The sequence below is a fragment of the Lysobacterales bacterium genome, assembly GCA_019634735.1.
Classification (GTDB): Bacteria; Pseudomonadota; Gammaproteobacteria; order Xanthomonadales; family UBA2363; genus Pseudofulvimonas.
Window position 1 is genome coordinate 115,344 of the sequence record JAHCAT010000002.1, and the last position, 57,113, is coordinate 172,456.

Annotated in this window: 46 protein-coding genes and 1 tRNA gene (2 of these 47 cut by a window edge); 19 read left to right on the plus strand and 28 right to left on the minus strand. The window is 71.8% G+C overall.

From position 1 onward, the window contains the following. A protein-coding gene (locus tag KF823_03200; GenBank protein ID MBX3724904.1) for a tetratricopeptide repeat protein crosses the window boundary here: on the minus strand, positions 1-2,181 show its 5' portion. It extends 156 nt beyond the left edge of the window; 2,181 of the gene's 2,337 nt are visible here — the first part of the coding sequence; it begins with the start codon at positions 2,179-2,181; its stop codon lies off the left edge, out of view. A 272-nt stretch (positions 2,182-2,453) separates the two neighbouring features. On the opposite strand from KF823_03200, the gene KF823_03205 reads away from it, so the two are divergent. From KF823_03205 to KF823_03215, 3 genes are all read left to right on the plus strand, one after another. Continuing rightward, complete coding sequence (locus KF823_03205) at positions 2,454-4,373, plus strand: hypothetical protein (GenBank protein MBX3724905.1); 1,920 nt, start codon at positions 2,454-2,456, stop codon at positions 4,371-4,373. A 99-nt stretch (positions 4,374-4,472) separates the two neighbouring features. Beyond that, the gene (locus KF823_03210) at positions 4,473-4,661 is read left to right on the plus strand and encodes a hypothetical protein (protein ID MBX3724906.1); all 189 of its coding nucleotides are present in this window, start codon (positions 4,473-4,475) and stop codon (positions 4,659-4,661) included. A 22-nt stretch (positions 4,662-4,683) separates the two neighbouring features. Further along, the gene (locus tag KF823_03215) at positions 4,684-6,348 is read left to right on the plus strand and encodes a hypothetical protein (protein ID MBX3724907.1); all 1,665 of its coding nucleotides are present in this window, start codon (positions 4,684-4,686) and stop codon (positions 6,346-6,348) included. Positions 6,349-6,409: 61 nt separating this feature from the next. Here the strand turns inward: KF823_03215 and KF823_03220 are convergent, their stop codons facing one another. Then, positions 6,410-7,195, minus strand: a complete 786-nt coding sequence (locus tag KF823_03220) for a hypothetical protein (protein MBX3724908.1) — start codon at positions 7,193-7,195, stop codon at positions 6,410-6,412. A gap of 196 nt (positions 7,196-7,391) precedes the next feature. Between KF823_03220 and KF823_03225 the strand changes: the two genes are divergently transcribed. The 3 genes from KF823_03225 to KF823_03235 are packed head-to-tail and all read left to right on the plus strand — an operon-like array spanning position 7,392 to position 12,093. Next, positions 7,392-9,212, plus strand: a complete 1,821-nt coding sequence (locus KF823_03225) for an FAD-dependent oxidoreductase (GenBank protein ID MBX3724909.1) — start codon at positions 7,392-7,394, stop codon at positions 9,210-9,212. Continuing rightward, positions 9,209-11,041 (plus strand): 2-oxoacid:acceptor oxidoreductase subunit alpha, encoded by a 1,833-nt coding sequence (locus KF823_03230; GenBank protein MBX3724910.1) that lies wholly within the window; start codon positions 9,209-9,211, stop codon positions 11,039-11,041. Before KF823_03225 ends, KF823_03230 begins: the two co-directional genes overlap by 4 nt. Then, the gene (locus tag KF823_03235) at positions 11,038-12,093 is read left to right on the plus strand and encodes a 2-oxoacid:ferredoxin oxidoreductase subunit beta (protein ID MBX3724911.1); all 1,056 of its coding nucleotides are present in this window, start codon (positions 11,038-11,040) and stop codon (positions 12,091-12,093) included. The genes KF823_03230 and KF823_03235 overlap by 4 nt, the downstream gene beginning before the upstream one ends. Positions 12,094-12,216: 123 nt before the next feature. Here the strand turns inward: KF823_03235 and KF823_03240 are convergent, their stop codons facing one another. The 9 genes from KF823_03240 to KF823_03280 form a co-directional block, all read right to left on the minus strand. Next, a complete protein-coding gene (locus KF823_03240; protein ID MBX3724912.1) occupies positions 12,217-12,771 on the minus strand; it encodes an NAD(P)H-dependent oxidoreductase in 555 nt (184 codons plus the stop codon). Between the two features lie 80 nt (positions 12,772-12,851). Further along, positions 12,852-15,014, minus strand: a complete 2,163-nt coding sequence (gene glyS / locus KF823_03245) for a glycine--tRNA ligase subunit beta (GenBank protein MBX3724913.1) — start codon at positions 15,012-15,014, stop codon at positions 12,852-12,854. An 82-nt stretch (positions 15,015-15,096) separates the two neighbouring features. After that, on the minus strand, positions 15,097-16,002 hold the full coding sequence (gene glyQ, locus KF823_03250) for a glycine--tRNA ligase subunit alpha (protein MBX3724914.1): 906 nt from the start codon (positions 16,000-16,002) through the stop codon (positions 15,097-15,099). Between the two features lie 386 nt (positions 16,003-16,388). Continuing rightward, entirely contained in the window at positions 16,389-16,640 is a 252-nt protein-coding gene (locus tag KF823_03255) for a hypothetical protein (GenBank protein ID MBX3724915.1), read from the minus strand. Positions 16,641-16,939: 299 nt separating this feature from the next. Beyond that, positions 16,940-17,704 (minus strand): twin-arginine translocase subunit TatC, encoded by a 765-nt coding sequence (gene tatC, locus KF823_03260; protein MBX3724916.1) that lies wholly within the window; start codon positions 17,702-17,704, stop codon positions 16,940-16,942. Next, complete coding sequence (gene tatB, locus KF823_03265) at positions 17,691-18,014, minus strand: Sec-independent protein translocase protein TatB (protein ID MBX3724917.1); 324 nt, start codon at positions 18,012-18,014, stop codon at positions 17,691-17,693. The genes tatC and tatB overlap by 14 nt, the downstream gene beginning before the upstream one ends. 18 nt (positions 18,015-18,032) lie before the next feature. After that, on the minus strand, positions 18,033-18,263 hold the full coding sequence (gene tatA / locus KF823_03270) for a Sec-independent protein translocase subunit TatA (GenBank protein ID MBX3724918.1): 231 nt from the start codon (positions 18,261-18,263) through the stop codon (positions 18,033-18,035). Positions 18,264-18,327: 64 nt separating this feature from the next. Beyond that, positions 18,328-19,014, minus strand: a complete 687-nt coding sequence (locus KF823_03275) for a lipid-binding SYLF domain-containing protein (protein ID MBX3724919.1) — start codon at positions 19,012-19,014, stop codon at positions 18,328-18,330. A gap of 295 nt (positions 19,015-19,309) precedes the next feature. Then, positions 19,310-20,251 (minus strand): hypothetical protein, encoded by a 942-nt coding sequence (locus KF823_03280; protein ID MBX3724920.1) that lies wholly within the window; start codon positions 20,249-20,251, stop codon positions 19,310-19,312. A 186-nt stretch (positions 20,252-20,437) separates the two neighbouring features. Here KF823_03280 and hemH point away from each other — a divergent pair, with 186 nt between their 5' ends. Both hemH and KF823_03290 read left to right on the plus strand, forming a co-directional pair. After that, positions 20,438-21,550: a ferrochelatase gene (hemH, locus tag KF823_03285; GenBank protein ID MBX3724921.1), complete on the plus strand. Its 1,113-nt coding sequence runs from the start codon at positions 20,438-20,440 to the stop codon at positions 21,548-21,550. A 35-nt stretch (positions 21,551-21,585) separates the two neighbouring features. Next, positions 21,586-22,419, plus strand: coding sequence for an alpha/beta hydrolase (locus KF823_03290; protein ID MBX3724922.1), 834 nt, complete (start codon positions 21,586-21,588; stop codon positions 22,417-22,419). 13 nt (positions 22,420-22,432) lie between these two features. Here KF823_03290 and KF823_03295 read toward each other — a convergent pair whose 3' ends face one another. From KF823_03295 to KF823_03310, 4 genes are all read right to left on the minus strand, one after another. Beyond that, entirely contained in the window at positions 22,433-23,227 is a 795-nt protein-coding gene (locus KF823_03295) for a M48 family metallopeptidase (protein ID MBX3724923.1), read from the minus strand. Then, a complete protein-coding gene (locus KF823_03300) occupies positions 23,224-24,120 on the minus strand; it encodes a recombination-associated protein RdgC (protein MBX3724924.1) in 897 nt (298 codons plus the stop codon). The genes KF823_03295 and KF823_03300 overlap by 4 nt, the downstream gene beginning before the upstream one ends. Positions 24,121-24,358: 238 nt before the next feature. Further along, on the minus strand, positions 24,359-25,213 hold the full coding sequence (ttcA, locus tag KF823_03305; GenBank protein MBX3724925.1) for a tRNA 2-thiocytidine(32) synthetase TtcA: 855 nt from the start codon (positions 25,211-25,213) through the stop codon (positions 24,359-24,361). A gap of 107 nt (positions 25,214-25,320) precedes the next feature. After that, the gene (locus tag KF823_03310; GenBank protein ID MBX3724926.1) at positions 25,321-27,039 is read right to left on the minus strand and encodes an STAS domain-containing protein; all 1,719 of its coding nucleotides are present in this window, start codon (positions 27,037-27,039) and stop codon (positions 25,321-25,323) included. A 218-nt stretch (positions 27,040-27,257) separates the two neighbouring features. Between KF823_03310 and KF823_03315 the strand changes: the two genes are divergently transcribed. After that, positions 27,258-27,464, plus strand: a complete 207-nt coding sequence (locus KF823_03315) for a DUF465 domain-containing protein (GenBank protein MBX3724927.1) — start codon at positions 27,258-27,260, stop codon at positions 27,462-27,464. Positions 27,465-27,534: 70 nt separating this feature from the next. On the opposite strand, the gene plsB is transcribed toward KF823_03315, so the two are convergent. The 6 genes from plsB to rph all read right to left on the minus strand — a co-directional run bounded on the left by plsB (position 27,535) and on the right by rph (position 33,957). Further along, entirely contained in the window at positions 27,535-30,048 is a 2,514-nt protein-coding gene (plsB, locus tag KF823_03320; protein ID MBX3724928.1) for a glycerol-3-phosphate 1-O-acyltransferase PlsB, read from the minus strand. A 22-nt stretch (positions 30,049-30,070) separates the two neighbouring features. Further along, positions 30,071-30,943, minus strand: coding sequence for a hypothetical protein (locus KF823_03325; protein ID MBX3724929.1), 873 nt, complete (start codon positions 30,941-30,943; stop codon positions 30,071-30,073). Positions 30,944-31,235: 292 nt separating this feature from the next. Further along, a complete protein-coding gene (locus KF823_03330; protein MBX3724930.1) occupies positions 31,236-31,430 on the minus strand; it encodes a CPXCG motif-containing cysteine-rich protein in 195 nt (64 codons plus the stop codon). Further along, positions 31,427-32,605, minus strand: a complete 1,179-nt coding sequence (locus KF823_03335) for an oxygen-independent coproporphyrinogen III oxidase-like protein (protein ID MBX3724931.1) — start codon at positions 32,603-32,605, stop codon at positions 31,427-31,429. Before KF823_03335 ends, KF823_03330 begins: the two co-directional genes overlap by 4 nt. 15 nt (positions 32,606-32,620) lie before the next feature. Then, positions 32,621-33,220 carry an RdgB/HAM1 family non-canonical purine NTP pyrophosphatase gene (gene rdgB / locus KF823_03340; protein MBX3724932.1) on the minus strand — a complete coding sequence of 200 codons (600 nt, stop codon included), beginning with the start codon at positions 33,218-33,220 and terminating at the stop codon, positions 32,621-32,623. 5 nt (positions 33,221-33,225) lie between these two features. After that, the gene (gene rph, locus KF823_03345) at positions 33,226-33,957 is read right to left on the minus strand and encodes a ribonuclease PH (protein ID MBX3724933.1); all 732 of its coding nucleotides are present in this window, start codon (positions 33,955-33,957) and stop codon (positions 33,226-33,228) included. Between the two features lie 127 nt (positions 33,958-34,084). On the opposite strand from rph, the gene KF823_03350 reads away from it, so the two are divergent. Next, positions 34,085-34,954 (plus strand): YicC family protein, encoded by an 870-nt coding sequence (locus KF823_03350; GenBank protein MBX3724934.1) that lies wholly within the window; start codon positions 34,085-34,087, stop codon positions 34,952-34,954. Between the two features lie 353 nt (positions 34,955-35,307). Here KF823_03350 and KF823_03355 read toward each other — a convergent pair whose 3' ends face one another. Then, positions 35,308-39,810, minus strand: coding sequence for a S8 family serine peptidase (locus tag KF823_03355; protein ID MBX3724935.1), 4,503 nt, complete (start codon positions 39,808-39,810; stop codon positions 35,308-35,310). A 463-nt stretch (positions 39,811-40,273) separates the two neighbouring features. Between KF823_03355 and gmk the strand changes: the two genes are divergently transcribed. From gmk to recG, 5 genes are all read left to right on the plus strand, one after another. Next, positions 40,274-40,936 carry a guanylate kinase gene (gmk, locus tag KF823_03360; protein MBX3724936.1) on the plus strand — a complete coding sequence of 221 codons (663 nt, stop codon included), beginning with the start codon at positions 40,274-40,276 and terminating at the stop codon, positions 40,934-40,936. Between the two features lie 203 nt (positions 40,937-41,139). Continuing rightward, positions 41,140-41,427, plus strand: a complete 288-nt coding sequence (gene rpoZ, locus KF823_03365; protein MBX3724937.1) for a DNA-directed RNA polymerase subunit omega — start codon at positions 41,140-41,142, stop codon at positions 41,425-41,427. 68 nt (positions 41,428-41,495) lie between these two features. Continuing rightward, the gene (locus KF823_03370; protein ID MBX3724938.1) at positions 41,496-43,652 is read left to right on the plus strand and encodes a bifunctional (p)ppGpp synthetase/guanosine-3',5'-bis(diphosphate) 3'-pyrophosphohydrolase; all 2,157 of its coding nucleotides are present in this window, start codon (positions 41,496-41,498) and stop codon (positions 43,650-43,652) included. A 57-nt stretch (positions 43,653-43,709) separates the two neighbouring features. Beyond that, entirely contained in the window at positions 43,710-44,090 is a 381-nt protein-coding gene (locus KF823_03375; protein ID MBX3724939.1) for a RidA family protein, read from the plus strand. Between the two features lie 19 nt (positions 44,091-44,109). Beyond that, the gene (gene recG, locus KF823_03380) at positions 44,110-46,245 is read left to right on the plus strand and encodes an ATP-dependent DNA helicase RecG (protein MBX3724940.1); all 2,136 of its coding nucleotides are present in this window, start codon (positions 44,110-44,112) and stop codon (positions 46,243-46,245) included. 18 nt (positions 46,246-46,263) lie between these two features. Here the strand turns inward: recG and KF823_03385 are convergent, their stop codons facing one another. Continuing rightward, positions 46,264-49,665, minus strand: a complete 3,402-nt coding sequence (locus KF823_03385) for a mechanosensitive ion channel (protein ID MBX3724941.1) — start codon at positions 49,663-49,665, stop codon at positions 46,264-46,266. An 86-nt stretch (positions 49,666-49,751) separates the two neighbouring features. On the opposite strand from KF823_03385, the gene KF823_03390 reads away from it, so the two are divergent. Together KF823_03390 and KF823_03395 are read left to right on the plus strand one after the other, a co-directional pair. After that, on the plus strand, positions 49,752-50,696 hold the full coding sequence (locus KF823_03390) for a nucleoside hydrolase (protein ID MBX3724942.1): 945 nt from the start codon (positions 49,752-49,754) through the stop codon (positions 50,694-50,696). A 67-nt stretch (positions 50,697-50,763) separates the two neighbouring features. Beyond that, positions 50,764-50,839: transfer RNA gene (locus KF823_03395), tRNA-Thr, on the plus strand. 16 nt (positions 50,840-50,855) lie between these two features. Here the strand turns inward: KF823_03395 and ppa are convergent. Then, positions 50,856-51,404 carry an inorganic diphosphatase gene (gene ppa / locus KF823_03400; GenBank protein ID MBX3724943.1) on the minus strand — a complete coding sequence of 183 codons (549 nt, stop codon included), beginning with the start codon at positions 51,402-51,404 and terminating at the stop codon, positions 50,856-50,858. Between the two features lie 128 nt (positions 51,405-51,532). On the opposite strand from ppa, the gene KF823_03405 reads away from it, so the two are divergent. Both KF823_03405 and KF823_03410 read left to right on the plus strand, forming a co-directional pair. Further along, complete coding sequence (locus tag KF823_03405; protein MBX3724944.1) at positions 51,533-53,035, plus strand: DNA-3-methyladenine glycosylase 2 family protein; 1,503 nt, start codon at positions 51,533-51,535, stop codon at positions 53,033-53,035. Beyond that, positions 53,032-53,517, plus strand: coding sequence for a methylated-DNA--[protein]-cysteine S-methyltransferase (locus tag KF823_03410; GenBank protein MBX3724945.1), 486 nt, complete (start codon positions 53,032-53,034; stop codon positions 53,515-53,517). The genes KF823_03405 and KF823_03410 overlap by 4 nt, the downstream gene beginning before the upstream one ends. 157 nt (positions 53,518-53,674) lie before the next feature. On the opposite strand, the gene KF823_03415 is transcribed toward KF823_03410, so the two are convergent. The 4 genes from KF823_03415 to KF823_03430 form a co-directional block, all read right to left on the minus strand. Continuing rightward, positions 53,675-54,196 carry a hypothetical protein gene (locus KF823_03415; protein MBX3724946.1) on the minus strand — a complete coding sequence of 174 codons (522 nt, stop codon included), beginning with the start codon at positions 54,194-54,196 and terminating at the stop codon, positions 53,675-53,677. 103 nt (positions 54,197-54,299) lie between these two features. After that, positions 54,300-55,877, minus strand: coding sequence for a bifunctional phosphoribosylaminoimidazolecarboxamide formyltransferase/IMP cyclohydrolase (gene purH, locus KF823_03420; GenBank protein ID MBX3724947.1), 1,578 nt, complete (start codon positions 55,875-55,877; stop codon positions 54,300-54,302). A gap of 53 nt (positions 55,878-55,930) precedes the next feature. Then, positions 55,931-56,212, minus strand: coding sequence for a hypothetical protein (locus KF823_03425; protein MBX3724948.1), 282 nt, complete (start codon positions 56,210-56,212; stop codon positions 55,931-55,933). A 154-nt stretch (positions 56,213-56,366) separates the two neighbouring features. Then, positions 56,367-57,113, minus strand: partial view of a zinc-ribbon and DUF3426 domain-containing protein gene (locus tag KF823_03430; protein ID MBX3724949.1) — the 3' portion only. It continues 51 nt past the right edge of the window; the window shows 747 of its 798 coding nt (coding positions 52-798); its start codon lies beyond the right edge, outside the window — the gene reads right to left on this strand; it ends in the stop codon at positions 56,367-56,369.

Here is a 57,113-nt window from a genome sequence, read left to right on the forward strand (position 1 = left end):
CACCGGATTGCCGTTGCCAGCGGCCCTGCAGTCGGAAAAGGCCAGGTCGTCGACCGGCACCCCGGCCAGGCCGATGCGTGCGCAGGCGGCAGCGGCGACCAGCGCACGGTCGCCGACCGCGCGCGCCAGCGTCAGCGCCTTCTGGACGTCGGCAGCGGCCGCATCCACCGCCGGGCCGGGCAGGCGGGCGCGCAGCAGCAGCGCTTCGACCTGCAGGGCCTCGTCGCCACGCGCCACCGCGACTTCCAGGGCATCGGCCACGGCGCGATGCGCGGTGTCCGGCGCGGCGACCAGGGCCAGTTCGGCGCGCTCGGCGGCCACCCGGAACAGCCCCCGCTGCTCCTGGGCGTCCGTGCACTCGGCCTGTGCCCGCGACAGGTCCTCCCCGGCGCCTGCGAGGTCGCCGCGCAGGCGCGCGACCCGCGCCAGCTTGAGCTGGGCAAGGCAGCGCGCGGCGGGATTGTCGGCGCTGCGCGCCGCCGCCAGGCTGCGCGCAGCCACCGACTGGGCCTCGCGAAGGCGGCCCTGGTCGACAAGGGCATTGACCAGGCGGGCGAGGGTGTCGGACTCCAGCAGGGGATCGCCGTGACGGGCGAACACCGCGGCCGCCCGTTCGTAGCTGGCCTGGGCCGCGGCCGGCCGGGCCCGGGCCATGTCGATGCTGGCCATCGCCGACAGGCTCTCGGCGAGATCGCGTTCCAGTCCCAGGGCCTGCCGGATCGCCAGGCTGCGCTCGATCCAGCGCGCCGCCTCGTCCAGTCGCCCGCGATCCAGCGCCAGGATGCCGAGGTTCTTGGCCACCCGCGCGACCTCGACCTGCTGGTCGGCGGATTCGAACACCGCCAGGGCGCGGCGCATCGCCGCCTCGGCCTCGTCGAAATCGCCGCGGATCGCCGCCAGGCTGCCCAGGTTGCCCTCGGCCGCGGCCCGGCGCAGGCCATCGTTGCCGCCATCGAACAGGTCGCGTGCCGCGAGAAGAAGTGCGCGTGCCTCCTGGTACCGCGACTCGCGCCAGGCCAGCACGCCCTGCCCGGCCAGGGCCTGGCCCTCGTGCAGGCGGTCGCCGCGCGACTGCGCCATGACCAGCAGGTCGTCCAGGGTGCGCCGCCACTCGTCGTTGCGGCGCAGGGTCTGCCAGGCCAGGGACAGCTGGTACCTGGCCGCCAGCAGGGCGGGGTCGGCGGCGATCGCCGATTCCAGGTGGCGCGCGGCGGCCTCCGCGTCGCCGGCCAGGCGGGCGTCGATGCCGCGGGCATAGGCCTCGTTGGCGAAAGCGATGCGCGACAGCGGTTCCGGGCGGGCCGGATCGAAGCCCGGCAGCAGGTGCCGGGTGACGCCGGCGCTGGCCGCCAGGGCGAGGTCGGCGGGCTGGTCGCCGGCCAGTTCCACCGAGGCCGAGGCGCGATCGCCCAGAACCACAAGTTCGACGTGCAGGCCTGCGTCGTCACGACGCAGACGGCCGGCGAACACGTGCCGCACGCCCGTGGCGGTGCCCAGATACTCGGCCTGCGCCTGGGCATCGACCAGGTCCGGGCGCGCTGCCAGCAGGGCGCGGACGCTGGACTGCGCGACCGGCAGCACCCGGCGGTCGTTGGCCAGGGCGTCCACCACCAGGCCCTGCAGGCCCAGCCGGGTCCAGTCCAGCCGGACATCGCCGGTGTCGTTGCGCCAGGGCAGGACGGCGATGCGCAAGGGATCGCGCAGCACCGCCTGCCGCTGCCAGGCGATGCCGGCGACCAGGCCGGCGGTCACCAGCACGCCGGCCGCCACCAGCGAGAGCCAGCGCGGCCGCATGCGCCGGCTCGCCGGGCTGGCCTGGTCGGTGCTCGTCGTCGCCGGCGCGACCGGGCCGACATACCGGTAGCCGGCGCCGCGCACTGCGTCGATCCAGGCCGGATCGCCGCCGCCGGCCGCCAGTGCCCGGCGTGCCTTGGAGACCGCCTGCGCGATCACCGAATCGGAGGCGATGCTGCGTCCCCAGACCTTGGCCAGCAACTCGTCCTTGTCCACCAGGCGCGGGTGCGCGGCGACCAGGTGATGCAGCAGGTCGAAGGCCTTGCGCTCGACGGTCACCGGCCGACCATCGGCGCCATGCAGGCGGAACGCGCCTCGTGCCAGGCGCAGGGCGCCCAGCATCAGGTCCGGCGCGTCCCCAGTTGCCGCCTCCGGGCTGTTCCGCATGAATCCGCTCCCTCATGGCCGCGCGCCATGGCCGGTCCGTCGCCGGGCGGCCAGCCTACACCCCGTGGCCCGCACCGGCCGGATCTGTCCGCCCTTCAGCCGCCAGCCTTGCCGGGCGTGCCGGCCGCTGCATGACGGCGGCCTGAAGAATCGTGAACCCGGGCGCTGGCGGCGCCGGTTCCAGGATTCTTCAGCGAAGGTCAGGCCCGCTTCAAGCTTTCCGGACGGCGGGGATGCAGGGTGGCCGGCATCCCCCAGCCCCGGAGCCCTACATGTCTCCCGTTCAAACCGTGCGACCTTCCGCACGCTGCCCTGCAGTCCTCTTGCTGGCCCTGGTCGCACTGGGCCAGGGTGCGTCGGCCGCCACCTTCACGGTGACCTCCACCGCCGATGCCGGTCCTGGCAGCCTGCGCCAGGCCCTGCTCGACGCCAATGCGACCCCCGCCCCGGACACCGTGGTGTTCGCCCTGGCCGGCCCGGGACCGCACACCATCGCCCTGGCCACGCCGTTGCCGGCGCTGACCGCGCCGGTGCTGGTCGACGGCTGGAGCCAGCCGGGCGCCCAGGTCAACACTCTCGCCGACGGCTGGAACGCCGTGGTGAAGATCGAGCTGGACGGCATCGCCCTGGCCAATGGCCAGGTCGGATTGCGGCTGGCGGCCGCCGGCAGCGAGGTCAGGGGCCTGTCGCTGTACAACTTTCGCGCCCCCAGCCTGCGCCTGGAGGGCGATGATGCCTGGGCACGCGGCAACCTGGTCGGCCTGCGCGCCGATGCCCGCACGCCCGGCAGCGTCGGGTTCGCCGGCCTGCTCGGGGGACAGGGGGCGATCCAGGCGATCCGCGTCAGCGCCAACGGTGGCAGGCGCATCGCCATCGGCGGCCCGGACCCGGCCGACCGCAACCTGGTCGCGGGCCAGACCAATGGCATCAGCGCCAACCAGAACAGCGGCAACATCGAGGACGTGCGGATCGAGAACAACTGGCTGGGCCTGGACGGCACCGGCCTGGGCGTCGTCGCCAATGGCAGCGGCATCTCGGTGATCGGCGCCACCGGCGGCGTGGTGCGCGGCAATGTCATCGTCGCGCCGGGGTCGGCGCATGGCCTCGGTCCCTTCGCCGGCACCGGCCCGGCGCTGCGTCTGGATTTTCAGACCACTGGCGTGCTGGTGCAGGGCAACCGCATCGGCGTCGCGCCCGGGGGCGACGGAACCACGGTCGGTCTGGTGCCTCTGCACCATGCCAGCGACGGCATCCGGATCACCCACGGCGGTACCCAGGACCTCGGCATCGGTGGCGACGGCGCGGCAGCCAATCTGATCGCCCACACCCATGGACCGGCGATCATCGTCACCGGCAACCCGCGCCGGGTTCGGCTGTCCGGCAACCGACTGTGGGACATCGCGGCGCCTCCCGCGGCCGCACCCGCCCTGGCCATCGAGCTGAGCCTGCCGAGCGGCCCGAACAGCAACGACCCGCTGGATGCCGACAGCGGCGCCAACGACCTGCAGAACCACCCTGAGCTGAGCCAGGCCGTCACCGCCGGCAATGCCACGACCGTCCAGGGCGACCTGCATTCCACCCCGGGAACGCCGTTCCGGATCGAGCTGTTCGAGTCCGATGCCTGCGGCGCCTTCGGACGGGGTGTCGCCCTGACCCTGGCCGGGACGGTCGATGTCGTCACCGATGCCGCCGGCAATGCCGGTTTCGCAGCATCGGTACCGTACATCCCGCCTGGCCGGGTGCTGGCGGCGACCGCCACCGATCCCCAGGGCAACACCTCGGAGGTGGGCCCTTGCCTGGTGGTTGGCGGTGGCGCCCGGCCCGGCAGCCTGCGTTTCGGCGTGTCCCGCTACCCGGTCCGCGAGAACGACGGAGCCGTCCTGCTCCGGGTGTTGCGCGTCGGCGGCAGCGATGGCGCCGTGTCGGTGCGCGTCGTCAGCGCCGACGCCAGCGCGATGGCCGGCAGCGACTACCAGGCCGTCGACCAGGTGCTTGCCTGGCCCGACGGCGATGCCAGCGAGCGCGTGGTTGTCGTGCCTGTGGTGTTCGACCTGGTCGATGAGCCGGACGAACACTTCGTCGTGCGCCTGGTCGATCCGGCGGGCGGGGCGCGGCTGGGCAGCCTGTCGGGCACGGTCGTGCCCCTGCTGGACGTGCCGGACGTGATCCTGGCTTCCGGTTTCGAGGCTTGAGCGAAGCCCACCGGACTGCTGCTCGCCGCGATCCTGGCGGCCGCGCCCGCCGCTGATTCCGGGCGCCGCGGCGACGCCACCGGTGGCGCCGGGATCGCCGTGCCCTGGGCGACCGTCGATGCCGGCGCCACGGTGCTGAGCGCCCAGGGTTACCGGCTGTCGGCAACCGTCGGGCAGCCCGATGCCCTGACCGTGCCGATGACTGGCGGCCCCTGGCTGCTGCGAGGCGGCTTCTGGCTCACGCCTGCCGAAGGCGCAGATCGCATCTTCACCGATGGTTTCCAGTAATCCGAACGCCCTGGAGTCGAACATGACCCGTCACTGCCTGCGCCCTCTGATGGCCTCCGTTCTCGGCTTGCTCATCCTGTCCGGGGCGTCCTCCCCGGAAGGCAGCGAGCTGGCCCTTCCCCACGACCAGCTGATGGGCCCGGCCGGCGGCGTCTTCCCGACCGATGCGATCAGCTACCAGGGCGAACTGCTGGCCGACGGCCAGCCCGTCGAGGGCCCGGTCGACCTGCGTTTCTCGTTCTGGAGCGCGGCCGCCGGCGGCAGCCTTTTCAACACCGTGACGATCATTGGCGTGCCGGTGTCGGCGGGGCGCTTCGCCACGGCGGTGCCGGCACTGTTTCCGGACGACGGCCAGGCCGTCTTCATGGAGGTGCTGGTCAACCGCGAACAGCCACCGCAGTTCCACTCCCTGGGGCGCCAGGCGCTGATTGCGGCCCCGTTCGCCGTGCACGCCGAGACCGCGCGGTCGGCCGCTTCGGCGCAGAGTGCCGAAACCGCGACAAGCGCGCTGACCGCCCAGACCGCCGCCTTCGCGCAGGCCCCCTGGATCGCCCAGCCCGGGGGCATCGGCTACGCGGGCCGTGTCGGCATCGGCACCACCGGCGCGCTGGCCCTGCCGCTGGAGGTGCGGGTCGCGGCGGCCGATTCGCTGGCCATGCGCGTCCGCCACCAGGGCACCGCTGGCAACGCCACCGCCTTGCAGGCGGAGGTCACCGGATCCGGCAGCGGCGGCGGCGCGGCGACCGCCATCCAGGGCATCGCCTCGGCCAGCAGTGGTTCCACCATCGCCGTGCATGCCGCCACCTCGAGCCCGTCCGGGATCGGCGTGTTCTCGTTCGCGCAGGCCGTCAGCGGCGCCAGCGACGCGGTGCTGGCCCGCAATGCCAGCTCCGGCGGCATCGCCGTGCGTGCCTGGGCCTCGGCACCGACCGGCACCAGTCAGGCCCTGCAGGCACGCAACGACAGCCCGGACGGCTATGCCGGCTATTTCGTCGGTGCGCGCAACCATTTCTCCGGCCGCGTCGGCGTCGGCGTCACCGCCCCGTCCGACCGACTGCACATCGCGGCCCCTGCCGGCGAGCCCGCGCTGCGGGTGCAGATCGACGGCGCCACCAAGCTGCGCGTCACCGCCAACGGCGGCGTCGCGATCGGTGCCAATGCGACGCCACCGGCCAACGGCCTGTTCGTGGAAGGCGGTATCCAGGTGTCGCCGACCACCCGCTGGCTGTCCATCGACGGCCGCACCTTCGAGGTCAACAACAGCGCCTGGACGGAGGGACAGACCATCGGCACCGCCACCCCCTACCGGGTGCAACGCGTCGACGGGGCGATCCGCGGCGACATGGTGATGAGCGCGCCGGTACATCTGCCCCACGGCGCCTCCGTCACCGAGCTGCGCGCCTGGGTCAACGACAGTTCGCCAGACCACGATGTCCGGGTCAACCTGATGCGGCGCGTGCATGCCACCGGTGTCGCAGCCAGCATGGCGCAGGTCGGTTCGACCGGCGTCCAGGCCGGAGTGGTGGTGCTGTCCAGCGCGTCGATCTCCCCCGCCGTGATCGACAACGAGGCACATGCCTACTATCTGGTGGCGGCATGGACCACTGAAGCGACAGCGGCGCTGGCCGAGCGCAACGCGCTGCTGTCGGCCAGGCTGACCTACCAGGTCGCCTCGCCGATGCCATGATCGGCATCGGCGCGCGCCCGGGCCGGTCGGACCGGGCGCGGCGCGGTCCCGACGTCCGGGGTCATTCCAGCCAGGTCGTTGCCGGCTCCAGTTCAACGCCGGGTGTATCGATCACGCAGCGCCGCAGCCACGGCAGGTGGCCGGCGCCGAAGATCACCACGGCGCGTTCGCCGGCCTGCAGCTGCTGCAGGAGCAGGGCGCAGATGCGCATGTTGCGCTCGAACCAGGCGGCGTTGAGGGCGGCGCCGGGCTGGTCCTCGCCGCTGCCGTAGCGCAGCAGTTCCATGTACCGGCCGTGGCCGGCGTCGATGCGGTCCTGGCGGTTCATCCGCTCAAGGGCGGCGGCGATGCCCCGGGTCTCCTGCAGCGTCTCGATCTCGGCGGTCCAGGCGGCGATCTCGCCCTGGCCGGCGAGCAACGCCTCGCCCTGGCCGTTGGCCTGGGCCCAGGCCATCACCGCCTCGAAGGGAAAACGGCCCTCGACGTCGATGCCGTGCACGCGGGCATGGCCCTGCATGCGCGCCAGCCGGAAGCCCAGCTGCACCACCTCGTTGCGCGAGGCGGGCAGCTCGTCGGCGAGATAGGCGATGTAGCGCTGGTCGGTGATTTCCGCCGGCCACTCCACGAACACCCGGTCGGGGGCGAACTGCGCCAGCCTCTCGACCAGCGCGGCGATCTGCGCCTGGGCCGGCGCTTCCAGCACGTCGATGCTCTTCGTGTTGTGCAGGTCCAGGCCGGGATTGGCGAAGTGCCAGGTGCCCAGCAGCAGGACCCTGGCCGGGGGCTCGGCGGCGCTGGCGGGAAGGCTGGCGAACAGAAGGGCAAGGCAAAGGACAAGGTGACGCATGCGGACATCCTCCGGTGGTGGGCAACGCCGGTTGGATGCCGGCCCTGGCCGGCCGGTTGCCATGACCGATGGCAGGGGTGGCCGGCGTTGCGCCGCAGCATGACCGGTGCACGCCGGCGGCTAGACTCGGCTCGCGACCCGGGTCGCGCCGATCCGCGCGGGCGCCGGCGGCGGTCGCCAAGACACGGAGGTGGGCGTGCACCCGACGGACATTCGCGACCCCGATTACTTCCACAAGGTGGTCGACTGCCAGTGGGCCTGTCCGGCGCACACGCCGGTGCCCGAATACATCCGCCTGATCGCCGCCGGGCGTCATGCCGACGCCTACATGGTGAACTGGCGCAGCAACGTCTTCCCCGGCATCCTCGGCCGCACCTGCGACCGGCCCTGCGAGCCGGCCTGTCGGCGCGGCCGAGTCGAGGAGGGCAACGGCGAGAAACCGGAGCCGGTGGCGATCTGCCGGCTCAAGCGCGTCGCCGCCGACCTCAAGGGCGACGTCAGGGCGCGCATGCCGAAGAAGGCCGCGCGCGGCAACGGCCGGCGCATCGCCTGCATCGGTGCCGGCCCGGCCTCGCTGACCGTCGCCCGCGACCTGGCGCCGCTCGGCTACCAGGTGACGGTCTACGACGCCGAGGCCAAGGCCGGCGGCTTCATGCGCACCCAGGTACCGCGTTTCCGGCTGCCCGAATCGGTGATCGACGAGGAGGTCGGCTATGTGCTCGACCTCGGCGTCGAGTTCGTCGGCGGCCGCCGCATCGAGTCGATGAAGGCGCTGCTGGCCGAAGGCCACGACGCGGTCTTCGTCGGCTGCGGCGCGCCGCGGGGCCGCGACCTGGACATCCCCGGCCGCCAGGAGGCGGCCGCGCACATCCACATCGGCATCGACTGGCTGGCCTCGGTGTACTTCGGCCACGTCGAGCGGGTCGGCCGCCGGGTGCTGGTGCTGGGCGGCGGCAACACCGCCATGGACTGCTGCCGGTCGGCCCGGCGCCTGGGCGGCGAGGCGGTGACCGTGGTGGTGCGCTCGGGCTTCGACGAGATGAAGGCCTCACCCTGGGAGAAAGAGGATGCAATGCACGAGGGCATCCCGATCCTCGACTACCGGGTGCCGCTGGCCTTCGAGCACGAGGACGGACGGCTGACCGGCATGCGCTTCCAGCGCGTGCGCGCCGAGTACGGCGCCGACGGCCGGCGCAGCCTGGTGCCGACCGGCGAGCCCGACGAACTGATCCCCTGCGACGAGGTGCTGGTGGCGGTCGGCCAGGAGAACGCCTTTCCCTGGATCGAGCGCGATGCCGGCATCGAGTTCGACCGCTGGGGCCTGCCGGTGCTCGACAAGGACACCCTGCAGTCCAGCCTGCCGCACGTGCTGTTCGGCGGCGACGCCGCGTTCGGCCCGAAGAACATCATCTGGGCGGTCGCGCACGGCCACGAGGCGGCGGTGTCGATCGACCGCCTGCTGAGCGGTGAGGATCCCCGCGAACGGCCGGCACCGGCGGTCACCCTGGTGTCCCAGAAAATGGGCATCCACGAGTGGAGCTACGACAACGACATCTCGCCCGAGGAGCGCCACAAGGTGCCCTGGGCGCCGACCGAGCTGGCCCTGCGCCGGATCGACCTGGAGGTCGAGCTGGGCTTCGACGACGCAACCGCCTGGCGCGAGGCGCAGCGCTGCCTGAACTGCGACGTGCAGACGGTGTTCGAGGACGGCAAGTGCATCGAGTGCGACGCCTGCGTCGACATCTGCCCGATGGACTGCATCAGCTTCACCGCGAACGGGCCGGAGGACGAGCTGCGCACGCGGCTGACCGCCCCGGCGCTCAATCCCACGCAGGACCTGTACGTGTCCGGGCCGCTGAAGACGGCGCGGGTCATGGTCAAGGACGAGGACGTCTGCCTGCACTGCGGCCTGTGCGCGGAGCGCTGCCCGACCGGCGCCTGGGACATGCGCAAGTTCCTGCTGCACACCACCCAGGCCGGCCCGTCCTGCCGGGACGCCCGTCCGGAGGCGGCATGACGCCGATCGCCGCGGTCAACGACTTCGTCGTCAAGTTCGCCAACGTCAACGGTTCCGGTTCGGCCTCGGCGAACGAGCTGTTCGCCCGGGCGATCCTGCGCATGGGCGTGCCGGTCAGCCCGCGCAACATCTTCCCCTCCAACATCCAGGGCCTGCCGACCTGGTACGAGGTGCGCGTCAGCGAGGCCGGCTGGCTGGGCCGCCGGGGCGGCGTCGACCTGCTGGTGCAGATGAACCCGCAGACCTGGGACGCCGATGTCGCCGAGCTCCCTGCGGGCGGCTACCTGCTGTACGACAGCAGCCGGCCGTTGCCGCCGGGCCGCCTGCGCGACGACATCGTCGTGCTGGGCGTGCCGCTGACCCGGATCTGCGCCGAGCACTACCAGGACCCGCGGCAGCGCCAGCTGTTCAAGAACATCATGTACCTGGGCGTGCTGTCGGTGCTGCTGGGCATCGAACGCGAGGCCATCGTCCGCCTGGTCGGCGAGCAGTACCGGGGCAAGGAAAAGCTGCTGGAGGCCAACCTCGGCGCCCTGGACCTCGGCCGCGCCCACGCCCTGGCGCACTTCCCGGACGGCATCGGCCTGCAGGTGCGCGCCGCCGACGCGGTCGGCGAGCGCATCTTCATGGAAGGCAATGCCGCGGTGGCGCTGGGCATGGTCTACGGCGGCGCCACCGTGTGCGCCTGGTATCCGATCACGCCCTCGTCCTCGGTCGCCGAGGCGTTCCAGAAGTACTGCCAGAAGTTCCGGTCCGGCGAGGACGGCAACCGCCACGCCATCATCCAGGCCGAGGACGAGATCGCCTCGATCGGCATGGTGGTGGGCGCCGGCTGGAACGGCGCGCGCGCGTTCACCGCCACCTCCGGCCCCGGCGTCTCGCTGATGACCGAGTTCATCGGCCTGGCCTACATGGCCGAGATCCCGGCCACCATCGTCAACGTGCAGCGCGGCGGGCCGTCGACCGGCATGCCGACCCGCACCCAGCAGGCCGACCTGCTGTCCTGCGCCTATGCCTCGCACGGCGACACCCGGCACGTGATGCTGTTCCCGGAGGATCCGGCCGAGTGCTTCGCGTTCGCCGCCGACGCCCTGGACCTGGCCGATCGCCTGCAGACGCCGGTGTTCCTGATGACCGACCTCGACATCGGCATGAACCAGCGGCTGTGCGCACCGCTGGCCTGGGACGATGCGCGCCGGTACGACCGCGGCAAGGTGCTGTCCGCCGCGCAGCTGGAGGACGGACGCGAGTTCGGACGCTACCTGGACGCCGACGGCGACGGCATTCCCTGGCGGACCTGGCCGGGCACCCACCCGACCCGCGGCGCCTTCTTCACCCGCGGCACCACCAAGGATCCCTGGGCGCGCTACTCCGAGCGTGGCCCGGACTATGTCTACAACATCGAGCGCCTGCGCCGGAAATGGCGCACCGCCAGCGACCTGGTGCCGGCGCCGGTGCCGACCGCGGCGGCCCAGGGCGCCCGCGCCGGGGTGATCCACTACGGCTCGACCAGCCCGGCGATGGCCGAGGCGCTGGCGGCGCTGGCCGCCGCCGGCCTGCACCTGGACGCGCTGCGTCTGCGCGCCTTTCCGTTCCCGCAGTCGGTGCTGGAGTTCATCGAGGACCACGAGCGCGTGTTCGTGGTCGAGCAGAACGCCGACGGCCAGATGCGCATGCTGCTGGTCAACGAGTTCGGCGTCGATCCGGCGCACCTGGTGCCGGTACTGCATTACGACGGCACGCCGATCACCGCGCGCTTCATCGTCGATGCGATCACCGCGGTGCTGGGCGCCAGCCCGGTCCGCCCGCAACCGGAGCGCGTGTCATGACCTGGATCGCCAAGCCCAGGCTGCACCACCCCAGCCTGTCCCGCAACGCGGTCGGCTACACGCGGCGCGACTACGAGGGCAAGGTCTCCACCCTGTGCGCCGGCTGCGGCCACGACTCGATCTCGGCGGCGATCATCCAGGCCTGCTGGGAGCTGGACATCGAGCCGCACCGGGTCGCCAAGCTGTCCGGCATCGGCTGCAGCAGCAAGACGCCGGACTATTTCCTGGGCAACTCGCACGGCTTCAACACCGTGCACGGCCGCATGCCCTCGGTGCTGACCGGTGCCAACCTGGCCAACCGCGGCCTGACCTACCTGGGCGTGTCCGGCGACGGCGATTCCGCCTCGATCGGCATGGGCCAGTTCGTGCACGCGATCCGGCGCGGCGTCGACATGGCCTACATCGTCGAGAACAACGGCGTGTACGGCCTGACCAAGGGCCAGTTCTCGGCGACCGCCGACCAGGGCTCGGTGTCCAAGCGCGGCGTCGCCAACTCCGATGCGCCGATCGACCTGGTCGGCCTGGCCCTGCAGCTGGGCGCCACCTACGTGGCGCGCGGCTTCTCCGGCGACAAGACGCAACTGGTGCCCCTGATCAAGGGTGCGCTCGGCCACCGCGGCGTCGCCATCCTCGACGTCATCAGCCCCTGCGTGGCCTTCAACAACCACGCCGGCAGCACCAAGAGCTACGACTACGTGCGCGAGCACAACGACGCGGTCAACCGCCTCGACGTGATCGAGGGCCGCGCGGCGATCGCCGTCGACTACGCGCCGGGCGAGGCGATCGACGTGGTCCAGCACGACGGCACCGTGCTGCGCCTGCGCAAGCTGGACCCGGACTACGACCCCACCGACCGCCTGGCGGCGATGGCCTACGTCAACCTGCACCAGGCGCGCGGCGAGGTGGTCACCGGCCTGCTGCACGTCGATCCGGCGGCCGCCGACCTGCACGGCCACCTGGGCACGGTGGCCACGCCGCTCAACCAGCTCGGCGTTGCCGAGCTGTGCCCGGGCGCCGCGGCCCTGGAAAAGATCAACGCCGGGCTACGCTGATCCGGCACTGGCGCCGCCTGCGGGCGAGGGTTGCAAAGCCGCGACCGCCGCCTGACGTCGCTGGCGCCCGGGCGCGCTGCGGCAACGGCGCCGGCAACCAGGCGCCGCCCGGCAGCGGCGCGCTCAGCGCAGGGTCTTGAGGGCGCCGGCCCAGGCCAGCACCTGGTCGAGCAGGGCGTTCACCGACTTCTCGTGGTGGGCGGCCGGCTTGAAGCGGGTGAACTCCTCGAAGTCGGTGAACAGCGACAGCATCACCTGGCTGCGCACGTGGGCGATCTGCAATTCCGAGCAGATCGCGCGCAGGTTCTCGATGGCGCGGCTGCCGCCGGCGCTGCCGTAGCCGATGAAGCCCGCCGCCTTGTTGTTCCATTCCTTGTAGAGGAAGTCGATGGCGTTCTTCAGCGCGCCCGAGGTGGCGTGGTTGTACTCGGGCGTGACGAACACGTAGCCGTCGAACGGCGAGATCGCCGCCGACCAGGCGCGGGTGTGGTCCTTGCTGTACCTGCCCTGCGAGGGCGGCACCGGCTCGTCGAGCAGGGGCAGGTCGAAGTCGGCGATGTCGACGACTTCGTAGCTGGCATCGCCACGCTTGTCGGCCAGGCCGTGCGCCCAGCGGGCGACGTCGAGGGCCTTGCGGCCGGGACGGGTGCTGCCGACGATGAAGGCGATCCTGAGCATGGCCGGTCTCCTTGGGGGGAAACCGGCACGTTAGCACCGCGCCCGTTACCGCCCGGTGGACAGCCGGGCGCTCGCGCCCCTCAGCCGGCCAGCCGGCCGATGTCGGCGATCCGTCCGAACAGGCCGTGCAGGCGCGCCAGCAGGGCCAGCCGGTTGCCGCGCACGGCCGGGTCCTCGGCCATCACCATCACCTGGTCGAAGAAGGCGTCGACCGCCGGCCGCAGTGCGGCCAGGCGGGTCAGCGCCGCCTCGTACCGGCGGGCCTGGAACAGCGGCGTGGTGTCGTCCTCGGCGGCGGCCAGCGCCGCGGCCAGGTCGCGTTCGGCATCGACCTCGAAACGGGCCGGATCGACCGCATCGGGCACGGCCTCGCCGGACTCCTGGGCCTTGCGCAGCAGGTTGCCGCAGCGCTTGTTGGCGGCGGCCAGTGCCACGAAGGCCTCGTCGCCGACGAAGGGCAGCAGGGCGCGGTAGCGCTGGTCGAAGTCGACCAGGGAGCCGGTCGGCAGGGCGGCCACGGCATCGAACACCAGGGTGTCGTAGCCGTCGCGCTGCTCGTAGTAGCCGCGCAGGCGTTCGACCAGGAAGCTTGTCAGGTTGAGCGCGCGGGGAGTCGGAGAAACCCGGGACCGACCAAGCGGTGTGCTCCCACGTTGAGCCATTTCCCAAACGGAGTCATCGAGGATCTCGATCGCACGCTCAAAGGTCTTTTGGAGGTCAAGATCTAGTCGGCCTTCGATAAGCGAGCGTGCCAGCCCCAGAGCATTTCGTCGCAGCGCAAACGGATCCTTGTTGCCGGTAGGCTCAAGGCCAGCGTGGAAGCCGCCGACTAGCGTGTCCAGCCGTTCGGCCACTGCCAACACACGTCCCAGCGGGGAGCCAGCGATGCCGTCTCCAGCATTGCGTGGCATGTAGACCTCGTCCAGTGCCACCGCCAATGCTTGACGGTCACTTTCAGTAAGGTCTGCAAGAGCTGCATCCTCAACAGCTAGGTAGCGTCCCGCAATGCCTTGAAGTTCCGGGAATTCACCGACCAGGCGAGAGCGCAGGTCCGCTTTGGACAGCAGTGCTGCGCGGCGTGCCAATCTTGAATCGACGCCGGCAGCAGGCGCGATCTCTGCGGCCAGCTCGGCGACGCGGCCCGCTTTGTCGGCCACGCTGCCCAGTTTGGTCTGGTACGTGACCGTGGACAGTTCACCGTTCATCGCCGAAAGGCCCTGCTTGCGGTCCTCGTCGAAGAAGAAGGCGGCATCGGCGAAGCGCGGGCGGATCACGCGCTCGTAGCCCTGGCGCACCTGCGCCGGGTCGGCGGACTCGATGTTCGCGATGCCGACGAAATGCTCGCTGAGCTTGCGCTGGTCGGCGAAGATGGGAAAGAACTTCTGGTTGGTCTCCATGGTGAGTACCAGGACTTCCTGGGGCACCCGCAGAAATTCGGATTCGAAGCGGCAAACGATGGGCACCGGCCATTCCACTAGGCAACCCACCTCCCTTAGGGTGGTCAGGTTTATGCGGGGTCTGCCGCCAAGCTCGCGGGAAACTTCAAATACCGCCGAGCGGATTTTGTCTTCTCGAGTATTGGGGTCGACAACTACGCGAGCGGAGAGCAGCGCGGACTCATATTCGCGCGGCGAAGCGAGACAGATCGCAGTGGGATGATGGAAGCGATGCCCGTAGGTGGTCCGCCCGCTGCGCACGCCCAGCAGTTCCATGTCTACGACCTCGCCGCCGAGCAGCACCACAAGCCAGTGCACCGGGCGGATGAAGGCGTGCTCGTGGTCGCCCCAGCGCATCGGCTTGGGGATCGGCAGGCCCTTGACCGCGGCGGCCAGCACCTCGGGCAGCAGTTCGGCGGTGGCGCGCCCGGGGTTCTCCTGGCGCAGCACGAAGCGCTCGCCCTTGGCATCGCTGCTGCGCGCCAGGGCGGTCCAGTCGACGCCGGCCTTCTGTGCGAAGCCGAGCAGGGCGCGGGTCGGCTGGCCGTCGGCGTCCAGGCCGATGTTGAGGTAGGGGCCGAGCAGCTCGGTCTGCCGGGTCGGCTGCAGGGCCGGCACCGTGTCGGCCAGCACCGCCAGGCGACGCGGTGTGTACAGCGCGCGCAGCGCGTCGCGCGGCACCTCGATGCCCTGCGCGGCCAGGCCGGCGTGCACGCCGTCGGCCAGCGCCGCGGCCAGCCCGGGCAGGGCCTTGACCGGCAGCTCCTCGCAGCCCAGTTCGATCAGCAACGGCAGTGTCTGGCTCATGGTGTGTCCTGGTGCCTGGGTGGCCGCGACGGGCGCGGCCGGTGCCGGCGCGCGGCGCGCCGGCGGGGTGGGTCGTGCAGGATCAGGCGGCGGCTCGCCCGTTCTTCAGGCCGGGGAAACCGAGCTTCTCGCGCTGCGCGTGGTAGCACTCGGCCACCGCCCGCGCCAGGGTGCGCACCCGCAGGATGTACCGCTGCCGCTCGGTCACCGAGATCGCGCGCCGGGCGTCGAGCAGGTTGAAGGTGTGCGAGGCCTTGCAGACCTGCTCGTAGGCGGGCAGCGGCAGGCCCAGCTCGACCAGGCGCGCGGCCTGCGCCTCGCAGGTGTCGAACCAGGCCAGCAGCGACGGCACGTCAGCGTGCTCGAAGTTGTAGGTGCTCTGCTCGACCTCGTTCTGGTGGAACACGTCGCCATAGGTCACCGGGCCCTGCGGGCCGACCGTCCAGACCAGGTCGTAGACGTTCTCGACGCCCTGCAGATACATCGCCAGCCGCTCCAGGCCGTAGGTGATCTCGCCGGTGACCGGCCGGCACTCCAGGCCGCCGGCCTGCTGGAAGTAGGTGAACTGGGTGACCTCCATGCCGTTCAGCCAGACCTCCCAGCCCAGCCCCCAGGCGCCCAGGGTCGGCGACTCCCAGTTGTCCTCGACCAGGCGCAGGTCGTGCACCAGCGGATCGACGCCGAGCGCCTTCAGGGACTCGAAGTACAGCTCGACGATGTTGTCCGGATTCGGCTTCATCACCACCTGGTACTGGTAGTAGTGCTGCAGGCGGTTCGGGTTGTCGCCGTAGCGGCCGTCGGTGGGCCGGCGGCTGGGCTGCACGTAGGCGGCGTTCCAGGGCTCGGGTCCCAGCGCGCGCAGGAAGGTGGCCGGGTGGAAGGTGCCGGCGCCGACCTCGGTGTCGAGCGGCTGCAGCAGCACGCAGCCCTGCGCCGCCCAGTAGCGGTTCAGGGTCTGGATCAGGTCCTGGAAGGATAGGGCGTCCACGCGCGCTCCGGGCTCGGCGGCAAAGCCCGCAAGTATAGCCGCGGGGCGCTCAGGGGCTGCCGGCCGTCCGGGGAGGGGCGGTCCGGGTGTGCATGGGGCCGCTGTCGCGGCCGGCGAGTTTCGCGCCAGGGCGCGGTCTGTTCTCGTGGCCGGAGCGAAGCGGTGGGGCGACTACCTCTTCCCTGCCCGGCGGCCCGCTGCCCGCGCCACGACGCGACCTCGACGGCCCCGCAGCACATCCCCACCAGGTATTCGGGCGAGTGCGGGCGTAAGGATCGCTGGCGGCAGCGCGCACGTCACGCGAGTCGGGGCAGCGACCGTGCGCGGCCCCTGTCAGCTCGGGCAGATCCGGCGGGGGCGTTCCGCGCCCCCGCCGCAAGAACAGCTCAGCCCGCGGCGCGCTTGGCGGCGGGACGCTTCTTCGGGGTCACCGCCGCGGCGTTGGCACGCGCGCGCGAGCGCCACTGCTTGATGGTGTCGTTGAGCTTGAGGGTCTCGAGGTAGAGCTCGATCGCCTCGTTGGTCACGTCGTACAGCGGTCGGCCCATGACCGCGGCGACGGCCTTCAGGGAGTCACGGTAACGCTTGGCGACGCGCAGGCTGGCGTCGCGGGTGTCATCGGCGGGTTCAGTGCTCATGGTCGGGTGATCTCGTTGGAATGGTAGGAATGGTCGAGAGCCGTCCGGCCCCAGTCGGGACCGGGCCGCAGGCGGCGCGCACACCCTTGCCGGGGGGCGCGTGGAGTCGGGGCGCGACCCCCGGAATCCACAGGTGCAACGCGTCGCCATTGCGGACAACCGGACCAATGCGACCGAATGCCCGCAATGGCGCCTTATACCATAAGTTGCGCAGTGAAATCACGTCCCGCCGGGCGGGTCGGGCGGTGGCCGCGCGACCGTGTCGTCCTGCCGCGAACGCCGTCCTGCCGCGGGCGTTCTCAGGCGCCGGGCTGGTCGGCCGGGCGGCGGGCGACCAGGCGGGCCGCGGCGACCAGGCCCAGCTCGAACAGCAGCCACATCGGCACCGCCAGCATCACCTGCGAGAGGACGTCGGGCGGCGTGACGATGGCGCCGATCACGAACGCGCCGACGATCACGTAGGGCCGGCCACGGCGCAGCCGCTCGACGTCCATCCAGCCGGTGGCGACGATGATGATGGTCGCGACAGGCACCTCGAAGCTGAGGCCGAACGCCAGGAACAGCATCAGCACGAAGTCCAGGTAGCGGCCGATGTCGGTCATCATCGCCACCCCGTCCGGGGTCATGCTGGCGATGAAGGTGAACACCACAGGCATCACCAGGAAGAAGGCGAACGCGCAGCCCAGGTAGAACAGCAGGGTGCTGGAGACCAGCAGCGGCACCGCCAGCCGCTTCTCGTGCCGGTACAGCGCTGGTGCGACGAAGGCCCAGGCCTGGTAGAGGATGTAGGGCATGGTCGCCAGCAGGGCGACGAAGAACGCCATCTTGATCGGCGTCAGGAACGGCCCGGCGACCTCGATCGCCACCAGCTGGCTGCCTTCGGGAAGGCGTCCGAGCAACGGCTGCGCCAGTGCCGCATAGATCTGCCGGGCGAACGGAACCAGCACGACGAACACCAGCAGCACTGCGGCGACCGCGCGCAGCAGGCGGTTTCGCAGTTCGGCCAGGTGCTCGATGAAGCTCAGTTCGGCGTCCTGGCTGGCCTCGGGATCAGGGGTTGTCATCGGGGCGGGCCGCCGGCGGTTTGGGGCTGTCGCCCGCGGCGCTGCGCCCGGCCAGGTCGTCGCGCAGCCGGGCCAGGCTGGCCATGGCCTCGTCGTCGCGCAGCGCCTGGCGGCCCTGCTCGAGCTCCCGCTTGAGCTCGTCGGCAGCCAGCTCGCGTTCGATGTCGGCCTTCAGGCCCGACCAGCTGCGTTGCGCCCGGCGCAGCAGCGCCCCGGCGGTGCGCGCGGCCCCCGGCAGGCGCTCGGGGCCCAGCACCAGCAGGGCGACCACGCCGATCAGGGCCAGCTCGGGCATGCTCAGGTTGAACATGGCGGCAGCCGCCAGGGATCAGTCGCGGCGCTCGCCCCGGCCAGCCTCCTGGACGTCCGGGCGGGTCGCAGCGGGGGGCGGCGGATCGGCCTCCAGCTTGGCCTTCTCCTCGTCGCCGGACAGGCCCTTGCGGAAGCCGCGGATTGCCTCGCCGAGGTCGCCGCCCAGGTTGCGCAGCTTCTTTGTGCCGAACAGCAGCACCACCACCAGCAGCACGATCAGCCAGTGCCAGATGCTCGTGAAACCCATGGCCTATGCTCCTGCAGGTGGGCCGCCCATGTTAGCTCAGCGCCAACGGCGCCGCGATGGCGGCTCAGCGGTTGGTGTACTCCTCCAGGCGGTCGCGGAAGTCCACGATCGCGCCAGGCACGTTGGCGACGCCCCCTTCGAAGATCCGGCGCGGCGTGACGTTGCGCCCGAAGATGCGCTGGTTGGAGCGGTGGTCGATGCTGATCACGCTGCCGTCGAGGGCGACCCCGGCGAACAGCCCCCGGCTGCGCGAATAGGAATAGATCTCGGCGCGCAGCTGGCCGTCGGTGGAGGCGGCGGCGCTGCGCCCGACCGGTCCGGCAGCGACCGAGGCGTCGGCGCCCATGGTGAACTTGCCGTTGACGATGGTGTCGACGCCGCGCTGGCTGCGGAACACCAGGATCACGTCGGTGGCCTGCACGCCGGCCTGCCAGCCGACGCTGCCGCCGCTGATGCGGATGAAGCTGGGATTGCTCCAGGTGCCGTCCGGGCTCTTCACCGAGAGCATGCCGCGACCATGGCGGCCGCCCAGCACCAGACCGGCCTTGACCACGTCGGGGATCACGGCGATCGCATGGGCATCGCGCAGCATCGCCTGGGGCAGGGCGCTCTCGGGCATCCGCATGACCTCGTCGAGCACGCGCACCGCATCCTCGGCCTTGGCGACCAGCGCGGGATTGGCGTGTGCCAGCGAGATCGGGAGGATGAACAGGGGCAGCAGGGCGGCGAACAACAGGCGCAGGTGCGGCATGACGGACCTCGGCAGGCTGGGGACCCGGGCACTATGCCCGCGCGGCGGTCAATGGCGGATTAACGGTCCGTTGGAACGCGACCGTCCCGGTCGATTCAAGTCTCGCCCGCCCGGTGACCGGCCCGGATGGCCGGCTGGCAATTCAAATGCTTGCGCGGCCGTTCTGCCAGGCGACCCGCCCTGGTCGCAGCCAGCGGCATGCGCTCCGACGGCCTGTGGGCGACGCTCCGGCGCAGCGGCAAGACACCCGTCCTGGCGACCGGGCCACCAGGCATCGGCGATCGCAGGCGGGGATTCAGGCCGGGCGCCGGCGCAGGCCGGCACCGAGCACGGCGAGCACCAGCAGCAGCAGGGCCGGCCAGGAACCGGTCGGCACGCCGACCGGCGACGTCGGTGGCGGCGTGCCGGACACGTCGCAGCGGGTCGGGGTGATCGCCAGGCCCTTGACGCCGACCCGGGTGGTCGGGCCGGGGGTCGCTGCGCCGCTGTCGCGATCGATACGCAGGATCCGGCTGGGCTGCGGCTGGCCCTGGCCATCGACGATATGGCCAACCGCCCAGAGGTTGCCGGCGGTGTCGAAGTCCATGCCGGCATTGGCCAGCACGATGTCGCCGCTGAAACGACCGACCAGGCTGGTTGTGGCGTTGGCGAGGTCGATGCGGTACAGGCCCTCGTCGCCGGCGATGCCGATGCCGTAGGCCTCCTCGCCCCGTACCGCGATGTCGGCGATGCGCACCCCGAGGCGGCCCTCGGCGCCGATCACCGTGGCCTGGCCGGTCAGCTTGTCCAGCCGGTACAGGCTGCGACGGGTCGGCGACACCATCAGCAGCCGGCCCTGGCAGTCGAACGCGAGGCCGGGATCGAGCTCTCCGCTGGTGCCCAGGCGCAGATTGTCGATCGGCCGGTCGAGCGTGGTGGCGGTGCCCTGGCTGGTGGAGATGGTCACCAGGGACTTGCTGGCGTCATTGACGCCGTACAGGAAGGTGCTGGTCTCCAGTGCCAGGCCCTCGACATCGGACTGGATCACGCTGGAGCCGGGCGCGGTCAGATTGAGCGGGCCGATCCGGTCGCTGCTGCCGGTCGCAAGATTGACCCGCCAGAGGTTGTCGTGGGTGCCGTCGTTGGTGGGGTCGGCGGCATTGACGATGAAGCCGAACGGCTGGGCAAGCGCGCCCGTCGCGCCGGATCCGAGGATCGCGCAGACGAGGAAACCGGCAACTGTCCGGTTCGAGGCCATCACCAAATGCACCGCAGGGCTTGCTAGTTATGGCCTCCAGCCTAGCAGGAAAGCCGGACTGGTCAAGTTCTGACCGCCGCCATCCGCGACCGGCACCCCGCACCGCCGGGATCGCGGTCGCGTGGACGCGACCGTCAGGCGCCTTGGCCTATGCTTGTCGCCTCCCGTCCGCGACCGTGCCCGCCGATGCCGCCAGCCGCCCCGCCCGACCCCGCCCGGGTCCATGCCCGTCCGGAGCGGGCCGCCGTCCTGCTGGTCAACCTCGGCACCCCGGACGCGCCGACCCCGGCTGCGGTGCGCCGCTACCTGGCGCAGTTCCTGTCGGATCCGCGGGTCATCGAACTGCCGCGCTGGTTCTGGCTGCCGCTGCTGCACGGGGTGATCCTGCCGGTGCGCTCGCGCCGTTCCGCACATGCCTATGCCGGCGTCTGGGGCGAGCGCGGCTCGCCCCTGCTCAGCCACAGCCAGGACCTGGCCGGCGCGGTCCAGGCCCTGGTCCCCGACGGCGTCGAGGTCGCGCTGGCCATGCGCTACGGCAATCCCTCGATTCCGGATGTCCTGGCCCGCCTGGATGCCGACCGCGGCCTTCGCCGTCTGCTGGTGCTGCCGCTGTATCCGCAGTACTCGGCGACCACCACGGCCAGTGTGTTCGACGCCCTGGCCGACCACCTGCGTGGCCTGCGCTGGCCGCCCGAGCTGCGCCTGGTCAACGACTACTGGCGCGAGGACGCCTGGCTGGACGCGGTCGCGGGATCGATCCGCGCGCACTGGCAGGCGCACGGTCGCGGAGAGCGGCTGCTGTTCTCCTTCCATGGCATCCCGGCACGCTACTTCCGTGCCGGCGACCCTTACCACTGCCAGTGCCAGGGCGGCGCCCGGCGGATCGCCGAGCGCCTGGGCCTGGCCGATGGCGACTGGCAGCTCTCCTTCCAGTCGCGGGTCGGCCGCGAGGAATGGCTGCGCCCCTATACCGACGAGACCGTGGCCGGCCTGGCGCGCGCCGGGGTGCGCCACCTGGACGTGGTCTGCCCAGGCTTCGCCGTGGACTGCCTGGAGACGCTGGAGGAGATTGCCGTGGAGAACCGCGACGCCTTCCTGGCGGCGGGCGGCAAGGCCTTGAGCTACGTCCCGGCCCTGAACGCCAGCGCCGGCCATGCCGCCGTGCTGGCCGGCCTGGTGCGTCGCCACGGCCAGGGCTGGCCGGAGTTCGCGCCGGGCTGGCAGCCGGCGCAGGCGCAGGCCCGCGCGCAGAACGTGGTCGCCGCCGTGGCCGACTTCGAGCGGCGCAGGCAGCCGTGAGCCGGACGGAGCCGGTGCAGGAGCGCCGCTTCGGGCTGTCCGGCGGCCTGCAGCTTGCCGCGCGCGTGCACCATGACGGCGCGCCGCACCGGGTGCTGGCCGTGCACGGCTGGCTGGACAATGCCGCCAGCTTCGACGCCCTGGCCGCGCAGCTGCCGGACTGCCAGATTGTGGCGGTCGAGCTGGCCGGCCACGGGCGCTCGGCGCACCGGCCGGCCGGCGCCTGGTACCACTATGTCGACTACCTGGACGAGCTGGTCGAGGTGCTCGACCAGCTCGGCTGGCAGCAGTCGCACTGGCTCGGCCATTCCCTGGGCGGCGCCCTGCTGTCGCTGCTGGCCGCGGCACGGCCGGAACGGGTAGGGCGGCTGGTCCTGCTGGAATCCGGCGGGCCGCTGGGTGGCCACGCCGGCAACGCGGTGACGCAGTTGCGGCGCGGCCTGGACGATCGGGCGCGCTACCGGCCCGGCCGGCGGCCACGCGTGTTCGCCGACATCGGCCAGGCGGTCGTGGCGCGCCGCCAGGCCAATCCTGGCCTGTCCGAGCCGGCCGCGCTCGCCCTGGTCGAGCGCGGCCTGGCGGCGGTCGACGGCGGCTGGACCTGGTCCAGCGACCCGCGACTTACTCTGGCCAGCCCGTTCCGCGTCGACGAGATGCAGGTGCGGACCCTGCTGGCGGCGATCGCCTGCCCGACCCTGGTGCTGCTGGCCGATCCCCCGATGCCCTACCTGACGCCCGAAGACCGCGCCGCGCGCATGGCGGCGCTGGCCGGCGCACGCATCGAGACCCTGCCCGGTCACCATCACCTGCACATGGAGACGCCGGCGCCGGTGGCCGACCTGCTGCGGCCGTTCCTCTCCGGCGCATGAGCGCCGGGCGCCCTCAGCCGCCGGGCTGCGTGCGGGGCGATGCCTGCAGCAGGGCCGCCAGCAACGACTTCAGGCGCGCGCCGTCGCTGCGCAGCGCGGCCTGGCGTTCCAGATAGTCGGGCAGGGCCGCCTCCACCCGGGCCCAGAAGCGCGGCCCATGGTTGTGCTCGAACAGGTGGCACAGCTCGTGGACCAGCACGTATTCGAACTGGGCCGGCGGCGCCAGCGCCAGCGCCAGGTCCAGCGACAGGTGGCCGCGTGCCGACAGCGAGCCCCACAGCGAGCGCAGCGGCCGCACGCGCACCCGGGTCGGTGCCCGGCCCAGGCGTGGCGTCCACAGCGCCAGCAGGCGGCCGACATCCTGGCGCGCGGCCTGCTCCAGGTAGCCGCGCAGGCAGCCGGCCGCCAGCCGCTGCCGCTGCTCCGGCGGGCGGTCCGGCAGGGCCAGGCGCAGGCCTTTGTCGCCGGCGTCGACGAGCAGCGGCCGCGCGCCTGCGACCAGTTCGACGGCGACCGGCGCGCCACGCAGGGGCAGTTCGAAGCGTTCGCCCTCGCACCAGGCAAGGCGCGGCAGGCCGCTGTCGCGCGCGGCCTGCTCGCGCAGCCGCTCGTGCAGCCAGGATGCGCGTTCGGCCAGGAAGCGCTGCGCCTCGTGCAGGGGCACCCAGGCGGGCTTGGACAGACGCGGGCCGTCGCTGGCCAGGCTCAGGCGCAGGTGGCGGGCGCGGGCGACGTCGACGACGCGCACCTGCACGGTGCCGTCCGGTCCGGACAGCGCCAGCCAGCGCTCGCGCGGCGAACCGTTCATCCCAGGTCGAACAGCGCCTCCATGCGCTCGAACAGGCGGGTCAGCTCGCCGGTCATCAGCGCGAAGCGGGCGTCCAGCTCGGCGATCGCGTCCTCGCCGGCGACGTCGCCGAGCTGCTCGGTGACCACATCCTCGAAGCGCAGCTTGCGCACGGTCAGGTCCTCGGCCAGCACGCACTGCAGGCGGCCGTCGTAGGCGATCGCCAGCTGCACCACCTGCTTGCCGGCATTGACGTGCTCGCGGACCTCCTCGGCGGCCAGGTCCTGGCGCCGGCAGCGGACGATGGCGCCGTCGTCGCCGGGATCGCGCAGTTCGCACTCGTCGCCCAGCACGATGTCGTCGGGCAGGCCGTCGCCGGTCAGCCAGCCGGTCAGGATCAGCCGCGCCGAGGCCTGCGCCGCCACCGGCGTCGCCGGGAAGCTGCCCAGCGCCTCGCGCAGGCCGTGCACCACGGACTCGGCGGCCTTGCGGCTGGCGCTGTCGATGACCAGCCAGCCGCGGCCATGGTCCAGCCAGGCCAGGGTGCGCGAGGGCTTGATGAAGGCGCGCGGCATCAGCTCGGTCAGCACTTCGTCCTTGATCCGCTGCCGCTCCTTGCCGCCCGGCCGGCGGCCGCGCTCGGCCTCCAGGCGGTCGAGCTTCTCGGCCAGGGTGTCGTTGACCACCTGGGCCGGCAGCAGGCGCGCCTCGGCGCCGAACGCCACCAGGCTGTGCTGGCCCAGGCCGTGGCCGAGCACGTCCTGGTTGCGGCCATAGGGCGACACGAAGCCCTGGCTGGCCAGCTCCAGCGGTCCGGGTGGCCGCAGCCGGTGGCCGTCCAGGGCCTCGACCAGCTCGGCATGGGTCGGCACGGCGGCGGCGGGAAGCTGGAACAGCGTCAGGTTACGGAACATGCGGTCGTCGGGTCCGGGGTCGGCGGGCGGGGCGGGAAGGGTAACGCAGGCCGACGGGGTCGACCCATGACCGCTTCGATCACCGGCGCCAAGCCGGCATGGATCAGTGGCTTGCGCTCAAGGCCAGCCGGGCCTAGCCCGGAAAATTCCCGGTCAAGGCCCGAACCGCGCGCCTTGCAGGCCATTGAAGTCGCGTTTCAGACTGCCGGTGCACCAGCCTCGGAGGCCCACGGGTCTCTCAGGTGGCGCTCTCGCCGGCCAGCCAGTCCGCCAGATCCGGCAGGGTTGCCTCACTCCGCCGGCCCAGCGCCGCGAAGTCGAACAGGTCGGGGTCGGCGAGCAGGCGTGGCTGCACGGTGCCCAGGGCGCGGGCGATGGTCTCGATGCGGCCGGGGAAGCGGCGCTGCCAGTCCTGCAGCAGGGTCTTGACCGCCTGCCGCTGCAACTGCTCCTGCGAGCCGCACAGGTTGCAGGGCAGGATCGGGAACGCGCGGTCCTGTGCGTAGCGGGCGATGTCGGCTTCGGCGCACAGCGCCAGCGGCCGGATCACCACGTGGCGGCCGTCGTCGCTGAGCAGCTTGGGCGGCATCGAGGCCAGCCGGCCCTGGAAGAACAGGTTCAGGAACAGGGTCTCGATCAGGTCGTCGCGATGATGGCCCAGGGCGATCTTGGTGTAGCCCTCGCGCTCGGCATGGGCGTAGAGGGCGCCGCGACGCAGCCGCGAGCACAGCCCGCACATCGTGCGGCCTTCGGGCACCACACGGGTCACCACGCTGTAGGTGTCCTGCTCGAGGAGGGTGAACGGCACGCCGCGGGCGCGCAGCCAGCCGGGCAGCACCTCCGGGTCGTAGCCGGGCTGCTTCTGGTCCAGGTGCACGGCGTGCAGCTCGAATTCGACCGGCGCCTTGTCGCGCAGGCGCAGCAGGACGTCGAGCAGGGTGTAGCTGTCCTTGCCGCCGGACAGGCAGACCATGACCCGATCACCGTCCTCGATCATGCCGAAGCGGGCGATCGCCTGGCCGACCTGGCGGCGCAGGCGCTTGGCGAGCTTGTCGTGCTCGTGCTGCTGGCGGCGCGGGTCGGGCAGGGCCATGGCTGCGGAAGGGCGGCGGGACAGGAGGCGATTGTACGGAAGCGGAGCGGCGCGCCTGCGCGGCGGAAGCCGTCCGGCGCCGGCGGCGTACCTCGCGGAGGGGCGAATCAGACCGTCGTCGGCCCCATGCTGCCCAGGTGCGACCGGGCCAACGCCACCGCTTCGGGAAACCCCGCCGCCTCGCCGACCAGGGCCGGGTGCCGGTTCAGGCCCATGGCGATCAGCACGCCAGCCGGCTGCGCCTGCAGGCCGGACAGGATCACGCCGATGCCGATGCGCCGGCAACGGTCCAGGAAATCCGTCAGCGCCTGGGCGCCGGAGGCATCGATCAGGGGCACCAGGCGCAGGCGCAGGATGAACAGGGCCGGGCGGTCCGGGTACTGGTCGAGCACGGTATCCAGGCGGTTGGCGACCGCAAAGAACAGCGGCCCGCTGATCCGGAACGCCGCGACGCCCGGCGGCAGCAGGTCGCGCTGGTCGGGCTGGTCGGGCTGGGCGCCCCCGGCCAGGTCGTCGCGGTCTTCGTCGATGAGTTCGACGTCGGTCTCCAGCGCAACCACCTCGCCCATGCGATGCATGAACTGGAAGGCGGCCAGCACCACCCCGACCTGGATCGCCACGGTGAGGTCGAAAGCGACGGTCAGGCCGAAGGTGACCAGCAGCACCACGCGGTCGCCGACCGGCGCGCGCATCAGGTGGCGGAAACGCTCGATCTCGCTCATGTTCCAGGCCACCACCAGCAGCACCGCAGCCAGCGCCGGCAGCGGCACCCAGGCCATCAGCGGCGCCAGCACCAGCATGAACAGCAGCAGGAAGCCGGCATGCAGCATGCCGGCCACCGGTGTGCGGCCGCCGGCGCGGACATTGGTGGCGGTGCGGGCGATCGCGCCGGTCGCCGGCAGCGCCGCGAACAGCGCCGAGCCGACGTTGGCGATGCCCTGGGCGACCAGCTCGCAGTTGCTGCGGTGGCGTCCGCCGGTCATGCCGTCGGCGACCACCGCCGACAGCAGCGACTCGACGCCGGCCAGGAAGGCGATGGTCAGGGCGCTGGGCAGCAGCTCGGCGGTGCGCGCGAACGGGATCTCGGGGATCGAGAAGCTCGGCAGGGCCGAAGGGATCGCGCCGTGCACCGAGCCGATGGTCGCCACCGGCAGGGTGGCGAGGGCGGTCACCACCGAGCCGGCCACCACGGCCAGCAGGAAACCCGGCCAGGCCGGCCGCCAGCGGCGCAGGCCGACGATCAGGGCCAGGCAGCCGGCGGTCATCGCCAGCGTGACCGGATCGATGCCGGGAAGGTGCTGGCCATAGGCATGCAGGCGCGCCAGAAACTCGCCGGGCAGTCGCTCGATCGGCAGGCCCAATGCGTCCTTGACCTGACTCAGGAAGATGGTGACGGCGATGCCGGCGGTGAAACCGGTCACCACCGGCTGCGGCATGTAGCGCATCAGGGCGCCAACCCGCAGCAGTCCGGCGGCGATCAGGATCAGTCCGGCCAGCAGGGTGCACAGCACCAGCCCGCCATAGCCGAACCGTTCGATGACGTTGAACACCACCGGGATGAAGGCGGCGGTGGGCCCGCCGATCTGCACCCGCGAGCCGCCCAGGGCGGAGACCAGGAAGCCGGCGATGATCGCCGTGTGCAGGCCCTTCTCGGGACTGGTGCCGCTGGCGATCGCCAGCGCCATGGCCAGCGGCAGGGCGACGATGGCGACGGTCAGGCCGGCCACCAGGTCGGCGCGGAACTGCCGCGCGCCATAGCCTTCGCGCAGCACCGTCACCAGCTTGGGCAGGTACAGGTGCCAGGTCGGGAAGATGGGCGACGCCATGGTGCGGGTCGAGCTTAGCAGCGTATCCGGCATCGTCCGGCCCGCTCGGGCGTCTCCCCCTTCCTCCGGCGGTCTGGGGCCGAGCGGCCGACCCGCCATCCCGGCATCGTTCTCATCGACGGTCGGTCGGCAGCCACCGGCCGATACCGGATGGCTGTCGTATGCTTGCGGCACGCCGCCCCGTGCCTGGTGGTGCGGGGCGCCAGCCGCCGGATGCCATGGAAAGCAAGGACCCCGCCACCCTGGTGCGCCGCCTGGTCGAGCTGCGCACCGAGCACCGAGACCTCGACCTCTTGATCGCCCGCCTGGCAGCCGACCAGGCGATCGACCAGGTGTCGCTGGTGCGCATGAAGAAGCGCAAGCTGCGACTCAAGGACGAGATCGCCTGGCTGGAGAACCGTTTGATTCCCGACCTCGACGCCTGAGTCGCGCCGGCACCCTCCTTGGCTGGCGGCAGGACCGCGGTCCGGGCAGCGACTCCCGGCCGCTGCGCGGTCAGTCCGGGGTGGCGTCGGCGACCGCGGCGCGGGCTTCCGGCGTCAGCTTCAGGATGCCGTGGCGGATCTCGCGGGACAGGATGCGGCGGGCGTCATCGAGGCTGTCGGCCAACACCTGGTCGAAGGTCAGCTTGCCGTTGCCGTCGGTGCCGATCACGCCCAGTTCCCGCATCTGCTGGATGAAGCCGCGGAACAGCGCCTTGTCGAAGAACTCCGGTGCCGACATCTCCTGAAGCAGGCTGAGTCGCTGGGCGGTCAGGTGGCACAGGTTCTCCAGTTCGCCGGCGGTCAGCACCCCCGAGCCGGAGCGGACCAGCACCGCGGCGCCGATGTAGTAGCGCTCGATCGACTGCAGCAGGCAGTGCGCGAGCAGGCGGAGCTGGTACTGGCCCAGCGTCCCGCCGGTCGGCCGGCGCAGGCGGCGGCCGGCGTCGCGGCCGGTCAGCACGTGCTGCTCGATCAACACGTCGGCGGTGCGTTCCAGTTCGGCGACGAAACCGTCGGCGTCCCAGTGCAGGAACAACTCGTTCTTCAGGAACGGATAGACGATGCGGCCGATCCGGCCGACACTGGCCCGACTGATCTCGCGGTTGTTGAGCAGGCAGCAGGCGATCCAGGCGGCGCAGACCACCAGGTGCAGGACGTTGTTCCGGTAATAGCTCAGCAGCACGCCCTGGTCGCCCTCGGCGCTCAGCACATCGCCCAGCGGGTGGCTGGCGCGGCGCAGCCAGCCCAGCTTCTCGGCCCAGGCGACGATCTTCTCCGGCGGATCGGCGCAGACCACGACACGGCCGCTGTAGGGCAGGGCGGTGAACAGGGTCTGCAGAAGGGCGATCTGCGCTTTCAGGTCGGCCTCGCCGAGGGCATGCTTGGGCGCCGACAGAATGGCGAGCGCGACCAGGTTGATGGCATTGACCTCGGCGGCGCGGTTCACCTCGACCTGGATGCGCTGCGCCAGGGCGTCGACCGCCGGGTTCAGCCACTCGGCCCGGGGATTGTCGCGCTCGGCGCGCCACTGCGGGGCGTGGGCGTCCATGTGCGCGTGCAGGTCGATCGGCTCGCCGAAGCTGACCGCGGCCTGGCCGTACTTGCGGCGCAGGATGCGCAGTGAACCCAGCAGCCCGAACACCGACTCCTTGCGCTTGCCCTTGCCGGCCAGCTCGCCGAGGTAGGAGCGGCCCTCGATCAGCTTCTCGTAGCCGATGTAGACCGGCAGGAACCGGGCCGGCTGCTGCGGCGTGCGCAGGAAGCTGCGCACGGTCATCGCCAGCATGCCGGCCTTGGGCGCCAGCAGGCGGCCGGTGCGGCTGCGACCGCCCTCGATGAAGTACTCGATCGCCGTGCCGTTGGCGTACAGCGCGTCGACGTACTCGGCGAACACCACCGGGTACAGGGCGTTGCCCTTGAAGCTGCGGCGCAGGAAGAAGGCGCCGCCTCGGCGCAGGAACGGCCCGACCAGCGGCATGTTGAGGTTGACGCCGGCGGCGATGTGCGGGGGCACCAGGCCGTTGCGATAGAGCAGATAGGACAGGATCAGGTAGTCGATGTGACTGCGGTGACAGGGCACGTAGATCACGGTGGCGCTGTCGGCGGCGCGCTTGGCGGTATCCAGGTGGTGGGCGCGCACGCCATCGTAGATGCGGTTCCAGAAGCCGGTCAGCAGGAACGACATCGAGCGCACGAACGGGTGCGAGTAGTCGGCGGCGATCTCCCAGGCGTACTTGCGCGCCTGCTTCTCGGCGGCGGCCAGGCTGCTGCCGTCGCGTGCCGCCTGGGCGGCGATCGCCTCGCGTACCGCCGGCGCCGCGACCAGGCGTTCGATCAGCATGCGTCGGTGCGACAGGTCGGCGCCGATCATCGCCGTGCGCACGCGCCGGAAATGGGTGCGCAGGACCCGTGCCAGCTTGCGGGTGGCGTGTCCCGGCGGGATCTCGCCCTCGAGCAGGCCGCGCAGGGAGACCGGGCGCGCGATCCGCACCCAGGTGTTGCGGCCGTTGAAGATCAGCGCGAGCGCGCGCTGGAACCAGCCGGTGATCGCCCAGTGCTCGGAAAACAACACCCGGAACCAGCCCTGGTTGCGGTCCGGCGCCCGCCCGACGAACACCGAAACCGGCACCAGCTGGCAGTCGAACTCCGGATCGGCCGCCGCGCGCGCGACCAGCGCCTCCAGCCCGCGGGTGTCGGCGACCGCCCGGTCGCGGCGTCCGAACGGCAAGGCCCTGCGGCGGGTGAGCACCAGCCTGGGTCGACGCCGGGGCAGGCCGGGGTGGGCTGCCTGGAACGGACCGGGCAGGCCGGCCTCGCGGCAGGCCTGCTCCAGGACCAGGGCGTAGCTCAGGCCCTCGCGCTCGAGGACGTAGCACCAGGGCCGGGCGGGATCGAAGCCTTCGCCCGGCTCGGGCTGCTCGAGGCGCAGGCGCACCCAGGGCTTCTGCAGCGCGAAGGCCAGCCGCGCCCACAGCGGCGTGGTCCGGCCGCCGGCCGCGCCGGCGGCCGGATCCTGCCCGGCCATGGCGGCCGGTGCGCCGTGGCGCTCAGGCGCCGTCGCTGATGCTGTCGAGGTTCTCGATGGCATCCTTGCCGTACCAGCGGCCGTCGATCTCGACCATGGTGGTGTCGAAGGTCAGCGGCGTGCCCAGGAACTGGAAGTGCACGCGGACCTTGGCCTCGTTGCCGTTGCGCTCCAGCACCTCGGCGCGCACCGATTCGAAGCTGGCATCGAGGTCGATGTCGTAGGCATTGAGCGCCTTCTTGAAGCCATCGAAGCCGATCGAGGCCAGCTGCATGACGCCGTCGAAATCCTTGGCCTGGACGTGGTCGAGGGTGGTGACGTTCATGCGGCGGGCGGCTGCGGTCACCTCGCGCACGGCCTTCTCCGCGCGATCCACGCTGGCGAACTCGCCGGTCTCGACCCAGCTGCCCACGGCATTGACCAGGGCGACCACCTGCGGCCGCTGCTCGGGCTTGATCTCCTCGCTCTCGTTGATCGCGGCGATCAAAAAGCCCTTGCCCATGGCGACCATGGCCGGCAGCTGCGCGCGCATGTCGCCCTGGAACTGCTCGAGCTGCGGGCGGATCTCGGCCATCAGCTGGGCCTCGGCATCGGGGGCGGTCAGGCGCGACATGGTCTCGGCGAACTGGGCGCGATCCTCGTCGCTGGGATCGTCCTTGCGGATCTGCTCCAGCCACGACTGGCGGGCCTGCTCAAGCTGTGCCGGCGGCACGGAGGCCTCGACCACCTTGCCGAGATCGCCCTCGCGCAGGAGGCGGGCGGAATGCACGATGGTGGCTTCCGGGCCGCTGCCCGAAGGCGCGGCGGCGGCCGGCTCGTCCTTGCCGCAGGCGGCCAGCATCAGGGCAAGGGCGCCGGCAAGGGCGAAGCGATAGGGCGTGGCGGGGCGGATCATGGCGGTCTCCAGGGCTCGAAAGGACGCACGGCGGGCATCGGGCGCGCCTGGCGCCCGGCATGCCGGCCGGCAGCGATCCCGTCGGCCAGGCTGGCTGGTGGCCAGGATCCGCGGGTGCGGCGGCACTGTAGACCCGGGGGGCGGTGCAGGCAAGTTGCGGAAGTCATGCCCGGCCGCGGCACCCGCAGCGATCCGGCAGCTGGCCGAACCGATCGCCGCGCAGCGGCTGCCCGCGCGGGGGCTGCCAGGGGCCGCAATCGCCCGCCCGTGTGCCCGCCATCCGCCAGCGGGCTCAGGCCTCGTCCTCGCGGCGGGTCGCGACGCCCACGCCGCCGTCGTCGTCCAGGCGGAGCCGTACGCTGATCGGCCGGCAGCACACGGCGCAATCCTCGATGTACTGCTGGATCTCGCCGCCGCCCGGGTCGGCCGCACTGTCGAAGCACTCCCCACAATAGGGACAGTGCAGGCGGACGAAGACGCTGGTCATCGCCGTGCCTCGGGCAGGAACAGCGTCAGCAGGTCGTTCTGGAAGCGCTGGCCGAGCTCGGTCGCAACCAGTCGATCAGGATCCGGGGCGAGCAGGCCGCGCGCCCGGGCCGTGGCCAGGGTCGGCTCGATGGCGGCCAGGGGCAGCCCGGTGCGTGTCTCGAACAGCGCGGCCGGGACGCCGTCGGCCAGGCGCAGCGCATTGAGCAGGAAATCGAAGGGCAGGTCGGCTGCCGCCAGGGCGTCGTCGCCGCCCACGGCGTCGGGACCGCCGGCAGCCGCCATGTAGGCGCGGGGATGGCGCAGCTTCCAGCGGCGCCGGACCTGGCCCTCCAGGGTCAGCTTGCCGTGCGCGCCCGCGCCGATGCCCAGGAAGTCCCCGTATCCCCAGTAGTTGAGGTTGTGTCGGCATGACTGGCCGGGTAGCGCATGGGCCGAGGTTTCGTAGTGCCGGTAGCCCGCGTCGGCCAGCCGCGCCAGGCAGGCGTCCATCATGGCGGCGGCCAGGTCATCGTCGGGCAGCCCCGAGGGCGGCCGGGCGGCGAACGCGGTGTTCGGCTCGAGGGTCAGCTGGTAGTGGGACAGGTGGCCCGGTGCCAGCGCCAGTGCCTGCTCGAGATCCGCCAGGGCACCCGCAAGGTCCTGGCCGGGCAGCGCGTACATCAGGTCGAGATTGAAGCGCTCGAAGACCGCCGCCACGGATTCCGCCGCCGTCCTTGCCTCGGCCGCACCGTGAATGCGCCCGAGCCGCTGAAGCTGGGCATCGTCGAAGCTCTGCACGCCCAGGCTGATCCGGTTGACGCCAGCCTGGCGGTAGCCCTCGAAGCGGCCGTGCTCGCTGGTGCCGGGATTGGCCTCCAGGGTGATCTCGGCGTCGGCGGCCAGGTCGAGCCGGTGGCTGGCATGGGCGAGGATGTCGGCGATCGCCGAAGGCGGGAACAGACTGGGGGTGCCACCACCGAAGAACACGCTGGTCACCGGGCGGAGTGCCAGCCCTGGCCAGCGGGCCAGGTCGTGGTCGAGGTCGGCGGCCAGGGCGCGCACATAGGCGGCGACCGGCAGCTCTTGCGGGCTCTGGTGCGAATTGAAGTCGCAGTAGGGGCACTTGCGCACGCACCAGGGCAGGTGCACGTAAAGCGCCAGGTCCTCCGGCGCCTGCGCGGCGCGGGTCGGCATCGCCTGCATGGCGCGTCAGGGCCAGCCCTGCGCCAGGGCCTCGCGCAGGGCGGCGACGGCGCGGCCGCGGTGGCTGATCCGGTTCTTGGTGCGCTCGTCCAGCTCCGCAGCGGCCAGTCCGGATTCCTCGTCCAGGAACACCGGGTCGTAGCCGAACCCGCCGCTCCCGCGGGGCGCCTGCAGGATGCGGCCGTTCCAGTGGCCCTGGGCAATGATCGGCAGCGGATCGTCGGCTGCGCGAATCAGCACCAGGCAGGCGTGGAAGCAGGCGCCGCGCTGCCCGTCCGGCACCCCGTCCAGGGCCGCCAGCAGCTTGCCGATGTTGTCGGTGGCGCTGGCCCCCGGGCCGGCGTAGCGGGCGGTGTGCAGGCCAGGCGCGCCATCCAGGGCCGCGACCGCAAGGCCGGAGTCGTCGGCCAGGGCCGGCAGGCCGCTGGCGCGTGCCGCGTGCCGGGCCTTGATCAGGGCGTTCTCGACGTAGCTCGTTCCGGTCTCGTCGGCGTCGCCGATGCCGAGCGCGCCCTGGGCCACCAGGTGCAGGCCCAGGCCGTCCAGCAGGTCCTCGAGCTCGGCCAGCTTGCCCGGGTTGCCGGTGGCGACGACGACGCGGGCCACGGGCGTCAGTCGCGACCGAGCGCCTGGCGCTGGTTGCCGACCAGTTCGGTGATGCCCTTGCGGGCCAGCGCCAGCAGCGCGTCGAGTTCGTCCTGGCGGAACGCGTGGCCCTCGGCGGTGCCCTGCAGCTCGATGAAGCCCAGGCCGTCGTTCATCACCACATTCATGTCGGTCTCGCAGGCGGAGTCCTCGGCGTAATCGAGGTCGAGCACCGGCATGCCGTTCCAGATGCCCACCGAGACAGCGGCGACCTGGCCGAACAGCGGGCTGCGCGCAAGCGCCCCCCGGGACACCAGGCGGTCCATGGCATCGGCCAGCGCCACCCAGGCGCCGGTGATGGCCGCGGTGCGGGTGCCGCCGTCGGCCTGCAGGACGTCGCAGTCCAGCGTGACGGTGCGCTCGCCCAGGGCACGGCGGTCGATGCAGGCGCGCAGGCTGCGTCCGATCAGGCGCTGGATTTCCAGGGTACGGCCGCCCTGGCCGCCACGTGCCGCCTCGCGCTGGCTGCGCTCGTGGGTGGCGCGGGGCAGCATGCCGTACTCGGCGGTGACCCAGCCCTCGCCCTTGCCGCGCAGGAACGGTGGCACGCGGTCCTCGACCGAGGCGGTGCACAGCACCCGGGTATCGCCGAAGGCGACCAGCACCGAGCCCTCCGCGTGCCGGGTATAGCCGCGCTCCAGGCTGACCGGGCGCAACTGGTCCGGGGTACGACCGCTGGGACGGATCGGGCTGCTCATGGTCGGATCTGGATAGGCGGGGAGCCGAAGTCTACCCGTATCGCCACGAGCGGGTCGGTGCATCCGGCGCCGACGCGGCCGGTTGCGGGACTACCATGGCGGCCTCTCCGACCACCGGGCACCCACCATGATCCGCAGCATGACCGGCTATGCCGAGGCCGACACCGCCACGCCCTGGGGCACCCTGTCCTGGGAGCTGCGCTCGGTCAACCACCGCTTTCTCGAGACCGGACTGCGCCTCCCCGAGGAGCTGCGCCAGCTGGACGGGCCGGTGCGCGAGCGGATCGCCGCACGCATCGCCCGCGGCAAGGTCGAGGCCAGCCTGCGTCTTCGTCGTGAACGTGGCGACGGCGGCCTGCTGCAGATCAACGAGACGCTGGTCTCGGCACTGGGACAGGCGATGCGCCGCCTGGGCGAGCACCTGCCGGCGAACCTGCAGCGCGTCTCGCTGACCGACGTGCTGGCCTGGCCGGGACTGCTGGTCGAGCCGGAAGTCGATTCGGCCGCCCTGCAGGCCGCGGCGCTGGCCGGACTGGAGCAGGCCCTGGACGGCCTGGTCGCGGCACGCGCGCGGGAGGGCGAACGCCTGGCCGCATTGCTGGTCGAGCGCCTGGACGGAATCGAGCGAGAGACCGCCACGGTGAGGCGACTGCTGCCGGACATCCGCAGCGCGTTGCGCGCCCGGATGGAGGCGCGCCTGGCCGACCTGCGGTTGCCGCTCGACCCCGGCCGCCTGGAACAGGAAGTCGTGATCCACCTCCAGAAGCTCGATGTCGACGAGGAACTCGACCGGCTGGCGGGCCACGTCCAGGAGGCCAGGCGGACCCTGACCCTGGGCGAGGCGGTGGGCCGTCGCCTGGACTTCCTGATGCAGGAGTTCAATCGCGAGGCCAACACCCTGGGCAGCAAGTCCGTCGATTCCCGCAGCACCCAGGCTGCGGTCGAACTGAAGGTGCTGATCGAGCAGATGCGCGAGCAGGTCCAGAACATCGAGTGAGGCAGTGCGACCGCTCGCTGGACTGGATGGCTCGATGGCCACGGACCGATCCGGCGGTACTGCCGGTATCCCGTGCGCGGCGCCCGGTGGAGGCCGCGCCAGTCCGGCGCCCCTCAAATGCGAAGGCCCCGCCTGGGCGGGGCCTTCGACTTGACGCAAGCCGGTCCGGCGGGGGCCGGACCGGTGCGGGATCGCGCAAGGCAAGGTCTGATCAAGTCAGACCTTACCTGCGGCCCATGGACGGGCCGGCGTGAATCAAGCACGCATGTGCTTGATTCATCCGAGCCGGGCACGGACATGTGCCGGGCCCGGCGAGTCTGATCAAGGCCAGGACGGCCTTGATCAGACCTTCCCTAGTTGCCTTCCAGCACCAGCGGGAAGCCCTGCTGGGTGTTCGAGCCGGCGTCCAGCAGCGGCGCGAACGCCGCGTTGTTGATCGACTGCACGCCGTTGCCCGTGGTCGCCTGGCCCACCACCGTCTGCGGCGGCGCCCACGGACCCGACCCCAGCGTGCCGCCCGCCGACCAGCCCAGCCAGTACGTGCCCGCCGGCAGCACCAGCGGCGGGTTGATGTCCGCCACCAGCTCCATCACCGGACGCGTGGCGTCGGTCGGCGCCGTCTGCGTCACCCGGTACACCCCGGTGAAGCTCACCGAGCTCAGCCGGTTGGTCGTGGTGTCGCCGAACACCAGCGTGCCGCTGTTCGGGTCGTTCGACCAGATCCGGATGCGCAGGTCGTTGTGCGTCGGCGTCGTCGTCGAGCCGGTCTGGTACGAGTAGACCTTCACCCGCTGGATCGTCCAGCCGCCGGCCGGCACCACGAAGTCGTCCGCCACCCAGTTGTTCGCGCCGATCTGCGAACCGGCACCGAACAGCGTCATGCCCAGCGACGACTGCACCGCGCTGATCGGCGCACCACCCGGGCCGCCGCTGGCCGCCGTCACGAACCGGTTCGTGTACTCGTCGAACAGCACCACCGGACCCGTCGGACAATCCGGCAGGCCCGCCGCGCACTCGAAGCCGTTCGCGAAGATCAGGTCCGGCCCGACGCCGTTCACCGTGGTCTCCTCGTCCGCCAGGTTGTTGCCCGGATTCGCGTCGCCCGTGCTCGAGGACACCTGCGCCGAACTGGTGTACGTGCCGCTGGCCGCGCCCGCGTCCACCGTCGCCTGCACCGTCACCGGCGCCGCAGCGCCCACCGCCAGGCTCGCCAGCGTGCACGAGGCCTCGGTCGCCGACGCCACGTTGCAGCTCCAGCCCGTGCCGCTCGCCGAGCCGATCGTGAACACCGGGTCCACCGACACGTCCAGCACCACCGCGTTCGCCGTCGCAGGACCGGCATTGGCCACCTGCGCCGTGAACGTGATCGGATCACCCGCGTTCACCGGGTCCGGGCTGTCCGACAGCGTCACCGACAGGTCCGCGGTCGGACCCGACGAACAGGCCTGCACCCGCACGTCGTCCACATACCAGCCTTCGCGCGCCACCGAGTTGTCCGTGCCCAGCCGCCAGCGCAGCTGCACGTTGCTGCCCGCATACGGGCTCAGGTCCACCAGCGTGTCGTCGTACGGACGGCCCGGCGCCGGCTCGCACCAGGCGTTCAGGCCCGCCAGCGGATTGGAGAAGCTGCCACTGATCGCACCACGGTACGGGTCGTTCAGCAGGCCCGCCCCGGTGATCTGCGTGAAGGCACCGCCATTCACCGACACCTCGAGGATGCCGCCGTCGTAGCACGCCGTGGCACCGTTGTTCTCGATGTTGCGCCAGTTCTGGAACTTCAGCGTCAGCGGCAGATCCGCCGCCGGCAGCGCGATGGTCGGCGAGGTCAACCGCTGGTCCGACACCGTCGCGATGTTGACCGCCAGCGCCGCGTTGCCGCCCGACAGCGGGCTCGGCCGCACGTTCGACACCGCCCAGGTCTGCGCGCCCACGCTGCCCGCCGTCGAGAAGCCGCCAAGGCCGCCCGTGAAGTCCTCGGTGAAGACGTTGAAGGGCGTCGCGCCGGCATCGCACTCGCCTGGCTGACCCAGGGTCCGGAAGCCGAACACCTGGGAGATGGCGCCGCTGCCGCAGGTGTTGCTCGCCGTCACCCGCCACCAATAGTCAGTGCTGGGATTCAGGGGCGCGGCCGGCGAGAAGCTGGTGCCGGGCACGGTGGTGTCGATCACCACGTTTGCGAAGGCGGCATCGCTGGCGAGCTCGAAACGGTAGCTGTCGGCACCGGCGACCGCGCTCCAGGTGAACGACGGTTGCAGGGGCTGGCCGGTTGCGCCGTTGGCCGGTGTCGCCGGCGTGCTCGCAGCCGGCGCCGCGGCACTGACCGTGACCGCGATGTCGACGCTGCGGCTGGCCGCCGGGAAGCCGGGTCCGGACGACTGGCCGTTGACGGTCAGATTGAGCGGCCCGGCGGGAAGGCCGCCGGTGTTGGCCAGGTTGAGGGTGCTGGTGGCCGCCGGGTTGGCCGGGACCACCGGGTTGGCCGAGAAGTTGCTGGTGGCGGGGCCAGGGAGGCCGGCGAGCGAGAGCGTCACCGCGTCGTTGAAACCCTCAAGGCCCAGCACGCCGATCTGCACGCTGGCGTTGTCGCCGGCACACAGGGCGAAGCTGCCGGGGGTCGCCTGCAGCTGGTAGTCGGCGTTGGTGACGCCGCTCAGCACGCCGGACGCCGCGAGCGCGTAGGGTTGCGGCCCCTGCGCGACCTGCATGCCGCGCACCCGCACCTGCCAGGTGCCGGCCTGCGGACTGGCGATGCGGATCTGGTGGACGTTGTTGACGTTGTCGTAGTTGCTGGTGGTGGTGTCCTGGAGCGGATTGGGGTTGTTCAGGCCGCCTGTGGCCGGCAGCTTCTGCGTCCAGATATCGCCGTTGGGGGCCTGCACCTCGAGCCGAAGCAGGTTGACCGTGTGCGGATTGGCGTTTACCAGGGCGGGGGCGTCGTGCCAGGTCAGGGTCACCGACAGCGGCTGGCCGGCGCTCACCGCCAGGGTGTGGCTGTCGATGCCGCCGGTCTGCAGGCCGGCGGTGCCGTCGTGCAGCCAGAGGTTGCTGGCATCGCCGGCGAAATACAGCGAGTCGTCGAGATGGATACGGCCCCAGCCCTGCGACTGGCTGGGCGCGCCGCCCGTGGTGCCGGTCCCGGTGATCGAGCGCGCGCCGTTGATCATGATGGCCTTTATCAGGGCGCCGGAGGGGTTGGCGATCGCATTGCCGGCGTTGGCGGTACCGCCCGGGTAGTAGCCGCGGGCGAGATAGTCGCGGACCAGCGCGGCCAGGCCGGCGGCGGTCGGCGTCGCCATCGAGGTGCCGCTCATGCTGGTGGTGCCGCAGGCGGTGCGCGAGGCCGAGACGATGCTGGCGCCCTGGGCGGTGAGGTCGGGCTTGCTGCGGCGATCCTGGGTCGGGCCGCGAGAGGAGAAGCCGGACATGTTGTTGCCGGCGGTGCCGCGGTTGTTGCTGCCGATCGAGAAGACGTTCTTGGCGTTGCCGGCGCTGCCGACGTCGGCACCCGGGCCGCAACCGGCATTGCCGCCCAGGCCGCCGCTGTTGCCGGCTGCGAAGAACAGCGACATCTCGGGAAATTCCCAGACCAGGGCATCGGCGTCACGGGTGGTCGGGCGATACTCGACCTGGCACCCTGCGATGCAGGTCTGCGCGACGCCCGTGCGGCAGCTCGATCCCCAGGAATTGTTGTGGACCCGTGCGCCGTTCTGGTAGGCGATGGAGGCGGCGTGGTAGACCGTGCCGCCGAGGGAGTTCAGGTACTGGAGGCTGGCGCCCATCTCCTGGGAAATCAGCTTGGCGCCCGGCGCGGTGCCGTCGAGATTGGTCAGGCCGCCGGGCGTGGTGAAGGTGCTGCAGTCGACCGCGCCCGCCGGGTTGTTGCCGGCGATCGATCCCATCACATGGGTGCCGTGGCCGTGGCCGTCCGCCGGTCCACCGCTCGTGCTGCCGTCCCACTTGTAGTGGGCGCCGACCTTGCGATGGCCGAAGTCCGGCGTCACCGCGGTGCAGGTCGAACCGGTGGCGCACACCGAGGTGACCGGGGTGCCGAAAGTGGCGTCGGAGAAAGCGCAGTTGGCGGCATGCAGCCCGGAATCGGCGGCGGCGACCACCTGACCGCAGCCGAACAGCCCGCGCTCGAAGATGGGCAGCTGGTTCGGGCCGGTGTTGGTGCCGCTCTGGTGCAGCCAGCCGGCCTGGGAGTTCATGTGCTCGGCCTCCCAGCGCAGACTGATGCTGGCCACTTCGGGGTGGCGCGCCAGGTGCGTGACGGCGTCGGCAAGGCTGGCGTGCTCGAAGGACAGGATCACCCGCTCATGGTCGTGACCCTGTTCGGTGAACCGGAATGCTGTGCCCCGCGCCGACAGCAGCGCCGCGCGCACCGCGGCGGCATCGGCACCGGGGTGCAGCGCCACGGTCAGGCTGTCCACGCCGCCGGCGCGCACGATGTCGGTGCCGGCGAGGTCGTTCGCGATGTTGACGTCGACCTTGAACACGGGCAGGAACGGACCGATCCAGTTGACGCCGGGAATGGTCCGGACGCTGGCGTCAAGCGACGAAGGCATGCGCACCAGGAATGCGTGATGGGGTGCGTAGCCCAGGATCTGCGCGCCGCGTGCCTCCAGCGCCTGGCGTTGGCCGGCTTCGATCGGGCCGTCGAACTTGACCAGACGCAGGGGCGAGCCGGCGTGGGCCTCGATCTCGGCCAGCGACCCGAGTGCGGGATTGGCCAGCTTGATTTCGCCGGTACAGGTGTCGAACCGCGCGCTGTCGAACGACAGCAGGCAGCGGGGATCGTCGGCCTGGGACAGCGTAGGCAACGCCAGCAGCAGGACGGAGGATAGCCAGTAGCGCATTGGTACTTCTCCCTGGGGGCACGCGGCAGGTGCGGATGATTCGATGGACGCGCCAGTCGCGGGGCGCGGGTGGACCGAAAGGCTCGGTCGAAGCGGCGGCATCGCCGGTCAGGGTGCGCCGGACCGCGCGCACCCAAGCCACCAACCCGTCGGGGCCAGGCGCGCGGCGTGGGATTCTCCGCGAGCACGGCGCCCAGGCGATCGGCCCTTCCCCAGCCGATCCGGTCGCCGCGGTCTGCGACGACCCTGCTTTTTCCAGTGTGGCGATGCCGACCTTAGCGGCCCGTCGCCTGAAGCGCCATAGTGCGGCGCCGCAAAGGGGCGGCACGGGTCCGCGGCCCCACCAAGGACGATTCGGCCGGCCCTGCGACCGGGATCGGCCGACCGGAATCCCCGCATACCGGAATCCGGCACCGCGGCGCCCGTGCGGCGATGCTTGCGGCGGAGGCGCAAAGCAATGACCATGGCCGCCCCTTCCGGGTCCGAGTGGAACGGCACCGTGGTCGATCCCCACGCCAGCGGCACCCTGTTCATCGTCGCCGCGCCCTCCGGGGCAGGCAAGACCAGCCTGGTGCGCGCCCTCATCGAGCGGGATCCAGGGCTGGCCCTGTCCGTTTCCTACACCTCGCGCCCGCCACGGCCGGCCGAGGCCGATGGCGTGCATTATCACTTCGTGTCCCGCGACGCCTTCCTGGCCATGGCGCGGGCGGGCGAATTCTTCGAGTTCGCCGAGGTCCACGGCGACCTCAAGGGAACCGCTCGCAGCGCAGTGGACCCGCTGCTGGCGGCGGGCCGCGACGTGCTGCTGGAAATCGACTGGCAGGGCGCACGGCTGGTCCGCGCCCAGTCTCCGGGCTGTCGCAGCATCTTCATCCTGCCGCCCTCACGGGCAGAGCTGGAGCGCCGCCTGCGCAGCCGCGCCCAGGACAGCGAGGCGGTCATCGCCAGACGCCTGGCCAACTCCCGGGAGGAGATCAGCCACGCCCAGGAGTTCGATTTCATCGTCGTCAACGACGATTTCGAGCAGGCCCTGGCCGATCTGCAGGCGATCGTCCGCGCCCAACGCCTCAGCCAGGCCGTTCGGGGCGAACGTCACGCCGCCCTGATCGCCCAGCTGCTGGCCTGACCCGGCACGCGCCGGCCGGGGCGGGCCGCCGTGCGGGTCCGGACGCAGGCCATTGCGAAGGGGTCGCCCCGCGCTTGCCGCGGGCGAGGCCGGGCAGGGGCAGCATGCCGGGCCCGCCCCCCGGATCCGTCCTCATTGCGCGGCGCAGCAAGGATTGGCTACAATCTGCGCACTTGTCTCCGCAGAATAAGGTTGCGCACGCGATGGCCCGGATCACGGTCGAGGATTGCCTGAAGGTGGTTGAGAACCGCTTCGAGCTCGTATTGATGGCGTCCAAGCGGGCCAGGCAGCTGACCAAGGGCGCCGAGCCCACGATCGCCTCGGAGAACGACAAGCCGACGGTCCTGGCGCTGCGCGAGATCGCCGAGAACCGCATCGACATGGCCATGGTCGACGAGATCGACCGCCAGGAGCGGGAGCGCGCCGAGCGCGAGGCCCTGGAGTGGGCTGCCGCCGAGCTCGACGAGGACAAGGGCGGCGACGACCTTTGAGCCGCTGATGCCCGGCCAGGACGCGCCAGCACGCTGTCGCCGCTGCAGCCGGCGCTGAGGCCGCGGTCGTGGGTGCCCTGCTCAACGCAGTCCTGCCCACCGCCGGCACCCTCCCGGACGACGTCCGGGCGCTGCTCAAGAAGCTCAAGCGGCACCTGAGACGCGACCAGCTGTACCGGGTCCGGCGCGCCTACGAGATCGGCGCGCAGGCCCATGCCGGCCAGACCCGCAAGAGCGGCGAGCCCTACATCACCCATCCGGTGGCGGTGGCCAGCATCCTCGCCGACATGGGCCTGGACGGCGAGGCGATCGTCGCCGCGATCCTGCACGACACCATCGAGGACACCGCCCTGACCCGGGCGGACATCGAGACGGAGTTCGGCAGCGACGTCGCCGACCTGGTCGACGGGGTCACCAAGCTCGACAAGGTGCACTTCCGCGACCGGCAGGAGGCAGCCGCGGAAAGTTTCCGCAAGATGGTGATGGCGATGGCGCGCGACCTGCGCGTCATCCTGATCAAGCTCGCCGACCGGTTGCACAACATGCGCACCATCGCCGGCATGTCCGACGAGTCGCGCCGGCGGATAGCCCGCGAAACCCTCGACATCTATGCGCCGATCGCCCAGCGCCTGGGCATGAACCGGCTCAAGGCCGAACTCCAGGACCTCGGCTTCGCGGCCCTGTTCCCGATGCGCTACCGGGTGATCGCCGCGCACATACGGCAACTGCAGGGCAACCGGCGCCAGGCGATCGAGCGGATCGAGCAGTCCCTGTCGCTGCGCCTCAAGCAGGAAGGCTTGCGCCACCGTCTGGTCAGCCGCGTGAAGTCCCCGCACAGCATCTACCAGAAGATGCTTCGGGAGCGGAAGCCGCTGTCCCAGGTCATGGATGTCTATGGCGTGCGGGTGGTCACCGACACCACCATGCACTGCTACCAGGCCCTTGGCGCGGTGCACGGCCTGTACAAGCCGTTCGACGGCCGCTTCCGGGACTACATCGCGATCCCCAAGGCGAACGGCTACCAGTCGCTGCATACGGTGCTGTTCGGACCCTTCGACGCGCCGATCGAGGTCCAGATCCGCACCGAGGACATGGACACCGTCGCCGAGCGCGGCGTCGCCGCGCACTGGACCTACAAGACCGGCGCCAGCGGCAGCAACGCCCAGGCGCGCGCCCGCGAATGGCTGAGCGGGCTGGTCGAAGCGCAGGCCAGGACCGGTTCGTCGATCGAGTTCGTCGACAACGTCAAGGTCGACCTGTTCCCCGACGAGGTCTACGTGTTCACGCCGCGCGGCGACATCCTGAGCCTGCCGCGTGGCGCGACCGCCCTCGACTTCGCCTATGCAGTGCACACCGAGCTGGGCGACCATGCGGTCACCGCCCGCATCGACAAGAAGCTGGCGGCGCTCCGGGCGCGGCTGGAGAGCGGCCAGGCGGTCGAGATCGTCACCGCCGCCAGCGCGCAGCCGCAGCCGGGCTGGCTGGAGTTCGTCGCCACCAGCAAGGCGCGCACGGCGATCAGGAACCACTTCAAGCGCCTGCAGCACGAGGATGCCGTCGAGCTGGGTCACCGCATGCTGGACCGCGCACTCGCCGCACGGGGAGGTTCCCTGGAGGCGTTGCCGCCGGAGCGGCTGGAGCTCTACCTTGCCGAACAGCGTTACCGTCGCCTCGAGGAGCTGCTCTCGGACATCGCGCTGGGCAACCGGGTGGCCGAGCAGGTCGCCGGCCTGTTGCTGGCCGACGAGTCCGGCGGCCATCTCGCCCCGGGCGTCACCGGCGAGCGCCTGCTGATCAGCGGCCGCGAACGCGGCGTGGTCAGCTTCGGCAACTGCTGCCACCCCATCCCGGGCGACGACATCGTCGGCTACCTGTCGGCCGGCAAGGGCGTGGTCGTCCATCAGACCGGCTGCCGCAACCTGCCGGAGTACCGCAAGACGCCCGAACGGCTGGTGCCGATCGCCTGGGACCGCCAGATCGAGGGCGACTTCCGGGTCGTGCTTCGGGTGGTGGTGATGAACAAGCCGGGCGTGCTGGCCGGGGTCGCCGCGGCGATCGCCCAGGCGCAGTCCAACATCGCCCACGTCGAGTACGCCGAACGCGACCTCGCGGCCGCCGTTCTGCTGTTCACCATCGAAGTGCACGACCGCAAGCACCTGGCCGACGTCATGCGCAGGGTACGGCGCAGCGAGGTGGTGCATTCGGTGCAGCGCGTCCTCGGCTGAGCCGCCGGGGGCACGTTCGCGGCGTTATCCTTGCGCATTCCGTACCAGGAGGCGGACATGCGCTCAGTCATCCACACCGACGCCGCGCCGAAGGCGATCGGCACCTACTCGCAGGCGATCCGTGCCGGCGACACCGTCTACCTGTCCGGGCAGATCCCGCTTGATCCCGCCAACGGAGGGCTCGTCGAGGGCGACATCGACGCCGAGATCGCGCGCGCCTTCGACAATCTGGAGGCCGTATGCCTGGCGGCCGGCGGCTCCCTGGGCCACCTGGTCAAGCTGAATGTCTACCTGACCGACCTTGGCCACTTCGCGCGCATCAACGCCGCCATGGAGGCCCGTTTCAACGCACCCTTCCCGGCGCGCGCCGCGATCGGCGTCGCCCAGCTGCCGCGCGGCGCCCGCGTCGAGGTCGACGGCGTGATGGTGCTGGACTGAGGTCGGGGCACCGGCACAGATGCCGACGCGGCGCGCGACGCCTTCGCCCGACCCCGGCGGGGCGCCGGCGGCGAGCGGGCTGGCTGCCGGCCTGCGTCCACTCGCCGAGCTTCCCGGGGTCGGGGCGCGCGGCGCAGAACTGCTGGCCCGGCTCGGCCTGGCGCGGATCGCCGACCTGTGGTTCCACCTGCCGCTGCGCTACGAGGACCGCACGACGATCACCGCCATCGCCGACCTGGTGCCGGGTGAGCGCAGCCAGGTGCTGGGCCGGGTCAGCGCGGTCGAGCGCGGCTTCCGTTTCAGGCCGGTGCTGCGGGTCGCGCTCGAGGACGACAGCCGCGCCACCCTGCTGCTGCGCTTCTTCCACTTCAACGCCGCGCAGGCGCGCGGCTTCGAGCCGGGTACGCGGGTGCTGGCCTACGGCGAGGCACGGCCGGGCCAGGGCGGCCTCGAGATGGTGCACCCCAGCTATCGCCGGCTGGCTGCGGACGATGCGGTCGAGACCGACGCCCGACTGCGCCCGGTCTATCCGACCACCCAGGGACTCGACGCCCGCCGCCTGGCAGGCTGGGTGGCGCGCGCGATCGCCGAGCTGCCCGGCGACGAGGCGCTCGAGCTGCTGCCGGACCTCCTGCGCCGCAGGTTCCGGTTGCCGTCGCTGGCCGCGGCGCTGCGCTATGTGCATACGCCGCCGCCGGATGCCGACCTGGCCAACCTGGCCGAGGCGGGGCACCCCTGCCAGCACCGCCTGATCGTCGAGGAGCTGCTTGCCCACCACCTGAGCCTGCGGCGGCGCCGGCTCGCCCAGCGGGCGCTGACGGCGCCGGTGCTGCGCGCCACCGGCGCGGTGTCCGGCCCCCTGCGAGCGCACCTGCCCTTCTCGCTGACCGCCGCCCAGGAGCGGGTCGTGGCGCAGATCGGCGCCGATCTTCTGGAACCCTCGCCGATGCTGAGGTTGGTGCAGGGCGATGTCGGTTCGGGCAAGACCGTGGTGGCAGCCCTGGCGGCCGCGCAGGCCATCGAGGCGGGCCAGCAGGTCGCGGTGATGGCGCCGACGGAGCTGCTGGCCGACCAGCACCGACGCAGCTTCGCCGCCTGGTTCGCGCCGCTCGGCATCGAGCCGGTGTGGCTGGCCGGCAAGGTCAAGGGCCGGCCGCGGACCGCGGCCCTGGCGGCGCTTTCGGCGGGCGCCCCGCTGGCGATCGGCACCCACGCGCTGATGCAGGAGGCGGTGGCCTTCGCGCGCCTGGGTCTGGCGATCGTCGACGAGCAGCACCGGTTCGGGGTGCACCAGCGCCTGGCGTTGCGCGACAAGGGCGCCTCCGGGGTCGGCGTGCCGCACCAACTGGTGATGACGGCGACGCCGATCCCGCGCACCCTGGCGATGGCCGCCTACGCCGACCTCGACGTCTCGGTGATCGACGAGCTGCCGCCGGGGAGAACCCCGGTGCAGACGGTGGTGCTGGCCGCCACCCGGCGCGGGGAACTGGTCGAACGCATCCGCGCCGCCTGCGCGGAGGGCCGCCAGGCCTACTGGGTGTGCACCCTGGTCGAGGAGTCCGAGCAACTCCAGGCGCGCGCCGCCGAGCAGGCCCACGAGGACCTGGCGGCGGCCCTGCCGGGGCTGCGGGTCGGACTCGTGCACGGGCGCATGAAGGCCGCCGACAAGGAGACCGTCATGGCCGCCTTCAAGGCCGGCTGCATCGACCTGCTGGTCGCCACCACGGTGATCGAGGTCGGCGTCGATGTCGCCAATGCCAGCCTGATGGTGATCGAGAACGCCGAGCGCCTGGGCATGGCGCAGCTTCACCAGTTGCGCGGCCGGGTCGGCCGGGGAAGCACGCGCTCGAGCTGCGTGCTCATGTACGACACGCCGCTCTCGCACCTGGCCCGGCAGCGCCTGGAGGTCCTGCGAAGCAGCACGGACGGCTTCGAGATCGCCCAGAAGGATCTCGAGCTGCGCGGGCCGGGCGAGCTGCTCGGTACCCGGCAGACCGGCCTGGCGGCGTTCCGTATTGCCGATCTCGGCCGCGACGGCGCGCTGCTGCCGCTGGTTGGCGAGCTTGCCGATGCCCTCCTGACCGCCCACCCCCAGGCGGTCGACGCCCTGTGCCGGCGCTGGATCGGCCAGGCCGAACGTTACGCTGGCGCATGACTGCGCGGTCGCCCGGGATCAGGTGGCCCCGGGTGGCGGTCGGTCGCGGTCCGCACGGTCCGCCCCGGCAACCGGCGGCGTCACCGCCGGCAGGTCGCGAATGTGCAGGTCGAGCTGCGGGAAGGCGATCTCTATGCCGTTTTCCTGGAACAGGGCGGCGATCCGCCCGTTCAGCTCGTTGGTGACCACCAGGCGGTCGCCGAGGGTCGCCACGAAGACGCGCAGCTCGAAATCCAGGGAGGAGGCGCCGAACGCCATGAACCAGGTGCGCGGCGCGGGCTCGGCCAGGACCCGCGGATGTTCGCGCGCCGCCTGCATCAGCAGGGCGTGGACCTTGTCCGCCGGACTGCCGTAGGCGACGCCGACCTTGACGGTGACCCGTGTGGTGCTGTCGCTCAGCGTCCAGTTGATCAGGCGGTCGGTGATGAAGGCCTTGTTCGGGATCACGATCTCCTTGTTGTCGAAGTCGACGATCGTGGTCGCGCGGGTGCGGATGCGGGTGACCGTGCCGGACAGCTCACCGACGGTGATCACGTCGCCGACCCGGAACGGGCGCTCGAACAGCAGGATGAGGCCGGACACGAAGTTGGCGAAGATCTCCTGCAGGCCGAAGCCCAGGCCGACGGTCAGTGCCGCCGCCATCCACTGCAGCTGCGACCAGCGCATGCCGAGCAGGCCGAGGCCGACCAGCACGCCGGCGATGACCACCGCGTAGCGGGTGACGCTGGTGATCGCGTAGCGCGAAGCCGCGTCGATGCCAGGCCGCGCCTGAAGGCCGATCTCGACCAGGCCGGGCAGGTTGCGCGCCGCGACCATGGTCAGGACCAGCACGCCGGCGCCCAGCAGCAGCGCCATCAGGGTGACCGCCTGCCGCACCGGGGCGCCGTCGGCGCCGGTCTCGTTGAAGTACCACAGCGCGATCTGGTCGAGCCGGGCGATCGCCGGCAGCAGATCGGACCAGGTCCAGGCCAGGCCCAGCACCAGCAGGGCCAGCTTTAGCGCGCGCAGGAGGCGGCGGCTCTGGGCATTGACCGCCTCCAGCGTGAGGTCCTGTTCGGCGTCCGCCACGGCATCGCCGGACTCGCCGTCGCCGACGCCGTCCGCCGCCTCGGCCTCGCGCCGCGCCTCCATGCGGCGCAGCGCCAGGCGCCGCTCGCCGAGCAGGAACCAGCGCGCCAGCAGACCATGCAGCAGGGCGACCGCGAGCACCACGCCGATGCTGGCGAACTGCGCGCGCATCAACAGCGCCGCGGTGTACAGGTAGCCGCCCAGCGCCAGCCCGGCACTGGCCAGCAGCAGGGCGGGAAGCACGACGCGCGACAGGCGGCGCAGCGTCGAGGGCTCCACGGCCATGGCACGCGGCGTCCACACCGCGCCGGGGGCCAGCAGCCGCCACAGCAGCGCGGCACCGGTCAGGGCCATCAGCACCAGCGCCAGGCGCGCCTGGACATCGATCGCCAGCTCCTGGTTGCGCATGAAGGCCAGGGCGATCACGAACCAGGCCGGCAGCAGCAGCGCCTGGGCGGTCGGCAGCCAGCGCCTGAGCACGGCAAGGCGCGCCTTGCTCCAGCGCAGGTGGGCCTCGGCGATGCCGCGCTCGCGGACCAGCCAGCGCAGCAGCGATAGGGTCAGGACGGGCAGCGCCACTGCCACCAGCGCCCGGCCCAGCGAGTCGCTGTAGCGGCCGGCGCTGCCTATCCCCTGCAGCAGCCAGCCCGACAGGGCGGCCGCCAGCGCCCAGGCCGAGGCGGCGACGAAGGTCCAGGCCAGGGCGACCAGGGTGTGCGCAAAGCGGTCTTCGCGCACCATGCGCACCGCCTGGGCAAGCCCCGGCAGACGCTGACGCGCCTGCCGCCGGGCGACGAACACGGCGGCCAGCACGGCCAGGGCGGCCAGCCAGCGCAGCGGCCGCGACGTCGCATCGGCGATCAGCAGACGTCCGGTGGTGGCGAAGCGGGACGGCCGTACCAGGTCGGCCAGGCCGGCGCCGATCCGGCCCAGCCAGGCGCCGTCGACGGGCCCGTGGCTGCGGATCCACAGCAGGTGGCGATCCAGCGCCTGCTGCAGCGTGCGACTGCGCTCGATCTGGGCGAGCAGGGCGGCCTCGCTGTCGCCGAGCACCTCGATGCGCCGGCGCAGCAGCGGTTCCAGCCGCTCGGCCAGCTCCAGGCGCGCCGCGAGCAGAGCGCGCAACGGCTCGTCGTCGCCGATGCCCTCGACGGTATCGTCCTCGCCGGCCTCCGGGTGCGCTTCGCGCACCGCCGCCAGGGCCGCATCCACGTCCGCCAGCTCGCGGCGCTGCTCGGCCAGCACCAGCAGGCGCAGGCGCAGTTCGCCGACCCGGTCGCGCAGTTCGCCCAGGCGGCGCTGCAGCGTGCGCGGCGGCTCCAGCGCACGGCGCTCCCGCCACAGCCAGCGGCCGACCACCTCGCTGGTGCCGCCCAGCTCCAGGCGCGTCTGGCTGTCGCGCAGTGCCGCGGCGACGCGATCGCGGGCCTGTTGCAGGCTGGTGAGCGTGGCGCGCTCGCGCGCCAGGCGCTCGTTGGTATCGACCAGTTCGCCCGCCAGCGTGGCGTTCTCCGAGGCCAGCGCGGCGGCCGCGCCGCCGGTCTGCTCGAGCGCGACGGCCTGCTCGGCATGGGCCTGCGCCAGTTCCTCCAGCTCGACGCGGCCCAGTTCGACGATGCGCCGCGAGAGCAGAGCCAGGCGCGGCGTGCGCAGGGCGAGTTCCTGACGCAGCGACTGCAGGCTGGCCTCCAGGTCGCGTTGACGACCCGCTGCGGTGTCCTGTTCGGCCTGGCGCAGGGCCAGTTCGGCGCGCACCCGCCGGTGCTCGGCTGCGCGGCGCAGGCGCCGGGCTTCCGCCAGCGCCGACGATTCGACGGTCTCGCCGGTGGCACCGGGAGCGGTCTCGTCGATGCGTCTGCGCAACACCACCAGGTCGGCGGCCAGCCCGGGGCGCGCCAGCACGGCTGCCAGTTCGCCCGCGACGCCCTCGATGCGCGACTGAAGGTCGGCGACCACGGCGCGCTCCTGCGCGAGCAGCCGCTCCAGCGTGTCGATGTCCGCCCGCGGCGGCAGCCGCGCGGTCCATTCCGCCAGGCTGCGCTCGCGTTCCGCTGGCGACAGCAGCACCGGCGCTGCCGCCGCGCCGGTCGCCGTTGCCCGCACCTGCGCGGCCTGTTCGAGCAGGGTCTCGGCGTCGCGATCGAACCCGGCGGCGGCATCGAGCAGTTCCGCCGCGCTGCGCCGCTGCGCCTCGTCCAGCTCCGTGCCGCCCAGCGCCGCACGGGCCGCCTCGATGGCGGTCGCCAGGGAGGGCGGAACATCGGCCGCGCTCGGCGGCGCGGACGCCAGCAGGCCGACCAGCAGCATCACCGCCCCGATCCAGCCGGGGCGTCGCGTCGCGATAGAAGTCATGGCGGCAGGCTATCCGGAAACGCCGGGGCGCGGCAGGGGTTTGCGTGCATGCGACAATTCCCGGCTCCCGGCGAGGACGCACCGGCATGAAACTTTGGATCGACACCGACCCGGGCGTCGACGACGCCCTGGCCCTGCTGATGGCATTCGCCGATCCGCACGTCGAGCTGGTCGGGCTGGGCATCGTCGGCGGCAACGTCGGCCTGGACGCGTGCACCAGGAACGCGCTCAAGCTGTGCGAGCTGGCTGGCCGGCCCCTGTTGCCGGTGTACCCGGGCGCCGACGCGCCGCTGCTGCCGCGCCGCGCCCAGGATGCCGCCTACTGGCACGGCCGCGACGGATTCGGCGACGTCGGCCTGCGCCCGCCGGGCATCCCGGCGGCGGGCGCCCATGCCGCGCTGGCCCTGATCGAGGCCAGCCACCGGCATCCCGGCGAACTGGTGCTGCTGACCCTCGGGCCGCTGACAAATTTCGCGCTGGCGCTGGCGCTCGATCCGGGACTGGCCGAACGTCTCGCGGGCTGGACCTGCATGGGCGGGGCGGTCGGTGCCCGCGGCAATACCGAATTCCTGGCTGCCGAGTTCAACCTTGCCTTCGATGCCGAGGCCGCGGCCCTGTGCTTCGCGCGCGGCCCGGCGCTGACCCTGGTGGACTGGGAGCTGGTGCTGCGCCACGGCCTGGAGCTTGCCGAGGTGGACGGCTGGCTGAGTCACGACGCCGCGCCGGCGCGCTTCTACCGGGCGATTTCCCGGATCACGCGCGACCGCCACAGGGGCGAGGGCGCAGGCCGCTTCACCCCGGCCGACGCCCTGGCCATGACCGTGCTGCTGGAGCCCGATGCCGTGCTGGAGTCGGTGACGCGCCCGGTGGCCGTGGAGACCGCTGGCGCCCTGGCGCGTGGCCAGACCGTGGTCGACTGGAGCCGCCGCAGCGGCCGCCCCGACAATGCCCGGATCGTCACCGGCATCGACGAGCGGGCGCACCGCCGGCGCTTGCGGATGGCCCTGGGCCTGGAAACGGCGCCGGCGTGAACCCGGCGGTATCGACGACCGGACGTGCCGAAGTCCCGGCTGGCCGCGCTGGTAGAATGCCGTTCGCGCCGCTTTAGCTCAGCTGGTAGAGCAACCGCCTTGTAAGCGGTAGGTCGTCCGTTCGAATCGGACAAGCGGCACCAGCCCGCGCCGGCGCGCTCAGAAGTTGGGCTTCTCCGGCGCCGCCTCGAAGCGTGCCACCGAATCGAGCACCGCCTGCTTGGCCTCGGCGGCGTCGCGCCAGCCCTCGATCTTCACCCACTTGCCCTTCTCCAGGTCCTTGTAGTGGGCGAAGAAGTGGGCGATGCGGTCGAGCGTGAGCTCCGGCAGGTCGCGCACCGTGGCGATCTCCCGGTAGCCGCGAAACACCTTGCTGATCGGCACGGCGATGACCTTCTCGTCCTCGCCGGCCTCGTCGGTCATCTTCAGCAAGCCGACCGGCCGGCAGCGGATCACCGAGCCGGGGATCAGCGGCACCGGCATCACCACCAGCACGTCCAGCGGATCGCCGTCGCCGCACAGGGTGTGCGGCACGTAGCCGTAGTTGCACGGATAGCGCATCGGCGTGGTCAGCACGCGGTCGACGAAGATCGCGCCAGAGGCCTTGTCGACCTCGTACTTGACCGGGTCGGCGTCCTTGGGGATCTCGATGATGACGTTGATGTCGTTCGGCAGGTCGCTGCCGGAGGGCACGAGGTCGAGGGGCATGGTCGTTCCTTGGCTGCTGCAATGCAGCATAGGCCGCCAATATAGCAGAGCCCCCCCTGGCGGCCTGGCCGGTATCCATGTCCGAAAGCGGCCAGCCGTGGCGCGCCGGCGCTGCTACGGTGAGGCCCATGGTCACGGTCACGAACCCTGCCGTCGATGTTCCGAGCGGCCTGCCGCCCGCGCAGGTCTGCGAGCAGGCGCGCCTCAGCCGCGACAGCCGCTTCGACGGCCTGTTCTTCACCGCGGTGACCAGCACCGGCATCTACTGCCGGCCGGTCTGCCCGGCCCCGGCACCGCGCGCGGCCAATGTCCGCTACTACCCGAGCGCGGCGGCTGCAGAGTCGGCGGGCTTCCGACCCTGCCTGCGCTGCCGGCCGGAGCTGGCGCCGGCGGCCGGGCCCTGGCGGCGCGGCGACGCGGTGCTGGCGCGGGCGCTGGCGCTGATCGAGGACGGTGCCCTGGCGCAGGCGCCGCTGGCCGACCTGGCCGACCGCCTTCATCTTGGCGAGCGCCAGCTGCGCAGGCTGTTCAGCGAGCGCCTGGGCGCCTCGCCGGTGGCAGTCCATGGCACCCGCCGGCTGCTGTTCGCCAAGCAGTTGCTGACCGAGACGGCGATGCCGGTCACCGAGGTCGCCCTGGCCGCAGGCTTCGGAAGCCTGCGCCGCTTCCACACCGTGTTCCGGTCGGCGTACCGGATGCCGCCTGGCGCATTGCGTCGCCGCACCGATCGCCGCGTCGGGCCGGTGGCCGGCGATCCCCTGGAGCTGCGCCTGGCCTACCGCCCGCCGTTCGACTTCCGCGCGTCGCTGCGCTTCCTGGCGCAGCGCAGCCTGGCGGGCATCGACGCCGTGGTCGATGGTGGTTATGAGCGGTGGCTGGGCGGTGGTGCGTTCTGCCGGATAACCGCCTGGTCGCCGGACGCGCAGGCCTTGCGGCTGCGCCTGCAGGGCGTGCCACCGGCCGCGCTGCAGGGCGTGGTGGCCACGGTCCGCCGGGTGTTCGACCTGGATGCAGAGCCGCAGGCGGTGAATGGCGTGCTGTCCGGCGATCCGTTGCTGGCCGCCTCCGTGCAGCGCCACCCGGGCCTGCGGCTGCCGGGCGCCTGGGACGGATTCGAAACCGCCGTGCGTGCGGTGCTGGGCCAGCAGGTCAGCGTCGCTGCGGCGCGCACCCTGGCGACCCGGCTGCTGGAAAGGATCGGCGTCCCGTGCGGCGACGGCGGGCGGCTGTTTCCCGGGCCGGCCGCCCTGCTCGACGCCGATCTGGGCGGTCTGGGCCTGACCGGTGCCCGCATGGCCACGCTGCGGACGGTCGCGGTGGCCCTGCTGGAGGGCAGGGTCGATTTCAGCCCCGGCCAGGCGTTGGAGAGCTTCGTGGCGCGCTGGACCGCACTTCCGGGTATCGGCACATGGACGGCCCATTACCTGGCGCTGCGCGTACTCGGCCATCCCGATGCCTTTCCGGCCGACGACCTGGTTCTCCGCCGGGTCGCAGGCGGCGCCGCCGGCCCGATCGCGGCGGGCGCGCTGGCAGCGCGGGCAAAGGCCTGGCGACCGTGGCGCGCCTATGGCGCCGTGCACCTGTGGCGCGCCGCGACACCCCCATCGAACACCAAGGAATCATGCGCATGACGCTGGACTGCCTGCGAATCGACACGCCGATCGGCCCGCTCGGCCTGGCCGCCGACCGGCACGGGTTGCACCGCATCCAGTTCCAGGCCAGCCCGGACCTCGCCTGGGCCGGTCCTGGCGCGCGGCTGGCCCGCAGCACGTTGCTGGATCAGGCGCGAACCCAGCTCGAGGCCTACTTCGCGGGCACCCTGCGCCGCTTCGACCTGCCGCTGGTGCCGCGGGGAACGGATTTCCAACGTCGGGTGTGGTTGGCGCTGGCCGCCATTCCCTGGGGAGAGACTCGCAACTACGGCGAGCTGGCCACGGCCATCGGCAGACCGGGCGCGGCGCGGGCTGTTGGCGGCGCCAATGGCCGCAATCCCCTGCCGATCGTGCTGCCCTGCCACCGGGTGATCGGCGCCGATGGCAGTCTGACCGGCTTCGGCGGCGGCCTGCCCATCAAACGCCGCCTGCTGGTCCTGGAGGGCTGGCACGGCGACTGACGCCGACACCTGCCCTCCGACACGGCCCTGGCGGTCCGCCGAGGTTGCCTGACGGCGACCGGCCGGGGAGGGAGGCGGCGCGGTCGCCGCCAGGCGCGGACCTGGTCGGCAGGGAGGATCGGAGGGACGGCGGGGGCGTGGCCTGAGCCGCGTCGCCTTACTGGCAGCTGCCCTTGCCCACAGTGTGCGGATCGCAGCCCGGCCCGACCCCTGTGATCAGCGAGCGGGCGGCTTCACGCTCGGCTTCGGCCTGCTCGCGGGTCATGCACCGGGTCTCCAGGATGTTGGAGCCGACCGGCTTGTGGCGCCGGCAGACCATGTCGGGCCTTGCATTCCGGGTGCTCAGCGGTGCGATCAGCAGTTCGTTGATCCGGCGCTGGTGTCGGGCGATGCGCGTGCCGGCGCTGGACCGGTCGGCGTCCAGTTCATCCTGGATCGCGTCCAGGGAGGCCTCGATACGCCGCTTCTGCGCGGTCGTGAGGGACGCATGCTCACCCGTCTCGATCTGCTGCCGAAGGCTGGCGGAGGCGGCAGGGAAACGTTCCGGGGTCAGTTCGACGGTACGCAGCAGGAGACCGTCGCTGGCATCGTCGTCGATGCCGGCAGGCTCGCTTGCGCGGGCAAGGCCGGTGGCCAGGAGGACAATAAGCAAAAGGGACGTACGCAGGGTCGGGTGCATGCTGGCTCGCTGGGTCTGGCGATAGGTCCTGCCAATATACGAGCCCCATCGTAGATGTCAACGATCATTTTCGTACTTCCGCCCCGGGTGGGCTGCCGGTCGTTCAGTGGCGGAAGTGGCGCATCCCGGTGAACACCATCGCCACGCCACGTTCGTCGGCTGCGGCGACCACCTCCTCGTCGCGGATCGAGCCGCCCGGCTGGATGACGCAGGCGGCACCGGCATCGGCGAGCACGTCGAGGCCGTCGCGGAACGGGAAGAAGGCGTCCGAAGCGACCGCGCAGCCGGCCAGGTCCAGGCCGGCACCCTGTGCCTTGAGCGCGGCGATGCGCGCGGAGTCGACGCGGCTCATCTGGCCGGCGCCGATGCCCAGGGTGCGGCCGTTGCCGGCATAGACGATGGCGTTGGACTTCACGAAGCGCGCCACCCGCCAGGCGAACATCAGATCGTCGAGCTGGGCCGCCGCAGGTTGTGCCCGGGTCACCACCCGGAGCTGGTCGCGGCCGACCGTGCGCACGTCGGCGTCCTGCATCAGCAGGCCGGAGCCGACCCGCTTGACGTCGCGGTTGTTGAGACCCTCGCCCGGCGGGATTTCCAGCACACGGACGTTGCCCTTGCGGGCCAGCACGGCGCGCGCCGCCTGGCTCACCGACGGCGCGATCAGCACCTCCAGGAACTGCGCGGTCATCGCCCGGGCAGCGGCCTCGTCGAGTTCGCGATTGACGGCGATGATGCCGCCGAAGCTGCTGGTCGGGTCGGTGGCAAAGGCGAGCGCGTACGCCTCGGCCAGGTCGGCGGCCTGCGCGACGCCGCAGGGATTGGCGTGCTTGACGATCACGCAGGCCGGGCGCTCGAACTGGCGCACGCACTCCCAGGCGGCGTCGGCGTCGGCCAGGTTGTTGTAGGACAGCTCCTTGCCCTGCAGTTGCCGGAAGGTCGCAAGGGTGCCGGGCACCGGCCACAGGTCGCGGTAGAAGGCCGCCTGCTGGTGCGGGTTCTCGCCGTAGCGCAGGTCCATGACCTTGACGAAGCGGCCGTTGGCCTGGGCCGGAAAGGCGCTGCGCGTGCCGTCGGCGGCCAGGCTCGACAGGTGGTCGCTGATCGCCGCGTCGTAGTTGCTGATGCGGTTGAAGGCTTCGACCGCCAGCCGCCAGCGGCTGGCGCCGGACAAAGTGCCGGCGTTCCCGGCCAGTTCCTCGAGTACCGCCGGGTACTGGCCGGGATCGGTCAGCACGGCGACGTGCGCGAAATTCTTGGCGGCGGCGCGGACCATGGCCGGGCCGCCGATGTCGATTTCCTCCACCGCCGCGGCCAGGTCGCAGTCCGGGCGCGCGACGGTGGCCTCGAACGGGTAGAGGTTGGCGACCAGCAGGTCGATGGCGGCGATGCCGTGCTCGGTCATCACCGCCCGGTCGGTCTCGCCACGGTGCAGCAGGCCGCCATGGATGCGCGGGTGCAGGGTCTTGACACGGCCGCCCATGATCTCCGGGAAGCCGGTAATCGCGGCGACATCGGTCACCGCCAGCCCGGCAGCGCGCAGGGCGGTGGCGCTGCCGCCGGTGGACAGCAGCTCGACGCCGGCATCGGCGAGGAAGCGGGCCAGCTCGACGAGTCCGGTCTTGTCGGAGACGCTGAGCAGGGCACGCCGGATCGGCAGGCGCGGCAGGTCGGCTGGGATCATGGCGGCGGCCTTGCGTCAGGGCGCCGGGAGCGCTCCCCGGCGGGGGCGGGGGGTCAGATCAGGCCGTGCGCCTGCAGCTTCTTGCGCAGCGTGGCCCGGCTCAGGCCGAGGGCCTGGGCGGCACGGCTCTGGTTGTTGCCCGACCAGCGCATCACCTCGCGCAGCAGCGGAGTCTCCAGTTCGCCCAGGAACAGGGCATACAGGTCGTCGCACTGGCTGTCGCCCAGGTCGTCCAGATAGCGACGCACGGCATGACCCACGCACTCGGCCAGGGTCGCGGCACGCGCGGCATCGGACGGACGGGAGGCGAGCGGCAGGTGGACGACGGCGTTCACGGCAATTCTCCGGGGCGGCGCCGGGCGGCGCCTGCAACCATGCGGGTATCGGTGGCCGGGTGCGTCGCGCGCATCGCCCGGCCCCGCAGTCTAGCGAGCCCCTCGGCCCGATCAAACCTTGACATTGGCGCGCTGGCGTGGAACCCGCGCCGCTTCAGGCATCCGGGGGGAGGAAGCGGAACTCGAAGGCCACCGCCGAGGGGCCGGGATCCACCACTTCGAACTCCAGAGGCAGCGTGGTGGCCGCCGGCATGCCGGCGTCCGCCCGTCGCGGGTCGGACAGATAGTCGACCGGCCGGAAACGCCGCATCGCCAGCACCCTGCCATCAAGGTCCGAGAGCGTGAGTTCGAGGACGGGGTAGGGACGCCCGCGATCGGCCCGGTTGGCCAGGGTCGCGCTGATCAACAGTGCCCCCTCGACGGCCGGATGACGACGGATGTCGCGGGAGACCAGGGCCAGGCCGTCGATGGCCCGATCGGAACCGGGCAGCGTGCAGCCCAGCGCCAGGCACACCGAGTCGGCCCACGCCCGGTAGGTCGGGATTGCCAGCAGGCGATCGCGCTCGGCGTAGAGGATCTGGGCAAACAGGACCAACGCCAACAGGGCGGTACCCGACCACCATGCCGCTCGACCGGTGCGCGCACCCGGGGTCCGCTGGGGTCGTCGCAGGAATCCGGGCGGGTTGCCGGCCGCAGCGGCCGATGGTGCCGGGAACAGCGTCGGCTGCAGGGCAGCCGGTCGCATCACCGCATCGATCAGGCGCGGCCGGGGCAGCACCGGGGGGCGCACGTCGAGCCGTACCAGCGGCTCCGGCGGCGGCGACGGCCGCAGCGTGGCCAGGGCATCGAAGGGCTGGTCGCAACTGCCGCATACCACCTCGCCACGGCCGCCCGACAGGTC

Bases quoted from the DNA above. Each gene is read 5' to 3' on its own strand.
- KF823_03205 (MBX3724905.1), top strand. From the start codon at position 2,454: ATGTCTCCCGTTCAAACCGTGCGACCTTCCGCACGCTGCCCTGCAGTC.
- KF823_03215 (MBX3724907.1), top strand. From the start codon at position 4,684: ATGACCCGTCACTGCCTGCGCCCTCTGATGGCCTCCGTTCTCGGCTTG.
- KF823_03220 (MBX3724908.1), bottom strand. From the start codon at position 7,195: ATGCGTCACCTTGTCCTTTGCCTTGCCCTTCTGTTCGCCAGCCTTCCC.
- KF823_03230 (MBX3724910.1), top strand. From the start codon at position 9,209: ATGACGCCGATCGCCGCGGTCAACGACTTCGTCGTCAAGTTCGCCAAC.
- KF823_03235 (MBX3724911.1), top strand. From the start codon at position 11,038: ATGACCTGGATCGCCAAGCCCAGGCTGCACCACCCCAGCCTGTCCCGC.
- KF823_03240 (MBX3724912.1), bottom strand. From the start codon at position 12,771: ATGCTCAGGATCGCCTTCATCGTCGGCAGCACCCGTCCCGGCCGCAAG.
- glyS (MBX3724913.1), bottom strand. From the start codon at position 15,014: ATGAGCCAGACACTGCCGTTGCTGATCGAACTGGGCTGCGAGGAGCTG.
- KF823_03255 (MBX3724915.1), bottom strand. From the start codon at position 16,640: ATGAGCACTGAACCCGCCGATGACACCCGCGACGCCAGCCTGCGCGTC.
- tatC (MBX3724916.1), bottom strand. From the start codon at position 17,704: ATGACAACCCCTGATCCCGAGGCCAGCCAGGACGCCGAACTGAGCTTC.
- tatB (MBX3724917.1), bottom strand. From the start codon at position 18,014: ATGTTCAACCTGAGCATGCCCGAGCTGGCCCTGATCGGCGTGGTCGCC.
- tatA (MBX3724918.1), bottom strand. From the start codon at position 18,263: ATGGGTTTCACGAGCATCTGGCACTGGCTGATCGTGCTGCTGGTGGTG.
- KF823_03275 (MBX3724919.1), bottom strand. From the start codon at position 19,014: ATGCCGCACCTGCGCCTGTTGTTCGCCGCCCTGCTGCCCCTGTTCATC.
- KF823_03280 (MBX3724920.1), bottom strand. From the start codon at position 20,251: ATGGCCTCGAACCGGACAGTTGCCGGTTTCCTCGTCTGCGCGATCCTC.
- hemH (MBX3724921.1), top strand. From the start codon at position 20,438: ATGCCGCCAGCCGCCCCGCCCGACCCCGCCCGGGTCCATGCCCGTCCG.
- KF823_03295 (MBX3724923.1), bottom strand. From the start codon at position 23,227: ATGAACGGTTCGCCGCGCGAGCGCTGGCTGGCGCTGTCCGGACCGGAC.
- KF823_03300 (MBX3724924.1), bottom strand. From the start codon at position 24,120: ATGTTCCGTAACCTGACGCTGTTCCAGCTTCCCGCCGCCGCCGTGCCG.
- ttcA (MBX3724925.1), bottom strand. From the start codon at position 25,213: ATGGCCCTGCCCGACCCGCGCCGCCAGCAGCACGAGCACGACAAGCTC.
- KF823_03310 (MBX3724926.1), bottom strand. From the start codon at position 27,039: ATGGCGTCGCCCATCTTCCCGACCTGGCACCTGTACCTGCCCAAGCTG.
- KF823_03315 (MBX3724927.1), top strand. From the start codon at position 27,258: ATGGAAAGCAAGGACCCCGCCACCCTGGTGCGCCGCCTGGTCGAGCTG.
- plsB (MBX3724928.1), bottom strand. From the start codon at position 30,048: ATGGCCGGGCAGGATCCGGCCGCCGGCGCGGCCGGCGGCCGGACCACG.
- KF823_03325 (MBX3724929.1), bottom strand. From the start codon at position 30,943: ATGATCCGCCCCGCCACGCCCTATCGCTTCGCCCTTGCCGGCGCCCTT.
- KF823_03330 (MBX3724930.1), bottom strand. From the start codon at position 31,430: ATGACCAGCGTCTTCGTCCGCCTGCACTGTCCCTATTGTGGGGAGTGC.
- KF823_03335 (MBX3724931.1), bottom strand. From the start codon at position 32,605: ATGCCGACCCGCGCCGCGCAGGCGCCGGAGGACCTGGCGCTTTACGTG.
- rph (MBX3724933.1), bottom strand. From the start codon at position 33,957: ATGAGCAGCCCGATCCGTCCCAGCGGTCGTACCCCGGACCAGTTGCGC.
- KF823_03350 (MBX3724934.1), top strand. From the start codon at position 34,085: ATGATCCGCAGCATGACCGGCTATGCCGAGGCCGACACCGCCACGCCC.
- KF823_03355 (MBX3724935.1), bottom strand. From the start codon at position 39,810: ATGCGCTACTGGCTATCCTCCGTCCTGCTGCTGGCGTTGCCTACGCTG.
- gmk (MBX3724936.1), top strand. From the start codon at position 40,274: ATGGCCGCCCCTTCCGGGTCCGAGTGGAACGGCACCGTGGTCGATCCC.
- rpoZ (MBX3724937.1), top strand. From the start codon at position 41,140: ATGGCCCGGATCACGGTCGAGGATTGCCTGAAGGTGGTTGAGAACCGC.
- KF823_03375 (MBX3724939.1), top strand. From the start codon at position 43,710: ATGCGCTCAGTCATCCACACCGACGCCGCGCCGAAGGCGATCGGCACC.
- recG (MBX3724940.1), top strand. From the start codon at position 44,110: ATGCCGACGCGGCGCGCGACGCCTTCGCCCGACCCCGGCGGGGCGCCG.
- KF823_03385 (MBX3724941.1), bottom strand. From the start codon at position 49,665: ATGACTTCTATCGCGACGCGACGCCCCGGCTGGATCGGGGCGGTGATG.
- KF823_03390 (MBX3724942.1), top strand. From the start codon at position 49,752: ATGAAACTTTGGATCGACACCGACCCGGGCGTCGACGACGCCCTGGCC.
- ppa (MBX3724943.1), bottom strand. From the start codon at position 51,404: ATGCCCCTCGACCTCGTGCCCTCCGGCAGCGACCTGCCGAACGACATC.
- KF823_03405 (MBX3724944.1), top strand. From the start codon at position 51,533: ATGGTCACGGTCACGAACCCTGCCGTCGATGTTCCGAGCGGCCTGCCG.
- KF823_03410 (MBX3724945.1), top strand. From the start codon at position 53,032: ATGACGCTGGACTGCCTGCGAATCGACACGCCGATCGGCCCGCTCGGC.
- KF823_03415 (MBX3724946.1), bottom strand. From the start codon at position 54,196: ATGCACCCGACCCTGCGTACGTCCCTTTTGCTTATTGTCCTCCTGGCC.
- purH (MBX3724947.1), bottom strand. From the start codon at position 55,877: ATGATCCCAGCCGACCTGCCGCGCCTGCCGATCCGGCGTGCCCTGCTC.